We start from the raw sequence: 56,654 nt of genomic DNA, 5'->3' as shown, positions 1-56,654 counted from the left end.
GGGACGTCCGCATACTGGATGTATTCGGGCGTTCCGACAACGCGGCGAGAGTGGCGCCTCCCCTGCTCGAGCGCAGCCGAGAGCTTGGGGAAGTAGCTGTCGTCGTGCGCCCGCCAGGGATTACGGGACAGCCCTTAGTCGGCAGATTGCGCCAGGGCGTCACGGACGGTGGGGAGATCCGCGTGGGGACGGAGTCGGTCGAGTAGCGGGGCGATGCGTTGCCGGGGCCGGATGGAGGCGACGGTTGACGAGAGTTCGAGTGCCCGGGAGGTCGTTACGGCTGCCTGCTCGACCTCGCCGGCGGTGAGGTAGGCATCGGCGAGCCAGGAGAGGTAGAGCGCTTTGTCGCGCGCGTGGTCGTCGGAGTACCGGCTCAGGGCATCAGTGAGGACGGGTACGGCGCGGAGCGGGCGGCGTAGTTCGGTCCAGCAGCGGCCGGTCATGATGTCGAGCTCGGTCTCGTCGACCCAGGCCGACCAGTCCGGTTGGGGCTCGCCGTGCTGGGCTTCGGCGAGGGCTTGGCGTGCGGTGGCGAGGGCGCTCTCTGCGCCTGCGGGCTGGTTGTCGACGGCGCAGGCCCAGGCGAGCCGCTCGTAGAGCAGGGCGCGGACGGAGGACGGCGTCCTGGCGGTGATTGTGGCGCAGGAGTCGCGGGCGAACGCCACGGCGGCGCGCGGGTCGTTCGCGATGGTGCTGTAGGCGAGGAACGCCAGACTGTTGCCGTAGAGGTCGCTGTCCTGTGCCGCGCGTGCGGCATCGCGGCTCTCTGCGTAGAGGCTCTCGGCATCGCTCTTTCGGCCGCCGTCGAATGCTGCCCACCCGGCCTGCTGGGCTTGCTCGGCGAAAAGGGCGGTGAGTCGGCGGCGCGAGTCGCCGGCGAAGGAACTGCGGCGGAGGAGTCCCTTGGTGTACTGGGCTTCACCGAGATACACGCGGTACGTGTCGCCTCCGCCGAGGACGTCATCCAGGCGGCGTAGCCGGGCGGTGCGTTCGCGTTGCCGGTCGACGTAGGGGTCGTCGATGCGTTTCGGGGCTTCGGGCCGGTGAAGGGCCGGGAGGGCAGAGGCGAGGCCGGTGGTGGTTGCTGCCCGGAGTATTGTTCGGCGGTGCACGTGCGATCCGTTCTCTTTGCTGGATGTTCCATTCCCAGCAGGAGTAGCGGCCTCTTCCCACGGGCGAGTGGCGAGCCCGAGCACGCGTCCAGGGACGCGTAAAGCATCCGCGATCTGGACCACCTTTTCGAAGGTTGTGATCCGGCCTTGGCCCCGCGCGAGCGTTCCGACTCGGTCGGGTTTGATGTCGCACTCGGCGGCGATCTTCGAGTAACTGATTCCGGCCCGCTCTCGTGCGAGACGGAAGACCGTTCCGAAGTCATGATCCGTCAGCGCACGCCGCATGTCCTCCTCGGTGAGGAGGCTGGGCGGCAAGGCCGTGGGCGGCTGGTAGATCATGCGGCAACTCTCCCTGCTCGCCTGAGTCTGCGTGGTGGTTCCCCACGATGTGTACCCATCATGGGTATACCTGGCGCCTGGAGGCAGGACCTTCGAGGGAACAGCACTCTGTACGCCAAGGACCCGGGGGCGGTGCTGGCCGCCGGCCCGGGGCGTGGACGACTGGATGGGAGTCGCCGTGCTCGAGCGTACTCAACTCGCCTGCTGGGCGGGAAGATTCGGTAGCTGTGCCCGCGGCGAGCCGAGGTCAGACGACGTGTCTGGGGCAGGGCCGCATCTGGACACTGAACTGGAGGTCCACGAAGTCCTCCGAGGCACAGAAGGCCGCCGCGATACTTGAACCAAGTCACCTGGCTGTGAATGCCACCATGCCGGCCAGACACTCCCCAGAGGGCGGTATCACTGCCGACAGGCCTCGACGTGGGACGGCCACATTGCTTGAGACCGGGGCAGGCTGGAAGCCGGCGTACACCGAGAGCCTTCCGAGAACCCCTCAGGCGGCGGGAGCCGCTCGACGGCTGACGTCGACGGCTCTGCACTCATGGGGTCTCGCGCATCTGGAGAGCGCGGGCCTGCTCGTCACCGCCGAGCTGATGTCGAACGCTGTTATCCATGCACAGCGGGAGACGGTACGGGTGACCGTCACGCGCCTCAACCAGCGACGCGTCCGCATCGCCGTCGTAGACCTGTCGCGAGAACTTCCGCGGTTCTGCACAGCTGGCACGGATGCTGAATCAGGGCGCGGGCTGACGATCGTGGACGCGCTGAGCGGCGGCCGGTGGGGCGTTGACCCACTCCACTTTGGTAAACGCGTGTGGGCGGACGTCGAGGAGACGCACGGTGAATGAACGGCTCGGCCAGATCCTCTACGTCGTCGCACTCGCCGCGCTGCTAACCGCACTAGTTCTCGGCATCGGAGACGGGTAGCCGGGCTGCGCAACGTACCTGGATTCCTGGCCTTTGCTGGCGCTGCGAGGGCGCCGAGGTGCCAGTCCTATGGCTCGGCCCAGTGCAGAGTCTGGAATGGGGCGACGCCTCGTTCAACTGCTGTCTGCCGTGCGTCCGGCGTATCGAGGCTCTGATCAGCGCTCATAACCGCCGAGCCCCCGAGCCCTGGACCGACGATCTCCCGCCCGCAGGCGAATGACAGCGGTCTCCTACGGGCGGGGCTCAACCACTGAATATGCGCTACACCTCCCCATCTCCCGCTCTGGCTGTTGCTGTATCCCTTCCGACGACAACCAGGGCGGGCGGCAGGGAGGCCCCGAATCCCACAAGGAGGCGGTCGGTGACCCTCCCAACGAACGAAGTGCCCGCGGTGAGCGCGACAGTGGCTGACGCGATCTGACCGCCCAATTCCGCCCCTAGGAGGTTCCGTGAACGGAGAACACAGCACCAAGAAGCGCAGGAATGGCGCGGCCCCTCAGCAGCTCGTGGCCAGTCCGTTCCTTGCCCAGTACCTCCTCGTGCAGCCTGGCCGGGCAGCCGGCGTGCGCATCCCGGAGATCCGCTACGAGGAGCTGCACACCGCCAGCACGGAAGGCCACCCTGTCCCGGCCTGGCTCGTTGATGCGGCGATGAAGGCGTGGGGCACCGAGCTGCCCGAGGCGCCGGTCGGCGATGTCGTCCTCGTCCGCGAGCGATCCCAGTACGGGTACGGGAAGGCGTCATGGGAGATCAACCTCGGCTGCGACTACGACTGTCAGTTCTGCTACCTCGGCGAGAAGCGGTTCGAGGGCCTGGACTGGGGCGGCAAGAAGCAGCTCTTGGAGACGCTGCGTGACGCCGGCGTTCTCTGGTTGCAGATTACCGGCGGCGAAGCCCTGATCGACCGCGAGTTCGGAGCGGCCTACGAGTACGCCCACCGGCTCGGGATGATGGTTCAGGTCTCGTCGAACGGATCGTCGCTGCGGAAGCGGCCGATCCGGGATCTGTTCGCCCGCCACCGGCCCTATCGGCTGACGCTGAGCGTGTACGGCGCGACCGCCGAGACGTACGACAAGGTCACACGGAACCGCGGCGCCTTCGGCCGCTTCGTACAGGGCCTCGACGCCGCCCGCGAAGACCGGCTCCCGGTCCGCCTGAACGTGATCGTCTCCGACGACAACGCCCACGAAGTCGACGCGATGGTGGCCCTGTGCGAGAGCTACGGCTTCACGCACCAGGTGTTCACGAACATGTCACCGACGATCGATGGCGAGGCGAACCCGCTGGCGACGCAGGCCGAGAGCCACATCAAGGCCCGTCGCGTCTTCACCGGCTGCAACGCGGGCCACACGTTCTTTCACGTCAACCCGCACGGCATCGCGTCGATCTGCAAGGTCGGCCGCGACCCGAGCGTGAACCTCGTCACTGAGGGCATCGAAGCCCTCCCCCGACTCGGCGGGATCGCCGAGTCCCTACAGCTCCGCACCGGTGGATGCTCTGGCTGCACGATCGCGGGCACGTGTCGTACGTGTCGCCCGCTGGCCAAGCTCTATCAGGAGGCGGGGGACAGAAGAGATCTCTACTGCCAGCATGGAGGCTACGGATCATGACTCCACCCACCGCAACCCTGGCCACGCCGCGTCAGCCGGTGCCGGTTACGATCGGCCGCCGCCCGGCGGACGGACCGACCGGCGTCCTGCCGGTGCCGCTGACCGCCGCCTCGATCAAGGACGACGAGATCCAGATCATCGCCGACCTCGACGAGGCAGCCGAAGGAGCCGAGTGCAGCTGCTCGGCCGGTGACGACCAGCCGTACTAGGCCGCCACCGCGGGCGGCCCCGTACCGCCTGATCCACTCGTTGAATGCCGCTCCGGCCGTACCCTGGCCGGGGCGGCATTTCCCTATCACCGACCACCCGAGGAACTGCGCGTGTCCATGTCCCGTATCGACTTCGACCTGCTTCCCCCTGACGTCCGCCAGGCCGTCGCCAACAAGACCGGCGCCGTGCACCAGGCGGAGACCGCGGCAGGCGGCATGAACTCCGGCATCGCCTCCGTCCTCTCCACGGAGAGCGGCAGCGTCTTCGTGAAGGGCATCCCCGCAGACCACCCGCAGGTCGCCGCGCAGCGCCGCGAGGCAGCGGTGGCCCCGCACCTGCCGGCCTCGTGCCCGCGCCTGTACTGGCATCTGGAGCTCGACGGCTGGAGCATCCTCGGGTACGAGGTGGTCGATGGCCGGCATGCCGACTACGCGCCCGGGTCGCCAGACCTGCCGCTCGTGGAAGCGGCGCTGACTGAGTTGCAGGGTGTCTCGGCCCCCGCCGACGTGGAGATCAAGGACGCGGTGGATCGATGGGCGGACTATGCCCCGGCGGGGACCTTGCAGCATTTCGACGGCGACGCGCTGCTGCACACCGACTACGCGCCGGACAACGTCCTGATCGTCGGCGACCGCGCCCGGCTCGTCGACTGGGCGTGGCCGACGCGAGGCGCAGCGTGGATCGACCCGGGCGCCCTGGCTCTGCGACTGATGGATGCCGGCCACCCTGTGGAAGCAGCCGTCGGCTTCGCGAGCCGCTTCCCGTCGTGGCGGAACGCCGATCCGGATGTCCTCGCAGCGTTCGGCGCGGCCACCGCGGCGCTGTGGCGGGAGATCGCGGTGGAGGACGGGACACCGTGGAAGCTAAGGATGGCGGATCGGGCCACAACGCTGGAGCGAGCCCTGCATACCGGTCTGTAGAGGGGTCGTTCCGGGGTGTAGCACCCGAGGGCGAAAGGCCCGTGCGCCCACGGGCGCATGGGCGCGTGAAGGGACGGTAACGGACGGGGATGCGGCCCAGGTCAGGCAAGAAGTGCCTGGTCAGAGGTCTGCGCGGTTCCGGTTCGAGTCCGGTTCCGAACCGTCGGCGAGGTGACGGCGCTGAGCTCATGGAGCGTGGGACCGCAGCCTTTGCGTGGGATGAGTCACATTGGCGTGTTCCTGTGAACAGCCACGGCGCGGCGCATTTTGGGTGCCTACGGCGCCAGCGGGGCCGGTCGGCTTGGTCTGGCTCAGACCCGCAGAGAAGGGCCCTGTGTGGGCCCTTCTCTGTTTTCGCGACTTTGCGTTTGCATCCCGTTCGGTTGCGCTTCTCCCGGTCTCCTTGTCGGGAGACGAGTGGGAGATGATCATGGTGCGCAGATGCGTGGAGGTGCCTGAAAGTGCTAGATGCTGCTAGGTATGGGCGCTTGATCAGCCTGCAGATTCGCCCGCGTGCGGGCTCAGGGCCCCCGCGCCGACCAGGATGAACAGCACGATGCCCAGAATGATGCGGTAGATCACGAACGGCATGAAGCTCTTCGTCGTAATGAACTTCATGAACCATGCGATGACCGCGTACCCCACACCGAATGCGATGAAGGTCGCGAAGATCGTCGGCGGCCAGGACACATGGCCCTCGCCCGCGTCCTTCAGCTCGAAGACGCCGGAGGCGAGCACCGCCGGGATGGCGAGCAGGAACGAGTAGCGCGCCGCCGCCTCGCGGGTGTAGCCCATCAGCAGACCGCCGCTGATCGTCGCGCCCGAGCGGGAGACGCCCGGGATCAGGGCCATCGCCTGGCAGAAGCCGAAGATCAGGCCGTCCTTGACGCCGAGCTCCTTGAGCGACTTGCGCTCCTTGATGGCCCGGTGTTTGCCGCCGGTCTCGTCGCGTGCGGCCAGCCGGTCGGCGATGCCGAGGACGATGCCCATCACGATCAGCGTGGTGGCGATCAGGCGCAGATCGCGGAACGGGCCCTCGATCTGGTCCTTGAACGTCACGCCGAGGACGCCGATGGGGATCGAGCCGACGATGACCAGCCAGCCCATCTGCGCATCGTGGTCGCCGCGCATCGAACGGTCCGTCAGCGACTTGAACCACGCCGTGACGATCCGGACGATGTCCTTGCGGAAATAGATGAGGACTGCGGCCTCCGTGCCGATCTGGGTGATCGCGGTGAACGCCGCGCCAGGATCGTGCCAGCCGGCGAATGCCGCGGTGAGCCGCAGATGCGCGCTGGAGGAGATCGGCAGGAACTCGGTCAGTCCTTGAACGAGGCCGAGGACGAACGATTCGAACCAGCTCATGGGGCTTGGGCCATCCCGGAGTGATCATGCATCGGCCGACGGCATCTGCCGTCGGCGGCGTGCGGATTGCGGTCGTGCGATGACAGGGCCGCGTCGGACCCGGAGATCGTCGGTCGGCCGCGGGCAGCGTATCGCCCCCGGATGAACAGAGTTACGACAACCCCCGCGCAGCCCGCCCCACGGCCCGTCGCCCGGCCGGCGCGGCCCGCGCCACCCGCCCCCTCACTCCGTGCCCAGCCGGTGACGCCTGCGCCAGGCCACCACGGCCCCGCCGGCGCCCGTCAGCACGATGAAGCCCATCGCGGCCAGGAAGGCGGGCGAGGTCGGCGAGGCTGCCTCGCTTCCCGCCACGACGTACGCGGCCGTGTTCGGGATCGAGCCGAGACCGGTCGCGACCAGGAACGGGGGATATCCCATGCGCGACACGGCGGCGCAGTAGTTGGCGGCGGCGAACGGCACCCCGGGGAAGAGCCGCAGCGCCAGCATCGAGCGGAAACCGTGCCTGCTCAGCTGCCCGTCCGCCGCCCGCATCCAGCGCCCGCGCAGCAGCGTCCTGAGCGCGTCCTGGCCCAGCACCCGGCCGAGCATGAACGAGATGCCGGCGCCCAGCACCGTGCCCGCCAGCGCCGCCGCCAGCCCGGCCTGCGAGCCGAACAGTGCACCGGCGGCGAGATTGAGCAGCGGGCGCGGCACGAACGCCACGGTGCAGACGCCGTACGCCAGGCCGAAGAGCACAGCCGCGGCGGCCCCGCCGCTCAGCTGGGACGCGCGGCCGGAGACGAGCAGCTGCTGGGGCTCCAGCAGCAGCATCGTCGTCGCGGCGGCCAGCAGCACCGCCACGAGCAGGGAGAACCGGGACCAGGGCGACAGAAGCAGCCGTGTACAGCGCACGGCGAGGCCACCGGCGGGCCGGGTGGCGGGGACGGGGTCGAGCATTCGGGGAGAGTAACCGACACCCAGGTGTGATCGCCGTAATGTGACCGTTATGAGCCACGGAGCCGAACCGGTCAGGGAGAGCGCCGAACCGGCACCCGGCCTGCCCCGGAGCGTTCTCGCCGACACCGTGCTGGAGCGGCTGACCGTGCTGTATCCCACGGCGGCCGACCCCGTGCGCGCGCGTTCGGCCGCCGCGTACATGAAGGACGTGGCGCCGTTCCTCGGCATTCCCACGCCCCGGCGCCGCGCCCTGTCCCGCTCCGTCCTCGAAGGCACCCAGCGCCCCGACGAGGCGGACTGCGCCGCGATCGCGCTGCGCCGCTGGGCGCTGCCCGAGCGCGAGTACCAGTACTTCGCGGCCGACTACCTGCGCCGCCATGCCGCACGCTGCTCGGCCGGATTCGTGCCGGTACTGCGCCATCTGGTCTCCACCGTCTCCTGGTGGGACACCGTCGATGTGCTGGCCGCCCATGTCGCCGGCCCGCTGGTGGCCGCCGACCCGGCGCTCCGGCAGACCATGGACGAGTGGATCGAGGACGACGACCTCTGGATCGCCCGCACCGCGCTGCTGCACCAGCTCCGCTTCAAGGAGGCCACCGACACCCGGCGGCTCTTCGCCTACTGCCTGCGCCGGGCGGACCACCCCGACTTCTTCATCCGCAAGGCGATCGGCTGGTGCCTGCGGGAGTACGCCAAGACGGACCCGCAGGCCGTACGGGAATTCGTCGACGGCGCCCGGGACCGGCTCGCGCCGCTGTCCGTACGCGAGGCCACCAAGCACCTCTGAGGTGCGCCGCGGCCCAACCCCCGTACCGCCCACCGAAATTCGCTCGACGGGCCGACAGCCGTCGGACATGATCGAGTCATGTTCCGGTACGCCTTCCTCGCAGCGCAGTCCGCAGTCGCGGACACGCCGAAGGCTGCCGTGAGCCCCCTCGCAGCAGTGGTCGCAGCAGCGTTCACCGCTGCCGCAGCGCCCTTCGGCGGCGCCCGAAGCTGACCCTCCCCCGACTGTCCGGCGGACCCCGCAAGGGGAGGGTCGGCCGGGCCCCGGGGTCTTCGTTCTTCAGCTTCGCACCCAAGGAATTCACCATGCCCAAGACGGCATACGTGCGCACCAAGCCGCACCTCAACATCGGCACCATGGGCCACGTCGACCACGGCAAGACCACCCTGACCGCCGCCATCACCAAGGTCCTCAGCGACCGCGGTACCGGCACGTTCGTCCCGTTCGACCGCATCGACAGGGCGCCCGAGGAGGCGCAGCGCGGCATCACCATCAACATCGCGCACGTCGAGTACGAGACGGGCACCCGGCACTACGCGCACGTCGACATGCCAGGGCACGCCGACTACATCAAGAACATGGTCACCGGTGCGGCGCAGCTCGACGGGGCGATCCTCGTCGTCTCCGCGCTCGACGGCGTGATGCCGCAGACCGCGGAGCACGTGCTGCTCGCCCGTCAGGTGGGTGTCGACCACATCGTCGTCGCCCTCAACAAGGCGGACGCGGGAGACCCCGAGCTGACCGACCTGGTCGAGCTGGAGGTGCGCGAGCTGCTGACCTCCCACGGCTACGGCGGCGACACGGTGCCCGTCGTCCGGGTGTCGGGTCTGCGGGCGCTGGAGGGCGACCCGCGCTGGACCGCGGCGGTCGAGGCGTTGCTCGACGCCGTCGACACGTACGTACCGATGCCGGTGCGCTACACCGACGCGCCGTTCCTGCTGTCGGTGGAGAACGTCCTGACCATCACCGGCCGGGGCACGGTCGTCACCGGCGCCGTGGAGCGCGGCACCGTCCGCGTGGGCGACCGGGTGGCGGTGCTCGGTGCGGACATCGAGACGGTCGTCACCGGTCTGGAGACCTTCGGCAAGCCGATGGAGTCCGCGGAGGCCGGCGACAACGTCGCGCTGCTCCTGCGCGGGGTCGAGCGCGACCGGGTACGCCGCGGGCACGTCGTCGCGGCGCCGGGCAGCGTCACCCCGAGCCGGCGCTTCACCGCGCAGGTGTACGTCCTGTCGGGGCGCGAGGGCGGCCGCACCACTCCCGTCGCCACCGGCTACCGGCCGCAGTTCTACATCCGCACCGCGGACGTCGTCGGCGACGTCGACCTCGGTGCGGCGGCGGTGGCGCGGCCCGGCGAGACGGTCACCATGACCGTCGAGCTGGGCCGGGACGTCCCGTTGGAGGCGGGCCTCGGCTTCGCCATCCGTGAGGGCGGGCGCACGGTCGGCGCGGGCACCGTCACCGGACTGCTCTGAGGCGTGCGGCCGTTCCGGGTCCGTCTCCCGTACGCCACGGGAGGCGGACCCGGAGCCGTGCGCGGGACCGAGGGTCCTGCACCCCGCCGTCGATCCGTCGTCTCTTCCCCAAGCCGTCGCCGCGGTCAGGAACAGCTGCCCCCACGCCCCACAATGGGGGAGTGAACGAGTCGATACCCGTCATCCGCGATGTGGACCAGGGCACCGCCAGACTGCTTCCCGACGTGGACCGGGAGCGGGCCTGGCTCCTCACGGTCGACGGTGCGCCGCAGTCGTACGTCGATCTGGACGCGCCGGAGCACCTCGAATTCGAGTACGCGCGACGGCTCGCCCACGTCGTGGACTGCGCGGCCGGACCGGGCGCGCCGCTGGATGTCCTGCACCTCGGCGGCGGCGCCCTCACTCTGCCCCGCTACGTCGCCTCGACCAGGCCGGGCTCCCGGCAGGAGGTCGCCGAGTCGGACCGCGGTCTCCTGGACCTGGTTGCCGAGCACCTCCCGCTGCCGGCGGACAGCGGGATCACCGTGCACGCGGGGGATGCCCGCAGGGTGCTGGAGGAGACCGTGCCCGGCTCCGTGGATGTGCTGATCGCGGACGTCTTCGGCGGTTCCAGGGTCCCCGCCCACCTCACGTCCGTCCCCTACTCGCAGGCCGTGGCACGGGCGCTGCGTGCGGACGGCATCTACGCGGCGAATCTGGCCGACGGGGCGCCGTTCGGCTTCCTGCGCTCGCAGCTGGCCACCTTCGCGACCGTCTTCGCCGAGCTGGCCCTGATCGCGGAGCCTGCCGTGCTGCGCGGCCGGCGCTTCGGCAACATCGTCCTCGTCGCCTCACAGGTCCCCGTCGATACGGCCGCCCTGATCCGCCGCTGCGCGGCCGACGCGTTTCCGGCCCGGGTGGAGTACGGGGACGCGGCCGCCGCGTTCATCAAGGGTGCCCGGCCGGTCGGCGACGAGGAGGCGGTCGCCTCACCCGAGCCGCCCGACGGCGCCTTCGGTATCGGCTGACGCGGCCGGGACCTTGGCCAGGACCTCGGTGGACCTGGTCCTGCGGGTCAGATTGCGTACGTCCGGCACGAACAGCACCGCCGCGGTGACCAGCACGACCAGACCCGCGCAGCCCCACAGCGCCTGACTGCGGCCGACCAGTGACTCCACCGGGCCGGCGAGCGCGGTGGCGACCGGCATCATGGCCACGGAGCCGAACCAGTCGTAGGCCGAGACCCGGGACAGCTTCTCCTCCGGGATCTCCTGGTGCATGGCCGTCATCCAGGACACCCCGAAGACCTCGATGGCCGCCCCGCTGACGAACATCACCGCGCACAGTCCCGCCACCGGCAGCGGCACGGCGAGTCCCGCCGAAGGCAGGGCCAGGGGGAAGACGCAGAGGGTCCCGGCCAGCAGCAGGCGCCGCGGCTTCCACCGCATCATCAGCAGCGCACCGGCCAGGGTGCCGACACCGAACGCGGCGAGCGCGAAGCCCCAGGGGCGGGCGCCGCCGAGCTCGTCCCGGGCGACCAGCGGCCCGTACACCGCCTCCGCGGCCCCGACCGCGGCGACGACCACGGAGAACTGCGCCACGATGGCCCAGAGCCAGGGGCGCCCGATGAACTCCTGCCAGCCGTCCCGCAGATCGGCGAGCAGACCGCCGCCGGGCTCCCGCGACGGGATGTGACTCACGTCGAGGAAGGCGCGCAGCGCCCCCGCGGCCGCGAAGGCGGCGGCGTCGACGGCCAGCACCCAGCCCGGGTTCATCGCGGCGATCATGGCGCCGCCGAGCGCCGCGCCACCGATGGCCGCGCCCTGCATGGACATCCTGAACAGGGCGAAGGCGCGGCTCGCCTGTTCGCCGCTGACACTGGACATCAGCATGCCCTCGGCCGCCGGGTTGAAGAACGCCTGCCCGGTGCCGCACAGGGCGGTGAGCAGCATCATCTGCCACAGCTGGGGGTCACCGGCCAGGACGAGCCAGGCGAAGACCCCCTGTGAGACGAAGTTCAGGGCGTTGGCCGCGACCATCACGCGGTGGCGCGGCACCCGGTCCGCGATCGCCCCGCCGATCAGCAGGAAGAGGACCAGCGGCGCGGTCCTGGCCGCGGCCACCAGACCGACGTCGCCGCCGTCGCCGCCCGACTGGAGAACCGCGAACGCCGCCGCGATCAGCGCGCCATGGGTACCCAGGCCCGTGATGATCGCGGCGGCGGTCAGCAGCCGGTAATTGCGGCCCGCCGGAATGGGGCGGTCGGAGCGGGATACGGGGTCGGGTGCGGCAGTCACTCAGGGACTATCGCGGCAATGACCTCGTTGTGCCAAATGCATTCCCGCCGGGTCAGGACTCGGTGATCTTCACCAGCCGTACCGTGCTCAGAATCTTCTGGATCGTCGCGTCGGGCAGCTCGTCGTCGACGTTAGCGGCGGCGTACAGCACCCAGGAGGAGAAGGCGCCGTTGCTGTTCTTGAAGGTGAAGGCGATGCTCTTGCCGTCGGTGTCGCACTTCGTCACCTTCTTGACGTTCGGGGCAGTGGCGGTGACCAGGCTGCCCGTCAGGCCCGACTTGGTGGTGTACTGCTTGGCCTTGCTGATCTTGATGGTCTTCTTCGGCATGTGCTGCGCGTAAGCGGCCCACACCCAGGTGCCCGCCTCGTTCCTGGCGTTCAGATCGGCGTCGGTCGCACCCTCGGCGCCCCGGGTGCCCGCACCGGCCAGGCTGCTGTTCTCGTCGACGCCGTCCTTGTCGGAGTCTTGGACACACCACTTGCTCTTGAGGTCCGCCGGTCCGGTGAAGCCGATGAGAGGCTGCTTGTCCTCCTTCGCTTCGTCCTCGAAGTACGAGAACACGCTGGGCGGTGAGACCTCCCAGTCGCCGGGCACGTCGAACTGCGTGCCCCACTTGGGGTTGGTCACGACCTTCCAGCCCGCGATTTGCGGCTTGGCGTCCCCGTCGTCACCGCGCGGGTTCGCCTCGGACGAGGACGCGGAGCCGGAAGGCTTGACGGGCGCGGACGACTTCTTGTCGTCGGCGACGTTCTTGCCGTCCTTGCCGTCGTCCTTGTTCATGACGACGACGCCCGTGACCACCGCGGCCACGACGACCGCGGTCGCCGCGACGATGGCGATGGCGGTGGTCTTCTTCTTGTCGTTGCCGGGCTCGGGCCCGCCGGGCGGACCGGGCACCGCGTACTGCGTGACGGTCTGCTGGTACGGGTTGGGCTGCTGGTGTCCCGGCTGGCCCTGCTGCGGGTAGCCGTATCCGGGCTGCTGCCCGGGCTGGCCCTGCTGCGGGTACCCGGGCTGCTGCCCGGTACCCGGCTGCTGATATCCCGGCTGCTGATAGGGATTCGGCTGCTGGTACCCCGGCTGCTGGTACGGGTTCTGGTTCTGGTCCTGCGGGTTCTGCTCGCCCCCGGGCGGCTGCTGTCCTGGCCACATGGCGAGTAACGATAGAGGGGCACCGACCGGGCGGCTACGGCCGCCCCCGTGAGCGGACGGTGAAGGATCCGGCCCCGGGGCGGGTTCGGCGACGGAGGAGCATGGCCAAAATGGCCTACCCGTGAGTAACATCGAGCTCATGAGCGCTGAACAGATGACCGCGGGCGAGATGGTCGCCGCGACGGTTCCGATGGTCCGGACCCTCAACCTCGAATTCCTGGAGTCCACCGCAGAACGCGCGGTGGTCCGCATGCCGGACCAGGCCGACTTCCACAACCACGTCGGCGGACCGCACGCCGGGGCGATGTTCACGCTGGCCGAGTCGGCGAGCGGTGCCATCGTCATCGCCGCGTTCGGCGACCAGCTGACCCGTGCCGTCCCGCTCGCGGTGAAGGCCGAGATCGGTTACAAGAAGCTGGCCATGGGCGAGGTCACCGCGACCGCCACCCTCGGCCGGCCGGTGGCCGACGTCGTCGCCGAGCTCGACGCGGGCCTGCGCCCCGAATTCCCCGTCGCGATCCAGATACAGCGCGCGGACGGCGCCGTGACCGGTGAGATGACCGTGGTCTGGACGCTGCGCCCGAACAGCTGATCGCGTACGTCCCGGCCGGGCCGCCACGCACCCGGGAGGGAGCGGGCGGCCCTTCGCGCTGTCCCGGCCGGCGGCGCGCCCGGTAGGCTTCCCGCCGTGCGCCGAGGAGTTGTCCGGCGACAGGACATCACTACGGAGGAACCGGCGTTGCACATCCAGGAGTGGCTGGAGACCGTCCCCGCAATCAGCGTGTACGTCCTGGTGGGCGTCGTGATCGGCCTGGAGAGCCTGGGCATCCCCTTGCCCGGTGAGATCGTGCTGATCAGTGCGGCGCTGCTGGCGGCCGGACACGACGGCATCAACCCGTGGGTCCTGGGCGCCTGTGCCACGGCCGGCGCCGTGATCGGGGACTCGATCGGCTATGCCATCGGACGCAAGGGCGGGCGGCCGCTGCTGGCCTGGCTCGGCGGGAAATTCCCCCGGCACTTCGGCGAGAGCCAGATCGCCCTGGCGGAACGCTCGTTCCACAAGTGGGGCATGTGGGCCGTCTTCTTCGGCCGCTTCGTCGCGCTGCTGCGTATCTTCGCCGGACCGCTCGCCGGCGTCCTGCACATGCCGTACTGGAAGTTCCTGATCGCCAATGTGCTCGGCGGGATCGCCTGGGCGGGCGGAACCACGGCGGTCATCTACTCGGTGGGGGTCGTCGCAGAGGCCTGGCTCAAGCGGTTCTCCTACCTGGGACTGGCGATCGCCGTCCTGATCGGGCTCGCCTCGATGCTGGTCCTGAAGAACCGGGCCAAGAAGGCGGCCGCGCAGTCCACGGCCGTCGCCACCGAGCCCGAGCCGGGGACCGTGCCGGTCGCCGACTGACGAGCCGACCGACCAGGGCCGCCGGGCCGGGCGGGCCGCGGCCCGCTCTCGCGGCCCGTGTGCTCAGCCCTCGTGCGCCTGGCGGTGGGCCTTGGCCAGTTCGACGTAGCCGACCGCGTTGAACCTGATCCCCTCGAGCTCCTCCTCGGTCAGCTGCCGCTTGACCTTGGCGGGCACGCCCGCGACCAGTGAGCCCGGGGGCACCCGCATCCCCTGCGGGACGAGGGCCTGTGCCGCGATCAGAGAACCGGTACCGATGTGCGCGCCGTTCAGGACGGTGGCGCCCATGCCGACCAGGACATCGTCCTCGATGGTGCAGCCGTGCAGCACGGCGTTGTGCCCGACCGAGACGCGCTCGCCGACCGTGACGGGGAAGCCGGGGTCGCCATGGACGCTGCAGTTGTCCTGGATGTTGGAGCCGGCACCGATGACGATGGGGCCGCAGTCCGCGCGCAGCACCGCCTGGTACCAGAGGCTGGAGCCCGCGGCCATGGTGATGTCACCGATCGCGACCGACGTCGGTGCGGTGAAGGCATCCGCGTCGATGACCGGCTCCTTGCCGCCCATTCCCGTGATCAACGCCTGCTCGGCCATCACACGTTCCTCCTTGCTCCGGTGCCGTGGGCCGCGGTGGTCCGATCGCCGCCGGCCGTTCCCGCGGGGAAACGGTAAGCGACGGGCGGGCGGGTCCGTGTCCTGTTGGGGTGAAGATCACAGGCCGGTGCGGCGGCCGGTCCCCGGCCCGCCGACTACCGTGTGCGAGTGCCGAAGAACAGAAACACGTTCTCCTCCCTGTCCGCCTGGCGGCGGCGCGTCCTGTCCGGGGCCGTCCACCGTGGCTGGCGCTGGGTGCAGGAGGCCGGCGCCGTCACCGCGGCACACCCCGGCGGGCTGCGGTTCGGCCGGATCGGTGAGGGTACGCGGCTGGCGTTCCCGCAGGGCACCGTCTTCGGGGAGCGGTGGATCGAGCTCGGTGTGCACTGCATCATCGGCGAGCAGGTCACCCTCACCGCGGGGCTCATGCCCGATCTGGATCTCGGCCCGGACCCGATCCTGACGCTCGGCGACGGTGTGGTGCTGGGCCGCGGCAGTCATGTCGTCGCCGACACCACGGTGACGATCGGCTCGGACACGTACTGCGGACCGTACGTCTACATCACCTCGACCAACCACAGCTACGACGACCCGCAGGAGCCGGTCGGCAAGCAGTGGCCGCGAATGGAGCCGGTGGCCATCGGGCCCGGCTGCTGGATCGGGACCGGGGCGGTGATCCTGCCCGGAGCCCGGCTCGGGCGCAACGTGGTAGTGGCGGCGGGTGCGGTGGTCCGTGGCGAGGTGCCCGACCACGCGGTGGTGGCCGGGGCGCCCGCCCGTGTCGTACGGCGCTGGGACCCCGAGAAGGGCTGGCAGCCTCCGCTGCGCACACCGGCCCCGGTGCCGATCCCGGAGGGTGTGACCCCCGAGCAGCTCCTGGCCGTGGCCGAACTGGACGAGAGCTGACTGACCGATCCCCGTCGGCAGTGGGCGCCGGCCTCCGTCACCCCGTCGCGAGCAGCACCGTGCCCACCAGGGCGAGGCCCGCGCCTGCCGCCTGCACCCCGCGCAGCCGCTCTCCGAGGAATCCGCGCGCGGCCAGCGCCGTGACCACCGGGTAGAGCGAGGCCAGTACGGCGGCGACGGTGACGGGCCCGTGGTGAGCGGCGGCCGAGTAGGTGCCGTTGGACGCGACGTCCGCGAGTCCCACGAACGCCAGGGCGGGCAGCGAGGCCCGCACCATGGCGATGCCCCCTTCCTCGGGCAGGGCGCGGCCGCCGCGCCGCACCGAGACGTACAGAGCCGTGCCGCCCACGGCGATATTGGTCATCCGCTGTACGAAGAGCGCCAGGAACAGCCCGGTCACCGTGGTGGACGCCTCGGCGATCAGCGACATCACTGCTCCGAAGCCGAACGCGGCCAGCAGGGTCAGCAGCACCGCCCGGCGCTGCACCGGCGCGCCGCGCAGCTGCGGGCCACTCGCCATCACGACGCCCGTCACGGCGACGGCGACCCCGGCGAACTGCAGCGGCCCCGGACGTTCACCGACGATCAGCCCGGCGCTCACCGGTACGGCCACCCCCAGCGAACCGAGGGGGGACACCACGCCCATCGGGCCGAGCGCCAACGCCTTGTAGAAGCCCAGCAGCGCGAGGGGCCCCACCACGCCCGCGGCCACGGCGTACCAGAGCTGTCCGCCCGCCTCGCTCCAGGCCCCCGTGGCGACCACGATCACGGCGAGCACCGCGGCGGCCACGGCCTGCGAGACGACCACGACGGTGAGCGCGGGCGTACGCCGGGTCAGAAGCCCGCCGCCGAAGTCGGCCAGGCCTAACAGGAGGCTCGTGGCCAGGGCGAACAGTGCTGTCATGCGCGGGCCCTCACAGTACAGTGTGGTGAACGGCTCGGTACGCTACACCGTAGTGCGATATTCTCGACCGTCTTATTCAAAATATTGGACGGAATGTGACAGATCTCGACCAGCTGACCCAGTCCCTCGCGCGTAATCTCAAGCGCTGGCGCGGTGAGCGGGGCTTCACCCTGGACACACTCGCCGCCCGAGCCGGAGTCAGCCGCGGCATGATCATCCAAATCGAGCAGGCGCGCACCAATCCGAGCGTCGGCACCGCGGTCAAGCTCGCCGACGCGCTCGGGGTCAGTATCACCACGCTGCTCGACCACGACCAGGGCTCACCGGTCCGCGTGGTCCCGGCCGACCAGGCCGTGCGCATGTGGTCCACAGAGGCGGGCAGCTCCACCACCCTGCTGGTCGGCACGGAGGCACGGGGTCCGCTCGAACTCTGGTCCTGGCGGCTCATGCCGGGCGACAACAGCGCGTCCGCCCCGCACCCAGACGGCACCGTGGAACTGATCCACGTCACCACGGGCACCCTCACCCTGTTCGTCGACGACACCCCGCACATCGTGTCCGCAGGCGCCTCCGCCACCTTCGAGGCGCACCACCCCCACGTCTACCGGAACGAGGGCTCGGAGCCCGTCGAACTCACCATGGCCGTGTCCATCCCGCCCGTCAGGTGAGACGTCCAACAGGCATGGCGCGAGCGGCTGTTAGCGTGGCGGACATGCGCGCACCCATCGGTTCCTTCGACAATGCCCGCCCCGCCGCCGACCGCCTGGACCTGCTCACCGCCCCGGTCGCGGCAGCGGTACGCGCGGGCTGGGGAGGCTTTCCGGCCGAGCAGATCATCCACGTCGACACCGACCCGGAGATCGCCGACACCTCGGCCTTCGTCGAGCACCACGGAGCCGAACTGCTCAACCGGTCGGCGAACTGCGTCGTGGTCGCGGGCAAGCGCGGTGGCGAGGTCACCCTGGCCGCCTGCCTCGTCCTCTCCCACTCCCGCGTCGATGTGAACGGCACGGTCCGCAAGCACCTCGGCGCGCGCAAGGTGCGGTTCGCCTCGATGGACACGGCGGTCGGCGACACGGGCATGGAGTACGGCGGCATCACGCCCGTCGGGCTCCCGGCCGGCTGGCCCCTGCTGATCGATTCCGCCGTCGCGGACGAGGAGTGGGTCCTGATCGGCAGCGGCAGCCGCCGGGGCAAGCTGATCATGCCGGGCAAGGCGCTGGCGGCGCTGCCGGGCGCGGTAGTGCTGGAAGGGCTCGGCATTCCGGGCTGAGGCCACCGTCCGGCGCGAGCCGGTCCAGCCGTTCCTCGTTCCAGCCGTTCTTCCTTCCAGCCGTTCCTCGTTCTAGCCGTTCAGCGCGGGGATCTCGATGGCCGGGCACCGGTCCATGACCATGTCGAGTCCGGCCGCCCGGGTGCGGTCCCAGGCCTGCTCATCGATCACACCGAGCTGGAACCAGACCGCCGATGCACCGATCGCGACGGCCTCGTCGGCCACCGCCCCGGCCAGGTCGCTGTTGACGAAGACGTCCACCACATCGACCGGGAACGGGATGTCCGCCAGCGAGGCGTACCCGTCCTCGCCGTGCACCCGCTCCGCCTTGGGATGCACCGGAACCACGCGCTTGCCGAAGCGCTGAAGGACCTCGGCCACCCCGTAGGCCGCGCGTGAACGGTTGGTGGACAGCCCCACCACGGCCCAGGTGTCACCGGTGCCTGTGAGAATTCTGCGGATCGTCTCCGTGTCTGCGTACATGGTCCGCACAACCGGCGGCCCGTCCCGGCCATTCCCGCAGGTACGCATAGGGTGGCCGGATGCAGGAGCAGTACCGGACCGTCGCCCGAGCGGGCGTGCACGAGACCGAGATCAACCGTTCGCGCTTCATCTGCGCGCTCGCCCCCGCCGCCACCGAGCAGGAGGCGCAGGAGTTCGTCGCCCGCATCCGCAGGGAACACCCGGCAGCCACCCACAACTGTTTTGCCTATGTGATCGGCGCCGACGCCTCCGTACAGAAGGCCAGTGACGACGGCGAACCGGGCGGTACAGCCGGCGTTCCCATGCTGCAGATGCTGACGCGTCGCGAGATGCGGTACGTCGTCGCCGTCGTCACCCGCTACTACGGCGGGGTGAAGCTGGGCGCCGGCGGGCTGATCCGGGCGTACGGGGGAGTGGTCGGCGAGGCCCTCGACGCCCTCGGCACGCTCACCCGGCAGCGGTTCCGGCTCGCGACCATCACCGTCGGCCACCAGCGGGCCGGCAGGCTGGAGAACGAACTGCGGGCCACCGGAAGGACCGTGCGCGAGGTGCGGTACGCGGAGGCGGTGACCATCGGGATCGGGCTGCCCGACGCCGAGGTCGAGGAGTTCCGGCGCTGGCTCGCCGACGCGACGGCGGGCGAGGCGGAGCTGGAGCTGGGCGGCGAGGCGTACGGCGACGCCTGATCCCCTGGCGCGCGAAGGGGCGTATCCGGGGCCGGGCGTGATCCGGCCGGTCCGCACTGCCGATCGGCTCACCTGCCGTTCCGCGGTGATGGGAGACTGTGGTGCGGGAGGGAACGGGTACGAGGCGCCGTGAACGGGGTGGGTGCCGGCAGCAGGGTCCGGAGGCGCAGCGGTGCACAGCCGGTGCGGACCCGGGGGCGGAGGAAGCGAAACATGCAGGTCGGAGCCGGCTCTTGAGGATTTTGCACACATCGGACTGGCACCTGGGGCGGTCGTTCCACCGGGTCCCGCTGCTCGAGGCGCAGGCCGCGTATCTCGACCGGCTCGTGGCGACGGTGCACGAACGCGAGGTCGACGTCGTGCTGGTGGCAGGTGATGTGTACGACAGAGCGGTGCCGCCCCTTTCGGCCGTCCAGCTCTTCGACGACGCACTGCACCGGCTGGCCGCCGCCGGCGTACCCACCGTGATGATCTCCGGCAACCACGACTCGGCGCGCAGGCTCGGCGTCGGCGCGGGGCTCATCGGACGGGCCGGCATCCACCTGAGAACCGACCCCGCCCACTGCGCCACCCCCGTCGTGCTCGCCGACGCACACGGCGATGTGGCGTTCTACGGCCTCCCGTACCTGGAACCCGCCCTGGTCAGGGACGTCTTCAAGGCGGAACGCGCCGGGCACGAGGCCGTGCTGAGCGCGGCCATGGACCGGGTCCGCGCCGACCTCGCCGGGCGGCCGGACACCACCCGGTCCGTGGTCCTCGCCCACGCCTTCGTCGCGGGCGGCGAGCCGAGCGACAGCGAACGCGACATCACCGTCGGCGGCGTCGCCGCAGTCCCCGCCGGGGTCTTCGACGGCGTCGACTACGTCGCCCTGGGGCACCTGCACGGCTGCCAGACCGTCGCCGAACGCGTCCGGTACTCCGGGTCCCCGCTCGCGTACTCCTTCTCCGAGGCCGCTCACCGCAAGACCATGTGGCTGATCGACCTCGACGCCTCGGGCGCGATCGCCGCCGAGCGGGTCGACTGCCCGGTGCCCCGCAGCCTCGCCAGGCTCCGCGGCCGCCTCGACACCCTCCTCGACGACCCCGCCCTGGACCGGCACGAGCACTCCTGGGTGGAGGCCACCCTCACCGATCCGGTCCGCCCGGCCGACCCGATGGCCCGCCTCATCGAGCGGTTCCCGCACACACTCAGCCTCGTCTTCGACCCGGAGCGGGCACCCGACGACCCGGACACCTCGTACGCCCGGCGTCTGCGGGGACGCGACGACCAGAGCATCGCGGAGGATTTCGTGGCCCATGTCCGCGGCGGACACGGAACCGACGAACACGAGCGGACGGTGCTGCGCAGCGCCTTCGACCACGTGCGCGTCGACGACGCAGTGCGCGAGGTGAACGGGTGAGGCTCCACACGCTCGCCATCACGGCGTTCGGCCCGTTCGGCACCACCCACGAGATCGACTTCGACGCGCTCTCCGCCGCCGGGCTCTTCCTGCTCCACGGGCCGACCGGCGCAGGGAAGACCTCGGTCCTCGACGCCGTCTGCTACGGCCTGTACGGCGCCGTGCCCGGTGCCCGTCAGGGCCCAGGCACCTCGCTGCGCAGCGACCACGCCCCGGCGGACCTGCCGACCGAGGTCCGCCTCGAACTCACCGTCGGCGGACGCCGTCTGGAGATCACCCGGCGTCCGGCGCAGCCCCGCCCCAAGAAGAGGGGCGGCGGGCACACCACGGAGAAGGCGCAGAGCTGGCTGCGCGCGTACGACCCCGAACAGGGCTGGCAGGCGCTGAGCCGCTCGCACCAGGAGATCGGGGAGGAGATCACCCAGCTCATCGGAATGAGCCGGGACCAGTTCTGTCAGGTCGTACTCCTGCCGCAGGGCGATTTCGCCCGCTTCCTGCGCGCCGACGCAGAGGCGCGCGGCAGACTCCTCGGCCGGCTCTTCGACACCCGGCGCTTCGCGGCCGTCGAGGAGCGCCTCGCCGATCTGCGCCGGAGCGCCGAGACCCAGGTGAGGGCCGGGGACGAACAGATCCTCGCCCTCGCCCAGCGGATCGCCCAGGCGGCCGGCCCCGCCGCGCGCGAGTGCCCGCTGCCCGAGGCCCAGCCCGGTGAACCGGGCCTTGCCGAAGCGGTACTGGGATGGGCCGCGGCGGCCCGCAGCAGCGCCCGGGAGCGCCTCGACATCGCCGCCTCGGTGCTGGCCACGGCCGAGAGCAGGCAGGCGGCCGCCCGCCGGTCCCTGGACGCCGCACGCGAACTGGCCGGCCTCCAGCAGCGCTACACGGAGACACGACGCCGCGCGGCCGCACTCGAAGCGGGCCGTCCCGGACACGACGACGCCCAGGAGCAGCTGAAGCGGGCCCGCAAGGCGGATCTTGTCGCCCCGGCACTGGAGCTGCGCCAGGAGGCCGAGCGCGCGTATCACCGGGCGAGGGCGGCCCGTGACCGCTCCCGGGGCCGGCTTCCCGCCGGCCTGGCCGAAGCGGGCGCGGAACAGCTGGCGGCGCTCGAGCGCAGGCTCCGCGAGGAGCTCGGCGGCCTCGAAGCCGCGCGGCGCGCCGAACGGCGCAGCGCCGAGATCGACAGCGAACGCACGGCGCTGGAGCGGCAGGCCGGGGCGGACGACGACCTGATCCGAGACAGCGTCGGCTGGCTCGCCGGCTGGGAGGCCACCCGGCACGGCCTGCACGCCCGCATCGAGGAGGCGCAGGAGGCGGCGACCCGCGCCGAACTGCTGGCCGGGCGGCTGGAGCCGGCACGACGGCGCCTGGACGCGGCCCGTCGCCGCGACGCGCTGGAGCAGGAGGCAGCGCAGGCAGAGGGCCGGCTGGGCGAGGCCCGCGAGTACGCACTGGGTACCCGCGAGCACTGGCTCGACCTACGCGAACGCCGGCTGCACGGCATCGCGGCGGAACTCGCCCGGGAACTCGCCGACGGCGAACCCTGTACGGTCTGCGGATCGGCGGAGCACCCCGCGCCGGCCCGGGCCGGGGACGGACACGTCGACCAGGCCGCCGAGGAGGCGGCCGAGGCCCGCCACCGGCGGGCCGAGCAGGCGCGGACCGAGGCCGAGCACGCGCTCGGTGCCGTACGCGAGCGGTATGCGGCGGCCCGCGCCGAGGCCGTGGAAGCGGTCGGCGAGGGGACCGCGGCGGACGGGGACGGTGCGGGTCCGACGGCCGGCGCACTCGCCGCGCTCGTGGACTCGCTGGCCCGGGAACACGCCGAGGCGTACCGGACCGCGGCCGGGATGCACGCGGCGCGCGAGGCCCTGGCAGCCGCCGAACGCGAACAGGAACAGCGGGCCGGTGACCGGGAGCAGGCCGAACGCAGGACCGCCGCCCGTACCTCCCGTCGCGAGGGGCTCGACCGTGAACAGGCCGCCCTGGAGGAGGTGCTGGACCGGGCACGCGGCGGATCGGGCAGCGTCGGCGAGCACGCCACGCTCCTGAACAACCGCGTCACCCTGCTCGTCGAGGCCGCCGGGACGGTGCGTGAGGAGGAGAGCGCCGCAGCGCGGCTCAAGGAGGCCGACGACCGGCTCGCGGACGCCGCGTTCCGGGCCGGTTTCGACACCCCGCAGGCTGCGGCGGACACCCTGCTCGACGACGCCGGACAGCGTGCGCTCCAGCACCGGATCGACGCCTGGCAGGCCGAGGCGGCCGCCGTCGCCGACCGGCTCGCCGAGACCGGCGCCCGCGCCGCCGCCGAGCGTCCCGCGGCCTCCCCGGACGCGGCACAGACGGTGTACGACGCGGCCGAGCGGCTGATGAGAGAGGCCGCGGCCGCCCTCGCCGCGGCCCGGGAACGCTGCACCGAGCTCAGCAGACTGTCGCGCCGGGCGGCGGACGAGGTGCGCGGCCTGGGACCGGTGCGCGCGGAGTACGAGCGGGTCGCACGGCTCGCCGGGCTCACCGCGGGCACCTCGGCGGACAACGAACGCAAGATGCGGCTGGAGTCCTACGTACTCGCGGCCAGGCTCGAACAGGTGGCGGCGGCCGCCACCGCCCGGCTGCAGCGGATGTCGTCCGGCCGCTACCAGCTGGTGCACTCCGACGCCCGTACAGGAGGCCGCAGGGCCGGTCTCGGTCTGCATGTCATCGATGCCTGGACCGGCCGTGAACGCGACACGGCCACGCTGTCCGGCGGTGAGACGTTCTTCGCCTCGCTCGCCCTGGCTCTCGGCCTCGCCGACGTGGTCACCGACGAGGCGGGCGGCGTACGGCTGGACACCCTCTTCATCGACGAGGGCTTCGGCAGCCTCGACGAACAGACCCTCGACGAGGTGCTCGACGTACTCGACTCGCTGCGCGAGCGGGACCGCAGCGTCGGAATCGTCAGCCATGTCGCCGATCTGCGCCGCCGCATTCCGGCCCAGCTGGAAGTGGTCAAGGAACGGCACGGATCGGCCGTACGGCTCCGGGCGGCGGACGGGTTCAGCGACTGACGGCCCGGCGCGGCAGCGGCGAGGAGTAGACGACGCTGGTGGTGACGGAACCGAGGGCGCCGATCTTCCCGGACACGGCCTCGAGATGACTCATGGAACGGGCCGTCACCTTCAGCACGAAACAGTCGTCGCCGGTGACGTGATGGGCCTCCACGATCTCCGGTGTGCTGTCGAGGAGGTCGTGGAACGGCTTGTAGTTGCCGTTCGGATACCGCAGCCGTACGAAGGCGAGGATCGGCAGGCCGAGCCGCTCCGGGTCGACCACCGCCGCGTACCCGCTGATGATTCCGGCCTCCTCCAGCCTGCGCACGCGTTCCGTCACCGCACTCGACGACATCGCCACGGCCCGTGCCAGCTCGGCGAATGTCGCACGGCCCTCGCGCTGCAGGACGTCGAGAATGCGCCAGTCGGTGGCGTCCGGGGAATAGTCGGTCATGCGATGAGGAAACAGGGAAATCCCCGGCGGATCAAGAGGGGTGCCGGGGAAGTCGCCTTCCGGAGCCGGATCGCCGGACGTAGATTTCTGGGCATGACTTCGCAGCCCGCCACCATCGCCGGTAACCCCGTACTCCGCGTCCCGCCCGCAGCCCCGGCCGTCGCCGCCGCCTACTTCGGCGCTTCGCTCGCCTTCCACGCCGATGTCTCCGACGTCGCCGAGGCGCTGGCGGCCGGCGGTGACCCCGGCTTCGTACTCCTCGACTCGCGCTCCACCGCGTCCTGGGACCAGGGACACATCCCCGGGGCGGTTCACCTGCCGACCGCACTCATCGCCGAGCAGGCACCGAGACTGCTCGACCCGGCCGTGCCCGTGGTCACCTACTGCTGGGGCCCCGGCTGCAATGGCGCCACCCGCGCGGCGCTCGCGCTGGCAGGACTCGGCTACCAGGTGAAGGAGATGCTCGGCGGCTTCGAGTACTGGGCGCGCGAGGGCTTCGAGTCCGAGACCTGGCAGGGACGCGAGCGGCGCTCGGCAGACCCGCTCACCGCACCGGCCGGCACGGACGACTGCGGCTGCTGACAGGAGCTTGCCGGAGCGGTGGCCCTACGTGGACGAATGCGGCCGCTCACGGCGGGTGGCCGGTCCCGGACACAGGAACCCGGAACCGGCCACCATCCGCGTCAGAGCTTCGACAGCTCGTCGACCAGGTCGTCCAGACCCAGCGGCCCCTGGGACAGGGCAGCCATGTGCCAGGCCTTCAGATCGAAGGCATCGCCGTGCGCCGCGCGGGCGTTCTCCCGGCCGAGCAGCCAGGCACGCTCGCCCAGCTTGTAGCCGATGGCCTGGCCCGGCATCGAGAGGTAGCGGGTCAGCTCGCTCTCCACGAAGTCGGCGGGCCGGCCGCTGTGGTTGCCGAAGAACTCCTGGGCCAGCTCGGGCGTCCACCGCTCACCGGGGTGGAACGGCGAATCTGCGGGGATCTCCAGCTCCACGTGCATGCCGATGTCCACGATCACCCGGCAGGCGCGCATCATCTGCGCGTCCAGGTAGCCCAGACGGCGCTCTGCGTCGGGCAGGAACCCCAGTTCGTCCATCAGGCGCTCCGCGTACAGGGCCCAGCCCTCGGCGTTGGCGCTGACGATGCCGACGGACGCCTGGTAGCGCGAGAGGCTCTTGGCGACGTGCACCCACTGCGCGAGCTGCAGATGGTGGCCGGGAACGCCCTCGTGATACCAGGTGGAGACCAGGTCGTACACCGGGAACCGGGTCTCGCCCATGGTCGGCAGCCAGGTACGGCCGGGGCGGGAGAAGTCCTCGGACGGGCCCGTGTAGTACGGAGCCGCCGCGCCGCCGGGAGGGGCGATCCGGGACTCCACCCGGCGGACCCGCTCCGCCAGTTCGAAGTGCGTGCCGTCGAGGGCCTCGATCGCCTCGTCCATCAGCCCCTGCAGCCATGCCTGGACCTCGTCGACCCCCTCGATGTGCTTGCCGTGCACATCGAGATGGGCCAGCGCCTCCCAGGGGCCGGCGCCGGGCAGCACCTTCTCGGCCTCGGTCCGCATCTCGGCGAGCAGCCGGTGGTACTCCGACCAGCCGTACGCGTATGCCTCGTCGAGGTCCAGGTCGGTGCCGTTGAAGAAGCGCGACCAGCGGGCGTACCGTTCACGGCCCACGGTGTCCGGCGCGCCCTCGATCGCCGGGGCGTACACCTCGCGCATCCACTGGCGCAGTTCCTCCAGCGCCCCGGTGGCCTGCGCGGCCGCGGCGTCCAGGCCCGAGCGCAGAGCATCCGGACCGGCGGCGGCGAACTCCTGGAAGAACCCCGGCGCACCGTCCCCGATCCACTCGTCGAGCTGACCGATGAACGTGGCGGTGGCGCGCGGACTGCCGTACAGCTTGCGCTCCAGTCCGAGGGCGAGGGACTCGCGGTAGCCGGCCAGCGCGGCCGGAACGGCCTGCAGCCGCTCGACGACCGCCGCCCAGTCCTCGTCCGTCTCCGTGGGCGTCACCGTGAACACTTCACGGACCATATGGGCGGGGGAATGCAGGTTGGATACGGCACGCAGCGCCTCATCGGCTTCATGGACCGCGAGTTCGGCCGTCAGCCGCTCACGCAGGAGACGACCGCAACGGCGCTCCGCGTCATCGGCCGCGCCGGGCAGCCGCTCCGCGAGGTCGAGCCGGGCCAGAGTGGCGCGGGCCAGGCCGGCCAGGGCATCCTGCCCCGCGGGGGAGAAGTCGGGAAGGCGGCGCGAGCTTTCCGCGACACCCAGGTAGGTGCCGGAGATCGGGTCGAGGTCGATGAAGGCGTCGACGTAGGCGTCGGCGACCTGTCGGGGCAGCGCGCTGCTGGAAGAGTCTGACATGTGGACATCCTCGTACGCGGAGGGCCTCCGCGTCACCATCAACAGGCCCCCTGGGCCCGGCCCGGGACCTGCTGTCCCTCCGTGCGGGCGGACGGCGGCAGCAGCGGGCCGCACTCCCACTGCTGGAATATCAACCGCGTCTCCACCCGGGCCACTTCGCGCCGTGAGGTGAACTCGTCCAGCACCAGCCGCTGCAGATCGGCGGTATCGGCCACGGCGACGTGGACCAGATAGTCGTCGGGACCGGTCAGATGGAACAGGGCGCGGGACTCCGGCAGCGACCTGATCCGCTCGACGAACGGGCCGATGAGCTCCCGGCGGTGCGGCCGCACCTGCACGGAGAGCAGCGCCTCGAGGCCGCGGCCCAGCTTGGCGGGGTCCAGGCGCAGCTGATGGCCGAGCACGACGCCGGTGCGGCGCAGCCTGGTCACACGGTCCAGGCAGGTCGACGGAGCGACGCCGACCTCGGCCGCGAGCTCCCGGTACGTGGTCCGGGCGTCGTTCTGCAACAGCCGCAGAATGTGCAGATCCACCGTGTCCAGAGCGACAGAATCGGTCATCTGCCGAACGTAGCACGGGCTTTTGAACGCCCGGCCCGGTGGCTGTTCAGAGTGTGAACATGGACACCGAATCCCCGATGGCGCCCTCGACGACACCCCCGTCCCGGGCGCTGGCCACAGAAGCCGTGCACGCCGGACGCGACGACCTCGCTGCTCTCGGCCTGCACGCCCCGCCGATCGATCTGTCCACCACCTACCCCTCGTACGATTCGCGGGCCGAGGCGGAACGGATCGACACCTTTGCCGCCACCGGCGCCCGCCTCGACGGGCCGCCCGTCTACGCACGGCTCGACAACCCGACCACCGCCCGCTTCGAAACGGCCCTGGCCCGGCTCGAAGGGACCGCGAGCGCCGTGGCGTTCGCCAGCGGAATGGCGGCGTTGACCGCGGTCCTGCTGGTCCGCGCGAGCATGGGGCTGCGCCATGTGGTGGCCGTGCGCCCGCTCTACGGCTGCAGCGACCACCTGCTGGGCGCCGGGCTGCTCGGCACCGAGGTGACCTGGACGGATCCGGCGGGCATCGCCGAGGCGATCCGCCCCGACACCGGCCTGGTGATCGTCGAGACGCCCGCCAACCCGACCCTCGCCGAGGTGGACATCAGGGCGGTCGCGCACTCCTGCGGCTCGGTGCCGTTGCTGGTCGACAACACCTTCGCCACGCCGGTACTCCAGCGTCCCGTCGAACACGGGGCACGGATCGTGCTGCACAGCGCGACGAAGTACCTCGGCGGTCACGGGGACGTGATGGGCGGAGTCGTCGCCTGCGACGAGGAGTTCGCCGCCCGGCTGCGCCAGGTGCGCTTCGCCACCGGCGGTGTCCTGCACCCGATGGCCGGGTATCTGCTGCTGCGGGGCCTTGCCACGCTTCCGGTGCGCGTCCGGGCCGCGTCCGCTAGCGCCGCGGAACTCGCCCGCCGGCTCTCCGCCGACCCCCGGATCGCCCGCGTCCACTACCCGGAACTGGGCGGCGCGATGGTCTCGTTCGAGGTCTACGGGGACCCGCACCGGGTGATCGCCGCAGTACGGCTCATCACACCCGCGGTCAGTCTCGGCAGTGTCGACTCACTGATCCAGCACCCGGCCTCCATCAGCCACCGCATTGTGGATGAGGGAGACCGGCAGGCTTCGGGCGTCGGTGACCGGCTGCTGCGCATGTCGGTCGGGCTGGAGGACGTCGAGGACCTCTGGGCCGACCTGTGTCAGGCGCTGAGCAGCGAGGAGCCCGTACGGCGGCGTGCGGTCAGCGCCCCGCCTGCTCGTACGGGGGCAGGGACCGAACCTGCGCCACGTCCAGCCGGGCGGTGATCACCAGCGTGCCTTCCTCGATCTGGTAGTCGAGCGGCAGCGAGAGCGCGCGCATGGCGGCCACCATGCCGGTGTTGGAAGCCTGGGTGACGGCGTAGACGCTCTCGCAGCCGGCCTCGACGGCGAGCGCCACCAGGCGGGCCAGGAGCTCGGAGCCGATTCCGCGGCGCTGCCAGTCGTCCTCGACGAGCAGGGCGACCTCCGTCTCGTCGCCGTCCCAGAGCAGATGTCCGAGGGCGACCAGCCGTCCCGAGGCAGTCTGAACGGCCAGGGTGCGGCCGAAGCGCGGGCTCAGCAGGTGGTCGAGGTAGCGGTCGGCGTCGCGGACGGGGCCGTGGTAGCGCAGCCGCAGGGTCTGTTCCGAGCAGCGGTCGTGCATGGCGCGGGCTGCGACGAGGTCGTCGCGGTCCGCCCGGCGCACGGTGATCTCGTTGCCCTCGGGCAGAGTGAGCACGTGCGCACTGCGCGGGACGCGGGGCCCGAGCCGGGCGTCGAGCTCGACCAGGGCACGCGCCCTGGCGAACTCGGTGGGCGTGAACGGGAGATAGGGACGTTCCACGGTGATGACGCCGCCCGACGGGTCGCGCAGCCGCATCACCGTCTCCTCGAGCACCCCTTCGACGGGCGCGGTCTCCCCGGTGGCGCGTCCGGTGATCGAGACGGCGGGCAGAGAGTGGATCGTGCACCGCCCGAGCAACTGCCGCAGTGCGAGGGGGAGTTCCGCAGCGTCCAGTGCGGTCCGGGTGGCGAGTCCGAGCACCCGGGTCGGGGCGTCGACCAGATCGTGGGCGTCGGCCCGCTCGATCCAGGTGGAGCTGCCGCCCGCTGCGGAGACCGCCCGGGTCAGCTGCCGGGCCGGCAGTGTGACGGGGGCCCGCAGGAGGAACTCGTCGACGGTGCCGTCCGCCAGCGGGTGCGTCTGGAGCGTGAGGATGTCGATCCGGTGTTGGGCCAGCACGATGCAGAGGGCTGCCAGACTGCCGGGAGCGTCCCGCACGGTGGTACGCATCCGCCACAGCACCGTCTCGCCGGCCGGTGCACCCGACGCCGGTGCGCCCTCTGCCGAAGCCGATGCACCCTCTGCCGAAGCCGGCGCACCCTCCGTCGAAGCCGGGGCGTCGACGGAGCCGTCCACGCCGGGCAGTCCGTCCGATTCCGGCGGAGGTGCGTGGCTGTGGCGCCGCGCCCACCAGGTGTGGAACGCGGCGGTCGCGGCCAGCGCCACCGCCGAGGCGACGAGCAGGTACGGTCCGTCCGGCTGGTGTCCGATCAGGTTGGCGATCGCGTCGGCGACCGCGACCGCGGTGAACAGGGCGGCAAGTTCGATCAGGTCCCGCCGCCAGTGGTGCGGGCGGCGGGCACTCTTCGCGGATGTCACATCAGTCATGGATCCACTGTGACCGAGCGGTGTTGCCTGATCACGAACGCCTTGTGACCGATGGGTTAAGTGTGGATCTACGCCTCTATCGTCCATTTTTGGCCAGTTGGCAAGGCATTTTTGAGTGAGCGGAACCGGGCTCTCCACCCCTGGTGAGCGGAACCAGGTTCTCCACCCGGGGTGAGCGGCGCCCGGTCCCTTCACCTCTCCGTCTGTCCGATGGCGGCTTCCAGCCGTGCGGCCTGCCGCACCAGCTCCGTCGCCCCTCCGCGCGCGGCGGTCGCGGCGAGGCCTGCTATCGGACCGGTCTTCGGCGGACCGCAGCGCTCCGTGCATTCCGCAGCCACGGCGAGCAGATCACTCAGCCCCCGAGGTGCCTTTTCACGGGCCAGCAGCGATGGCAGCAGCGGGGCCAGCACGGACAGCACGGTCCGGTACGCGCCGGTGGCGGCGGCGGTACGGGCGGAGTCGGCCAGCCGGCTGGGCTTCACGAGGTCCCGGTCGATGAGTACGCCCAGCTCGCCGGCCAGGAGCTCGGCATCGAGCCGGCCCTGGGCGGCCAGGACCAGTTGAGCGTCCACCGCAGACAGCCGGTCCTGCGGATATCGGGCCCCGAGCCCGTACGCCAGCGAGAGATGAATGGCCCGGCCGGCAGGCCCGCCGGTCTCGACGAGCGCGGGCAGGGACCATGACCCGGCGCGCTGGTCCTCGACACACGAAGCGAGGGAGGGCAGCAGCCAGGCCGCGAGCGTCTCGCCGTCCTCGGGCAGGGTGGCGATCCACTGCGCGGAACCGGCGCCCCAGTGGTGGCACTGCTGCTGCCCAGGGGTGTGCGGGCGTCCGAGCCAGCGGAAGGCGCGCGGGAACTCCCGCTGGATGACCAGGCGCTCCTTCGTGTCCAGCAGGATCCGCCGCACCCCCGTCGCCGGCCGTGGCATCCACCCCGTGGCGGCGGGTGCCTCGTATTCCACGTGTCGGTGGAGCACCGGTGCCACCGGCTCGTCAGCCCGGATCCAGGCCGCCAGCCGGTCGCCCTGCGCGGTGCCGAGCCGTTCGGCCTGTGCCGCAGCCTCGTGCCCGCCGGTGCGCCGGACCCGGAGCAGGGCCTGAGCGAAGTCGGCGGGCCCCGGCGCGACGTCGAGATCTCGGTAGCCGCGCAGCCGCTCGACCAGCTCCAACGGGTCGATGGCGCCGGTGTGCCAGGTGGGGGTTGCCAACAGGAAGGGCAGCCTCCCGGAACGCATCTCGGCAGCCGCTTCCCACAGCCGTGCATACATCACCCCGTCGAGGGCCGCGTGGACGCACGTGCCCGTCGCAGTCCAGCGGGCCTGCCCGTCATGAATGGTCCGCGGCGAGACCTGGCCCAGGAGGGACGCCGTGACGACGTGCAGGCCGGCGGGGTTCCTGGTGAACCGCCGGTCGATGTCGTCCTGCCGGCCGGCCTCGGCAGCCCACCACTGGCCGGCGATCGCCGGGCGCAGGGCATCGGCCAGAGCGGACCGGCCGGTGTGCGCGCATCGGACGAGTCCGTCCAGAGCACGCTCGAAGTCGGTGACCTCGCCCGGCCCGGACCGCAGCAGGGCCACCACCTCCTCGACGAGTCCGGGTGGGTCCGTCGAAGCCGGTGCGAGCCTGCGAGGGGCGGGCGCCGGGGGCAGGATCTCCTCGTGGGCGTCGACGGCCGGTCCGTCGGCCGGCAGCTCGCCGAACACCGCCTGCGCTGCCGAACGGTGCACGGGACCCAACTGGGACGTCATGCCCGCGAGCTCCTCCCGTACATCCGGCCCCGCGGCGGCAAGATGGCGGGCGACGAGCTTCAACGCCCGCTCCTGGATGCCGATGTCCGGGTGCCCGAAGGCCTCGGCGACCACGGGCAGCAACTCCCCGGCCGCCGACGGGTCCCGGCGCAGCACCTTTCCCAGCAGCACCAGCTGGGAGCGCACCAGCTTCTTCTCCGTACGGAAGAGCACCGGTCCGGAGACGTCGGCCAGTTGCTGCGGGGAGATCTCGCCCCGCCCGTCCAGCCGGGTGAGCACGTCCTGCGCGTATCCCGCGACCGTCGAAGGGCCGTCCGCCGCCATGGCGATCCAGTCGGCGATCCGCGCGCTCTCCTCCTGTGCGGTGGGCTCGAGGCCGTGGAGCACCAGCAGGCAGAAACGCAGATCGGCCGTTCTCCCGCCACGGAGCAGGCGGGTGACACAGCTGTCCAGGAGGGCGTCCCGGTCCAGCAGGCCCTCTGCGGCGAGGGTGGTCAGTGCGGTCGGCCAGTTGTCGGCGACGTGCCGGGTATCGACCCAGGTCACCGCCGGAGGGAGTTCCGGCATGTCCAGGAGGTGCGGCGCCAGCACATCGAGGTGTGGCTCCGCACGCAGAAGACCGGCCAGCGGCTGCCGCGGCCCGGACTGCCATCGCGCGCTGCTGACCCGCTCGACCCAGCCCCGGACCATGCCGTCGGATGTGGGCAGCGCGCAGTTCGCCCTCCGCGCCAATTCGCGGACGAACCGGAACTCCGCCTCGGACTCCACAGCGCGGGCGGCCAGTCGCCGGGCGAGATCGGCAAGCCAGACCGGGTCGCGGTCGGCAAGAACGCGCAGCAGCCACGACTGCGGTGCATGCACCCAGTCGCGCATCTCCCGGGCACCGATCCACGTCGCACAGCCCGCTGCCCCGGTGTGGCAGCCCGCACCGGCCACCAGCACGGCCTTGCGGACCCTGGTGCGCTCTCCCCAAGCCCAGGTCCGTGCCTCCTTGCGGAGGGCCTTCAGCTCCACCAGTGCCAGCCGGCGTTCGGCACGGTCCAGCGGGGCCAGCAGGGCGGGGACGTCGTCGAGGCGGCCTTCGCGCACCGCAGCGAGCAGTTCGTTCATCGCGTGCCTCCGCTGACCGCTGCGCCCCGGCGGACCATCCGGACGGCCAGCGCGTGTTTGCACGGGCCGCGCCGGCCCCGGTAGTCCGCCCACCACTGGCAGGTACAGCTCAGCGCGCCGGACTTCTCACGGACCTGGTAGCGGCGGTCGCCCGAGCTCACCGCGGCAAGGTCGCCGTCGAGGACGACCGCGCCCTCGCGGGCCAGCTGTCGCGCGGCCACCAGGCGCGGGTTGTGCCGCTCGGCCCGGTCCGCGTCGTAAGGCAGTTCGCGGTGGAAGTAGGCCGCGTCCGCGAGGTCGTACCCCACCCGGCCCGCCGTCCCCAGCCGGGTGAGCGCGGCCCGTACCCGTCCCACCGCAAGGCCCGACTGCTCCGCCAGATCCGCGGGTTCGATCCGGGGCTCCCAGGCCAGCAGGACGGAGATGAGCTCGGCGTCGGCTGCGGCCTCGTCGGTGGCGAGCGCCTCGAGCACCCCGCCCTCACCGGAGAAGCCGCGTGAGACATCGGGGGAGAGTGTCAGTGTGAGCCGCATTCCCGGCAGCACCACCTCCCAGGCACTCGCGCCGGCGGCGCCGTCGGCCACCGGCCCGTACACCCGCAACGCGGTCGCGTGCCGAAGGACGCGCTGCAGTGTGACCAGCCGCTGCGGCCCCGGCAGACAGACAGCGCCCGACACCGGACGTGTGGTCGGCCGCAGCGTCCGGCCGGCGGGAACCATCCACTGGACGCCGCGCGAGGCGTGGCCGGATGAGCGAGGCAGCGACCGCAGGAACCGGACGGCCTCCGCCGCCGGGAGCTCGGCGCGCAGATCGAAGGCGGCGGATGCCACCTGTGCCTCGGCGAACCCCCGCAGCCAACGGTCCGGCAGCGGCACCTTCTTCTCCACGACGGAGCCGCTCGTCGTGGTGACCGCCATCTCCTGCGGACCCACTCGAAGATGCAGCGGATCATCGCCCGCCATCCGCGAAAGTGCTTCCCGCAGAGGATTGTTCACATCCACATTCGTGGTGCCGTGCCCCGTCCGCGTACCTTCCAGGCCCTCCTCGAGCACATCGAGGCGGGCGTAGACCCCGCAGCATCCGGAGAACGACTCAAACCGCAGCCGGTCGCCGTTGCCCGTCACCACCGGGTCGAGCGAGGCCCGCGCTGCCGGCTGGTAATAGCGCGTGGCTGCCACGTCCGCCACGGCCAGCAGTCCGCGCGACGCGATCTGCGGCGAGGCGAGAAAGCCGTCGAAGAACCGCGGATGGGGTTCCGCGCCACGCGGCGTGAGGCCGCCTGCTGTCTCCAGGCCCAGCAACTGGCCTGCCTGCGAGGGCTCCAGAGCGGACGGACGTGAGTAGGCGAGTGCCAGCACGGATCGGGTCATGGAAAAACCGTAGAACCCACCACTGACAATCGGCTCCGGGCCGCGAAGTGAATACCCGGCCCCCACCCACGGCGGCTCCGGTTCAGCGGGGGCCCTGCCGGGCCTCGGCAAGCCGTTGCACACCCCGGGCGATGTCCGCGGGAGCCAGGTGCGCATAGCCGAGCACCAGGCTCACCGAACGGTCAGCGGACCGCGCGGCACCGCAGTCGCTCAGCGGACGCAGGGCGATCCCCGCAGCGGCTGCACCGGATATGAACCCGGCCTCGGGCCCGTACCGTTCGGGCAGCCGGGCGATGATGTGGAGCCCCGCCGCGATGCCGCTCACCTCGGTGCCGGGGAAGTGTTCCGCAAGAGCCCGGGTCAGGACGTCGCGCCGTTCCCGGTAGGCGCGCTGGCAGCGCCGCAACTGACGGTCGTAGCCGCCGCCCGCGACGAAGTCGGCCAGTACGGCTTGGTCGACGGCCGGATTGCCGAGATCCATCGTCCGCTTGCGGTCGACGAGTTCGTCCGTCATCGACGCCGGCGCGATCAGCCAGCCCAGCCGCAGACCTGGCGCCAGGGACTTGCTCACCGAGCCGGTGTACGCGACTCGCTCCGGGTCGAGGCCCTGCAGGGCGCCGACGGGCGCGCGGTCGTAACGGAAGTCGCCGTCGTAGTCGTCCTCCATGATCACCCCGTCCGTCTCCCGCGCCCAGTCCAGGAGCCGGCTGCGACGGGCGGCCGAGTAAGCGATTCCGGTGGGGAACTGGTGCGCCGGGGTCGTCACAACGGCGCGGACCGCCGAGCGCACCAGCGGTTCGACGGCCAGCCCCTCCGCGTCGAGCGGCAGCCGGACCGTACGGAGACCCGTCGACGCGAACAGTGAGGCGTGCTCGGGGCTCCCCGGATCCTCGACACCGACGGTGTGCATCCCGCGTCCGCGCAGTACGAAACCGAGCAGCGTCGTCGCCTGTGCCACCCCTGAACAGACCAGCAGGCGCTCGGGGTCGGCCACCACGCCGCGGCGCCTCGTGAGCAGGGCGGCCAGGGCGGTGCGCAGCTCGGGCAGGCCGCGCGGATCCGGATAGCCCAGGGCGCTGTGCGGCAGCCGGCCGAGTACCGAACGGTGGGCGGCTGCCCACGCGCTGCGCGGGAAGAGCGAGAGATCCGGGGTGCCGGGCCGGAAGTCGACGAAAGTGCCCGGGGCGCGCGGGGCGAGATCGCGGGCACCGCCGGCCGCCGCTCGCGCCGAACCGCTCACCCATGTTCCCGCGCCGCGTCCGCTGCGCAGATAGCTCTCGGCGGTCAGCTGCTCGTAGGCCTCGGTGACCAGGCCGCGCGAGACACCGAGATCGGCGGCGAGTTCACGGCTGGACGGCAGCCGGGTCCCCGCCGCCAGGCGGCCGGCGCGGACCGCTTCGCGCAGCGCCGACTGCAGGGCGCGACCGCGTCCCCGGGCCGGAGCCGATGCCGCGGGGAGCAGCAGCTCCCAGGCCGCGGAGACGGATTCCTGGGCGCCGCGGCCCCTGTTGGCTGCTGGATTGGTCCCCGAAGACGTCATGGATGTGGACCTTAATCCGGGCCGCCGGGCTGCCTAGCGTCGGTGCCATGAACGTGACCTATCTGCGCGGAGCACTTCTCTCCGCTCTCGCCTGCGTCCTCGTGGGTGCCTCCTTCACCGCCAACAGCGTCCTCGGCGACTATCCGTACGCCGGCGGCCAGGCGCTGCGCTACGCACTGGCCGCGCTGCTCCTGCTGCCCCTGCTGCGCCGGACCGGGGAGCCCTCGGCCTGCGCCACGCTGCGCACGCTCAGCGGTCGGCAGTGGGTGCGTCTCGCCCTGCTCGCGGCTGTCGGCATGGTCGGCTTCAATCTGGCGGTCCTGGCTGCCGAACGATCTGCGGAGCCCGCGGTTCCGGGGGTGTTCGTCGGATGCGCGCCGATCCTGGTCGCGGTGCTCGTGCCGCTGCTGGAGGGGCGCCGGCCCGCACGTGCGGTGCTGTACGCCGCCGCGCTCGTCGCAGCGGGCGCGTTCACCGTTCAGGGCTGGGGACGGACCGACGCGGCGGGCATCCTGTGTTCCGTCGGCGCGCTCGCTGGCGAGGTGGGGTTCGCCGTCATCGCCGTACCGGTACTGCGTCCGCTGGGTCCGAAACTGCTGTCCGCGACGGTCTGTGTGATCGCCGCCGTGGAGGCGGCCGTGCTGGGGGTGCTGTTCGACGGCGGCGGGTTCCTGCGTGTGCCGACCGCCGGTGAGACGGCGGCGCTGCTCTGGCAGGCCGCCGTGGTCACCGTTGTCGGATTCGTCTGCTGGTACATGGGCATGCAGCGCATCGGCGCCGAGCGCGCCACGCTCTTCTCCGGACTCATTCCGGTCTCCGCCGCGCTCACGGCACCGCTGGCCGGGACCGGTTCGTACGGTCTCGCCCAGGCGGCAGGAAGCTGCCTGGTCGGGCTCGGTGTGGCGATCGGGTCGGGGCTCCTGCGGCGGCGGGGCGGGGAGGCGGGGGCCGCCTCATCTGCTGGTATCGAGAATCACCCGGGCCACGAGAGCCGGATCGTCGTTCATGGGGACGTGCCCGCAGCCGGGCAGCCGGACCAGCCGGGCTCCAGGGACGGTGTGCTTGGCCCGGATCCCCTGACGCCGCAGGAGCAACCGGTCGCGGCCGCCCCAGGCGATGGTCACCGGTAGTCCCGGCACATCGTCGGTGAACAGGACGTCGCGTCCGGCGGTCAGTGTCTGACGGAAGCCGGTCGCCCGGCGAAGGGCCAGGGTCTCGGAGGCCGCGGCCTGCGGCGAACGGCGGCCGGGGCGGGCGTAGATGGTGCTGGTCAGTACCGTGCGGCCGGCCGCGGTGCGGGACAGCCGTTCTATGAGAGGCACCGGCATCGACTCCGCGGCCAGCCGCATCGCGCGCAGGGCTGCGAACGCGTAGACCCGCTCCCGCTCGCTCCAGAACCCTGCGGGAGAGAGCGCGGTGACCGAGCGTGCGAGTTTCTCGCGCCCCAGCTCCAGGGCCAGCAGTCCGCCGAGTGAGTTCCCCGCCACATGGGGGCGGTCCAGCCCCAGTTCCTCGCAGAACGTCCCGAGCAGCGGCGCCACGGACGTCAGGTCGTACGGAACTCCGTCGGGCAGTTGCGGTGAGGCGCCGAAACCGGGCAGGTCGATGGCGATGACGTCCCGTTCCACCGCCAGGATCGGCAGGACGGGGTCCCAGGCCTGGCGATGGTGACCGATGCCGTGGAGCAGCAGCAACGGCTCCCCGGAACCGGTGCGCTCATACGCCACGGACACGGTCCGCGGTCCTCGGGGTGACTCGACGCCGAACGAGATGGTGCTGGCCATGGGGTGCTCCCGGGTGCTCCGTATTCGGCACGAAGAGACCGTGCCCGCAAGCGGCTTAGACATTCCGTCAACAACAATTACCGTCAGGTAGCTTCCAGTTCAAGGGGGCCGGGCGGCGTGAACTGGACACCACGCGCAGGGGCCGCTGGGATGGGAGGGTGACCACCGACACCGAGACCGACGTCTTCGAAGAGAACCGGCCCGTACTCACCGGGGTCGCCTATCGCATGCTCGGCCGGATCGCCGACGCCGAGGATGTGGTGCAGGAGGCCTGGCTCCGCTGGTCGGCCGACGCCCGGGAGGATGTGCGCGAGCCGCGGGCGTTCCTGGTGAGGATCGTCACCCGGCTCGCCGTCGACCGGCTGCGTCAGTTGCGGACGCGGCGCGAGGCCTATGTCGGGCCGTGGCTGCCGGAGCCCCTCGTCACCGGATTCGGGCCCGGCGTGCCCGACACTGCGGAGCAGGCCGTGCTCGCCGACTCCGTGTCCGTCGCGGTGCTGGTCGTGCTCGAATCACTGTCCCCACTGGAGCGGGCGGTCTTCGTCCTGCGGGAGGCCTTCGGCTTTCCGTACGGTGAGATCGCCGCGACGCTCGACAGGTCGGAGGCTGCCGTACGCCAGCTTTCGGGGCGGGCGCGGCGCCATGTCGAGGAGCGCAAGCCGCGCTACGACGTCGACCCCGCCCGGCGCCGTGATCTCACGGAGCGCTTTCTCGCCGCGGCTGCGGGGGGCGACATCGAAGACCTGCTCGTGCTGCTCGCGGCGGACGTGCGGCTCGTCGGGGACAGCGGCGGGAAATCCAAGGCGCCCCTGCGGATTCTGGAGAGCGCGGACAAGGTCGGCCGCTTCCTCTTCGCCGTCGCCCACGGCCCGGTGCCGGATCAGGAGATCCGGTTCCTGGAGCTGAACGGTGGTCCGGCGGCGCTGGTCCTCTCCGGCGGAAGGCCCGATTCCGTCATTCAGCTGGAGGTGCTGGACGGAGTCGTTCAGTGTGTGTACGTCATCCGAAATCCTGACAAACTCATACAATTTATCGGCAGATAGGTGGCAGCCGCCGAACGGCCGCTTCTCGCGGCGAACCCGCCTCCGGTCGATCCCGCCGAGTGATTCCCACAGCCCCACGGACCTGCCCGGACGTGGGGCTTTGTGCTGCGCGAGCACCGCCGGTCCGCGAACGTCCTGTGAACGCTCTGCGGCAGACCCCCGATTCACAGCGTTACCGACGGAGGATTGGTCTTGACCAAGGGGGTGAGCCGTCCTATGGTCTCAACGTTAAGACAGGAACCTTTAATAAATAACGTCGCGGAAAAGCCGCTGGGCGATTGCGGAGGACAGGGTGGGGACCACGCAGCTGGAATCGGTTCAGGAGCCGAAGTACTGGCACCTCAAGACCGTGCTCAGTGAGGCACTCGACTCGGACTTTGCGGTGGGGGAGATCCTTCCCAACGAGCGCGAGCTCGCCGCCCGGTTCGGCGTCGCCCGGGCCACGCTCCGACAGGCCCTGGAACAGCTCGAACTCGAAGGCAGGCTGCAGCGCCGTCGGGGCGTCGGGACCACGGTCGCGCCGCCGCGCGTGGGCGTCGCGGTCTCCACCGCCCAGCACGACTGGACCGGAGGCGGTGCGGGCGAGGCCTGGCAGTCGGCCGACTGCCGGACCGCTGCCGCACCGGCCGCCGTCGCCGGGATGCTCGACGTGGGCACGGACGAGCCCGTTCACATCGTGCGCCGGATCCGTCTGACCCACGGGCAGGCCGTCGCGGCGGAGCTGCTGTACGTGCCGTCGTCCTCGGTACCGGAGCTGTCGGCCATAGACGCCCCGTCCGGCGCCGCCCGGGCCCGGAGCGTGGTGCGTGAACTGCACCGGCTGGGGCTCGACGGCCAGGACCGCTCGGTCGAGCTCGGCTCCGCGCGCGCGGACGACGCCAAGGAGCTCGACCGGCTCCCCGGCGCCCCGGTCCTCGTCGTCACCACCCGCTACCTCGCCGCCGGCGGGACCGCGGCCGTCTCCGTCGCCACGTACCGGGCGGACACCTGCCGGCTCACCTTCGGCGACTCGGGCGACCTGGAGATCAGCCACGACCAGGAACGCCAGGCATCCTGACCGGGTAAACACGCCCAAGGCCTCGACCGGGGCCAGGCGCACCGACCGGGTTGGGACACCCAAGGGCGTGCACCGCCGGTCAGGCACCCTGACCGGGTGAAGGCGCCCAAGGCTTGCACCGCACGGCCCGTCGCACTCAGCGGCGGGCCGTCACCGTTCCCTCCACGGCGAAGAGCTGCTCCTCGACGTGATCGAGCGCCAGACGCAGGGCACCGGTGGCCACCGCTGCCTCGCCGAGCAGCGACAGCGTCACCCGCGGCGGACGCAGGCAGTATCGGGCCAGCTCACCGCGGAGCGGGTCCAGGACCCCGTCCAGTCCCGCCGCCCAGCCCCCGATCACCACCAGCTCGGGATCGAGTGCCAGCACCAGTGCCGCGACATCGTGGACCAAACGCTGAATGAACCGTTCGACGGCCGCCTGCGCCTGCTCGTCGCCGTGCCGCGCCTTCGCGAACACGGCTGCCACCGCATGCTCGTCCAACGGATCGAGCGGTGTGTCCGTCGTCGACAGCAACCGCTCCGGTGTCACGTCACGGCCGAGCAGATGCAGCGCACCGATCTCGCCCGCTGCGCCGCCGAAACCGCGATGCAGCCGCCCGCCGATGAGGGAACCCGCTCCCGGGCTCAGCCCCGCCAGCACGAACACGATGTCGTCGGATTCCGTGGCCGCGCCCTTCCAGTGCTCGGCGACGGCGGCGGCGTTCGCATCGTTCTCCACGAGCACGGGGCAGCGGAAGGAACGCCGCAGCCGCTCACCGAGGGCCAGACCCGTCCAGTCCGGCAGCGCGGTGCCCAGCCGGACCGTGCCGTCGGCCTCCACGATGCCCGGACTGCCCACCCCGACCGCTCGCAGACTGCTGCGGGCCACGCCGGTCCGGCGAAGGACATCGGCCACCACGGTCCGCACCTTGTCGAGGCGGTCGTCGGCGCAGGCGGTCTCCGACACCTCACGGGAGCCGGCGCCGATGATCCGGCCGTCCAGCCCCGACAGCAGGGCCGAGACCCTGTGCGGACCGATCTCGACGCCGAGGAGATGCCCGGCCTCGGCGCGGAACCGGAACCGGCGGGCCGGACGTCCCTGACGTCGTGCCTCGGCACCGTCGGGCGCCGACTCGACGACCAGTCCCGCCTCGAAGAGACCCTCCATGACGCCCTCGACCGTCGGACGGGACAGACCGGTGATCCGGGTCAGGTCCGTGAGGGTCGGGGAATCGGCGCCCCTGAGGGCATGCAGTACCACCGCGGAATTGATCCGACGCAACAGCGACGGGTCCCCACCGGTCAGCCGGCCCACGGTGTTTCCTCCCAGCTCGTGCGCATGTCACGCGGATCGTACTCGCTGCACAGGGGCTGAGCGACCGTGGGCCGCCGGGCCGCCCGGGAAGGCCCGGAATCAGCTCGGAGCGACGAATCCGGACTCATAGGCGGCGATCACCGCCTGGGTACGGTCCCGTGCACCCAACTTCGCCAGCACGGCGCTGACATGGGTCTTCACGGTCTCGACACCCACCATGAGTCTGGCGGCGATCTCGGCATTGGACAGGCCCCGTGCCATCAGCCGCAGCACCGCGGATTCGCGCTCGGTGAGCGAGGCCCGGTCCATGGCCTGCCGCGCCTTGCTCGTACCGTACTCGGCGGCGAGCTGCCGCACCGCCGCCGGGAACAGCAGGGACTCGCCCTCCGCCACCAACCGCACCGCGTGCACGATCTCCGCCGGCCGGGCCCGCTTGAGAAGAAAGCCGTCGGCCCCCGCGCGCAGCGCCTCGTAGACATACTCATCGTTCTCGAACGTCGTCACCACCAGGATCTTCGGCGGATCCGGAACCGTGCGCAGCACTACCCGGGTGGCCTCTATGCCGTCCATCAGCGGCATGCGGACATCCATCGCCACCACATCCGGGCGCAGCTGACGCACCAGAGGGATCACGGCGGCACCGTCGCCCGCCTCACCCACCACTTCGATATCGGGCTGGGCCTCCAGGACCGCACGCAGTCCCGCGCGGACCAGGGGCTCGTCGTCGACCAGAAGAACGGTAACCGGCATCCGCTCAGCGTATGCCGTGCAGCGGGAGGCTCGCGTGCACCATCCATTCCCCCCTGTACGGGCCCGTCTTGGCATTTCCGCCCAGTAGAGCGGCTCGCTCGCGGATGCCCCGCAGTCCGCTGCCGCCCCCCGGCGTACCGGCCGACCCTGTGAGCGGGTTGGTCACCTCCAGCTCCAGCCGGTTGTCCGCGACGCGGATGCGCACTCGGACGGGGACGGACCCCGAGTGCCGCAGGACATTGGTGAGGGACTCCTGAAGGATGCGGTACCCCTCGCGGGAGACGGGTCCCGGAACCTGCTCCAGAGGCCCGGACATCTCGGCGTCGACCTCGGCCCCGGACCCCCGCGCCGAATCCAGCAATCGGTCCGCCTCGCTCAGCGACGGACGCTGTCCCGGAGCGGGACCGGACTCGCGCAGCACCCGCAGCACCCGCTCCAGATCGTCCAGGGCGTCACGACCGGTCTCCTCGATCGCCACCAGTGCCCGCTCGGTGAACTCCGGGTCGTGTGCCGTCCTGGCCGCACCCGCCTGAACGACCGCGACTGTCAGAGCGTGTCCGATCGAATCGTGCAGTTCGCGCGCGATCCGGTTGCGTTCGAGGAGCTGCTCGGTACGCGCCTCCAGCGCGGTCAGCCGCTGGACCGGTGTCGGCCCGAGCAGCCATCGCGCGGCGGCGGTGATCAGCTCCCCGCTGCTCACGACGATGGCGAGCAGCATCACCAGGGGAACAGGGGCGAGGACCGCGGCCCACCAGTGCGTGCCCAGCCCGGCGGCAAACCACTCGTCGCTCGGCTGCGAACCGGAGGCGGAGCGGACGAGGTCGACCGAAGTGGCCGCCAGCCACACCGTCGCCATACCGGTCAGCCCGGAAGCCACCAGCCGCACCTCCAGCCAGAGCGCGGTGCGCCATCGCTCACGCCATGAGGTGGCAGGGGCTGCCGAAACGCTCGCCTCGGGATCGCCGCGCTCCGCGGGTGTGAGGAGCAGCTGTGCCTGGATTCCCTCGGCGAGGCGCATGCCCGGTATCAGCCCCACCAGCGCGGCCAGGACGACGGGCACCCACGGGGTGTCCGTCGAGATGAACAGCCACACGCTCACGACGGCGCCCGGCAGGAGCAGATGCAGCCACCGGGTATAGGTGACCGCTGCGGTCAGTGGATGGAGGAGTCCGAACATGGGCCCATCGTGCCAGCGCGCTCGGCGCAGCGGCTCCCCCGAGCGGGGGAGGCGGTCCACACCGGCGGGGGAGGACCGGCACCGGCCGCGGCGGCGACGCTGAGGACATGACCAGCATCCATGTCAACGAGCTCACCAAGGACTACGGCGCGACCCGCGCCGTGGACCACCTCACGTTTCGGGTGCGGCCGGGCCGGGTCACCGGCTTCCTCGGACCCAACGGCGCGGGAAAATCCACGACCATGCGACTGGTCCTCGGCCTCGACCGGCCCACGAGCGGCACAGCAACGATCGGCGGGCAGCCGTACACGGCTCTGAAGGACCCGCTGCGCAGGGTCGGGGCGCTGCTCGATCCTCAGGCGGCCCACGGGGCGCGAACGGCCCGAAACCATCTGCTGGCTCTCGCCGCGAGCAACGGCATCGGTGGCGACCGGGTCGAGGACGTACTGGAGGAAGCGGGACTGGGGCAGGTGGCCGGCCGCCGGATCAAGACGTTCTCTCTCGGCATGCGCCAGCGGCTCGGCATAGCGGCGGCAATGCTCGGTGACCCGGAGGTCGTCATGCTGGACGAGCCGTCGAACGGGCTGGATCCCGAGGGCATCGTCTGGATCCGGGAGCTGATGAAGCGGCTCGCCCGCGAGGGCCGCACGGTGCTGGTCTCCAGCCACCTGATGAACGAGACGTCCTCGTTCGCCGACCACCTGATCGTCCTCGGGCAGGGACGATTGCTCGTCGATCTTCCGATGCAGGAATTCCTGGACTCCCGAGGCCGGCCACGGGTGCGGCTGCGTACGAGCGAACCCACCCGGCTCGGTGAGGTCCTCAGCCGCCAGGGGTACCGGGCTGTGGAGGGCGAGGACGGGCGCTGGACCGTCGAAGGTGTGAAGGCGGGGACGATCGGCGCGGTGGCCGCCGACGAGAGTATTCCGCTGCTTGAACTCATCGACGAGCAGGTCACATTGGAACAGGCCTATCTGGATCTCACCGCCGGCGCGGCTGAATTCGCGTCCGCCGGTCCTTCTACCGTCATCCGTCAGGTGGCCTGAGCATGTCGACCACCGCAGTTCTGCGCTCCGAATGGATCAAGATCAGATCGGTGCGGTCCGCGACCGGATCCCTGGCGGCGGTCTTCCTCGCCACCCTCGCGGTCACGGTCCTCACCTTCGCCACCGTCGGCCAGGCCGAGGCGGACAACGCGGACGCCGAACTCGTCTTCGGCGCCTTTTACGCACTGAACTTCGGTCAGATCGCGGCCATCGCCTTCGGCGCGACAGCGATCTCGTCCGAGTATCTCAACGGCGCGCTGCGTATATCGCTCGCCGCCGTTCCGCGGCGCACTCTCTTCTACACGGTCAAGATGTCACTCGTCGGGGGAGCCGCCCTCGCGGTCGGGTTCGTCACCAGCTTCAGCGCGTTCCTGGTGGGCCAGCTGTTCATGGGGGAGTACGCGATCGGGCTCGGGGAACCCGGAGCCCTGCGGGCGGCGTTCGGAGGAGGGATATACCTGGCCCTGATGACGCTCTTCGCAGCCGGGCTGACGGTCCTGCTGCGCAGCGCAGTTGCCGTCCTCAGCCTGCTCATCCCCTTCATCCTGATCGTGTCGTTCGTCGTCGGGGACATCGCCGGTGGCGCGGCGGCCTATCTGCCTGACCGGGCCGGTCAGTTGGTCCTGCATCAATACCCGGAGGGCAGTCTCGGGCCTTGGGAGGGACTGGCCGTCACCGCGGCGTGGACCGGTGCGGCATTGCTGGCCGGATGGTGGGCGCTGAGGCGCCGGGACGCCTGACGGGAGCGCCGCCCGACAGGCTTACGGCCAGGCGGAGGGCGTGGCGAGGCGGAGGGCATGACGAGGCAGACGGCATGGCGAGGCGGGGGCATGGCGGTGTCACGCGCATGACCGGGATGAGGTGAAGGTGCGGGGAGCGCTGGAACGCGGGAGCGTTGTGGCGGAAAACAGATCAAATCGCACCGAGGGGGCTCGGTTGTCAGTGCTGGACGGTTTACTGACGGCATGACCACCGCACATCACCTCCGCCTCATCGACGGGATGCGCACCCGAGATTTTCCCGTGGAACGTGTCCGATCGGGCTCGGGAGTCAGCGGGCCCGGGTATCACACGGCATCCCTGCACGCGGATGACGATCACTGGGACGACGACGAGGCGGGGCGGCTGGAGTACCGCGCTCAGTGTCTCGCGGAGCACGAGGCGCTGGTCACTCTGCTCGGTGCGCGCTGGGGGGAGCCGCAGATGATCAGCCTGTGGACTGCCCAGGAGCGGATGATGTCCGGCGAGGAGATACCCGACCCTTGGGCCGAGACCGTTGCGGGATGCGAGTACCTCCGTCTCTGGCGCACCGGGGAGCGCTGGATCGCCCTGGCGCTCTACCTGGAGAAGGAGGGCCCAGGGTGCGAGCTGAGCGTGGTGGTGACGGAGATCGATCCGCCGTGAGGTCCGGGTGCGCGTGAGGAGGGTTCCCGGCTTCCGGGCGCAAGTCCCGCATGGTGCGGTTCGACCGCGCCGGCGATCAAACGGGGGCTTTGCCGGTCGGTGCGAGTGTGGAGCACGGACGGAGGACCATGAGCGAACCTTCCCAGGTCGCCGCATGGCAAAGGGGAACCGGCCGGCCTCGAGAAAAGGGCGAAACGTCATCGGAACGGGCGCCTTGACGCACCCTCTGCGCCAACTCGGCGGCGGCGCGCGACCCGGCAGCGCGACGGACGCACTCGGCAGGATCCGTCCCGGCCACAGCATACGAAGGCCGCCCGTGACCACATCGGGAACAATGCGGTCGCGGGCGGCCTGGGGCTCTTCGGGTGTGGTGTCACCGGCGGGTGGCCACAGCCGTCAGAGGATGGAGCCCGGCGCGTATGCGGCAGCCTGCGGGTGCTGCTTGGTGATCTCCTCGATCCGGGTGACGAGCGCGGTGACCTGGTCGCCCGCCGCACCCGTGAAGGAGAGCTTGTCGGCCATCAGCTCGTCCAGCTGCGCGCGGTCCAGCGGGATGCGCTCGTCGGCTGCCAGCTTGTCCAGCAGTTCGTTGCGCTCCGTGCCCTGCTCACGCATGGCGAGAGCGGAAGCGACGGCGTTCTCCTTGATCGCCTCGTGGGCGACCTCCCGGCCGACGCCCGCGCGCACCGCGCCCATCAGAACCTTGGTCGTGGCGAGGAACGGCAGGTAGCGGTCGAGCTCACGGGCGACGACGGCAGGGAAGGCGCCGAACTCGTCGAGCACCGTCAGGAAGGTCTCCACCAGCCCGTCGAACGCGAAGAAGGCGTCGGGCAGTGCCACCCGGCGGACAACGGAGCAGGAGACGTCGCCCTCGTTCCACTGGTCGCCCGCCAGCTCTCCGGTCATCGACGCGTAGCCGCGCAGGATCACCATCAGGCCGTTGACGCGCTCGCAGGAGCGGGTGTTCATCTTGTGCGGCATTGCGGACGAGCCGACCTGGCCAGGCTTGAAGCCCTCGGTCACGAGCTCGTGGCCGGCCATCAGCCGGATGGTCTTGGCGACCGAGGAAGGCGCCGCGGCCAGCTGCACCAGTGCCGTCACCACGTCGTAGTCGAGCGACCGGGGGTACACCTGGCCGACCGAGGTGAAAGCCTGCGCGAAGCCGAGGTGGCCGGCGATGCGCTGTTCGAGGTCGGCGAGCTTTCCGGCGTCGCCGCCCAGCAGGTCGAGCATGTCCTGGGCGGTGCCGACGGGGCCCTTGATGCCACGCAGCGGATAGCGGTCCAGGAGGTCCTCGAGCCGCCCGTAGGCAACCAGCAGCTCGTCCGCAGCGGTCGCGAAGCGCTTGCCGAGTGTCGTGGCCTGCGCGGCGACGTTGTGCGACCGCCCGGCGACGACCAGCTCGCGGTACTCGCCGGCAAGGCTTCCGAGCCGGGCCAGGACGGCCACGGTGCGGTCGCGCATCAGTTCCAGGGACAGCCGGATCTGAAGCTGCTCCACGTTCTCGGTGAGGTCCCGGGAGGTCATGCCCTTGTGGACCTGCTCGTGGCCTGCGAGGGCGTTGAACTCCTCGATGCGGGCCTTGACGTCATGCCGGGTGACCTTTTCGCGCTCGGCGATCGAGGCGAGGTCGACCTGGTCGAGAACACGCTCGTAGTCGGCGAGAGCGGCGTCGGGTACCTCGATCCCGAGGTCCTTCTGGGCGCGCAGCACCGCCAGCCACAGCTGACGTTCCAGCTTCACCTTCTGCTCGGGGGACCAGAGGACAGCCAGCTCCGTAGAGGCGTAGCGGCCGGCCAGGACATTGGGGATGCGAGGCTTCGCAGACACAGCAGTCACGTGTCCAGAGCTTACCTGTCGTCTTCAGTGCTCCTTGAGCGTCCACCCAGTCCAGGGCCACGACAGGGGCTTGCGGACCACCCTGCAACCACGGGTGCGAGGTGCGCGCGAGACGCGACGGAGTACCGGTCCGAAGATGTCGGCAGCGGTGCACCATCGGCGCGCATTCCATACTTCAGCATGTTCGAGCACGCAGAGTAGTGAGATGGTGACGGCGCGACCCGTGCGGCCGAGGCGCAGCACGCGGTAGCCGAACTCTCCGGCCGACAGGCCCTCCCCGCGCACATGCGGGAGCCTTGCAGCGGCAACCCGTCCCGGTCGGCGAGCCTGTGCAGGTCACTACGGGAACGTACGTCAAACCCCGCCGGTGACCAGTGGTCTCCGGCGGGGTTTGACTGTCAGTACGAGGTGCGGGAATTGCCTCGCGCCGGGGTGGTCAGATGCGCACCGCGGTCTGGTAGCTGCCGATGGTGCTCATCGACTCGTAGCGCACGTAGGCACCCGGGTAAGGGGCGTGCAGCACGGTGTTGTTGCCCGCGTAGAGGCCCACGTGCGAAGTGTTGTTGAAGAAGACCAGGTCGCCGGGCTTGAGCTGGCTGCGGGCGATCTGGGTGCCCTGGTTGATCTGGGTGTACGTGGTGCGCGTGATGTTGGCACCGGCCTGGGCGTAGGCCCACTGGGTCAGACCCGAGCAGTCGAAGGAGCCGGGGCCGGTGGCCGACCTCACGTACGGAAGGCCCTCGCGGGTGCTGGCGGCCTGCAGGGCGGCGGCGCCGAGGGCGGAGGCGGGGGCCTCGTTGCCGAGGTCGACCCGCTCACCGGCGGAGCGGCTGGCGCGCTGCTCGCTCTCGCGCATCTTTGTGCGCTCGGCGGCGGTGAGGGTGTTGAGCAGCTTCTGCGCCTCGGCGAGCTTGGTCTGCTGCTTCTGCTTCTTCTCGGCGAGTGTCTTGCGGACGTCGGCGAGGTCGCTCAGCTTGTCCTGGGCCTCCTTGCGCTCCTGCGCGAGGGCCCGCTGCTTCTCCTGGACCTTCGCCAGCGACTCGGCCTGCTTGCCCGTCAGCTGGTCGAGTGCGGAGGCCTGGTCGAGGAAGCTGTCCGGGTCCGAGGCGAGGAAGAGCTGCACGGAGGGGTCGATGCCTCCGGAGCGGTACTGCGCGGCGGCGAGGGAACCGAGGCCGGAGCGGAGGGTGTTGAGCTCCTGCTGACCGCGGGCCACCTTGTCCTGGATCGCGCCGATCTGCTTCTGGAGCTTCTCCTGCTTCTCCTTGGCCAGACTGTGCTGCTCGGTGGCCTCTTCCGCCTCGTGGTAGAGCTTGTCGACCTTTGTCTTGACCTCGCTCTTGGTCGGCTTGGGGTCGGCGTGCGCGGCCTGGGAGGTCAGGGCCACGGCTGCGGCGGCGGTCGCGGTGAGCACGGTCACGCGGGTGCGGCTCGGCTGCTTGGGACGACGGTGGGACGCCACGAAGGCGAGCTCCTTCTTCCTCGAGCCGCCTACCGGGCTATGGGGGGACGGGAATCCCCGGCTCCGTACACGTCACGGAATCGGCGGTTCCTTCGCTGTCACCCCGGATGGGCGATCAATCGCGCGAAGGTTCGAGGCCCGACCTTAGTGACCATCTTGTGATCAGTTCAAATCCCCACGGGAAAAGTCTTGTCACAGAGGGTATTTCTTTACCCACATCAAACGGCCTGTAGCCGCGACTTGACGGTCCGTTCCATTATTTCCGGCAAGTCGCAACAAGGCGCGCCAGACGTGTGAAAGCCGCTTCGGGCGCAAGGCGGGCGCAACGGGCCGGACTTGGACTACTCGCTTGCGTCCACCCGGCGCCACGCGGCCACGGGGGCCGGCGGGCCGGCATCCTCGGGGGTGACCCAGAAGGCCTGGCCCAGCTCGGCGTTGAACTGTGCTCCCGTACGTCCGTCACCCGACGAGCGTCCGGTCAGGCGCCGTCCGATCCAGGGGAACAGGTGCCGGCGGGCGAAGCGGACATCGTCGACGCGTCTGGTGGTCCAGCGCGGCGGAACGGAGGCGGGAAGCGGCGCCTGCCAGTCGCTCTCGGGCGGCAGGCCCAGTGTCTGCCAGACCGCCTCGGCCACCCTGCGGTGCCCTTCGGCGGTGAGGTGCAGCCGGTCGACGTCCCACATCCGCGGGTCGCCCAGTGCTGTCGCACCGTAGAGGTCGACGACGTCCGCACCGTGCCGGGCGGCCAGCTCGTCAACCAGGGAGAAGAGTTCCTCCATGCGCGGACGGAACCGTTCCATCACCGGCCCGTTGCGACCGGGGCTGCGCATCAGAACCAGCTTCTTGCACGACGGCGCGAGGCGTTCCACGGCCTCCTCCAGCCGTCCGCGCACCATGCCCATGTCGCATTTGGGGCGCAGGGTGTCATTGAGACCGCCGACCAGTGTCACCACGTCCGCCCGCATGGCCGCCGCCGCGTCCACCTGTTCGTCCACGATCTGGCTGATGAGCTTTCCGCGCACGGCGAGATTGGCGTACCGGAATCCGGGTGTGCGAGCCGCGAGCCGGGCGGCGAGGACATCGGCCCAGCCCCGGTACGAGCCGTCGGGCAGCTGGTCCGACATGCCCTCGGTGAACGAGTCGCCGACCGCGACAAAACTGGTGTAGGTGGCATTGATTTCCATGGCGATGCGATGGTATCGCGGTGCGTCGCAGTGCGCTCCGGCGCTTGCCGGAAGGAGAGCGGAGGAGGGCGGATGGAGGCCGGAAGGAGGCGGAAGGAAGGCGGGAGGGCCGGGCCCGAGCGCGGAACCCAGCCCCGGCCCTGTCCGGACCGGCCCCTTGCACCCTGCCCCGGACCGGCCCCGCCGCGTGCCCGCCCGCCCCGGGATCAGCGTGTCTGCGGCCGCCCCACCAGCTCCCGCAGGACGTCCTCCATCGTCACCATTCCGGCCAGCCGGTCGTCCTCGTCGACGACCGCCGCCAGGTGCGTACGGCTGCGCCGCAGCGCGGTCAGTACGTCGTCGAGGGGGGTGTCCGCCCGCACCCGGGCGATCGGCCGCATCGCGGTCACCGGGAACGCCATGTCCCGGGGCGTGACGTCGAGGGCGTCCTTCACATGGAGGTAGCCCAGGATCCTCTGCTCGCTGTCCATCACGGGAAACCGGGAGAAGCCGGTCTCGGACGAGAGCCGCTCGAGTTCCTCCGGCGTCGTCCCGACCCTGGTGTACATCACCTGGTCCACCGGCAGGACCACGTCCCGCACCGGGCGCCGGCCCAGCTCCAGCGCGTGGTGCAGCCGCTCGGCCGCACGGTCGTCGACCAGACCGGCATCCCCGGCGTCCTTCACCAGCCGGGCCAGTTCGTCGTCCGAGAACGTGGCCGACACCTCGTCCTTGGTCTCCACCCGCATCAGCCTCAGCAGCGTGTTGGCGAAGGCGTTGATGGTGAAGATGACCGGACGCAGCGCGCGGGCCAGCGTCACCAGCGGCGGCCCGAGTGTCAGCGCTGTCCGCACGGGCTCGGCGAGCGCGATGTTCTTCGGCACCATCTCGCCCAGCAGCATGTGCAGATACGTGGCCACCGTCAGCGCGATCACGAACGAGATCGGGTGGACGAGGCCGTGCGGAATCCCGACGGCGTTGAAGACCGGCTCGAGCAGATGGGCGATGGCGGGTTCCGCGACGATGCCGAGGACCAGCGTGCACAGGGTGATGCCCAGCTGCGCCGCCGCGAGCAGCGCGGAGACGTGCTCGAGCCCCCAGATGACGCTCCGCGCCCGCCGGTTCCCGGCCTCGGCCTGCGGTTCGATCTGACTGCGCCGCACGGAGATGAGGGCGAATTCCGCGCCGACGAAGAAGGCGTTCACGACCAGCGTCATCAGTCCGATGAAGAGCTGTACGGCGATCATCGCTCGCCCTCCGACAGCTCGTCGGAACCGGGGAGCGGCGCATGCAGCAGCGCTCGTGCGGCGCGGCGCCCGGAGGCGTCCACCACATCGATCCGCCACCCGGCCAGCTCGATGGAGTCGCCCACGGCGGGGATGCGGCCGACCTCGGTGGCGATCAGTCCGGCGAGGGTCTCGTACGGTCCGTCCGGCACTCTCAGTCCGATCGTCTCCAACTGGTCGGTACGGGCCGCACCGTCGGCCGACCACAGGGTGCGTCCGTCGGCGTCCTCACCGGCCGGCGCGAGGTCCGGTGTCTCATGCGGGTCGTGCTCGTCCCGCACCTCCCCGACGACCTCCTCGACGATGTCCTCGAGCGTCACGACACCGGCCGTGCCGCCGTACTCGTCGATGACGACCGCCATGGCGAGCTTGCCGGAGAGCCGGTCCAGCAGCCGGTCCACGGTCAGGGTCTCCGGTACGAGCAGCGGCTCGCGCAACATCTCGGACACCCGTTTACGGGGGCGCTGCTCGGCGGGGATGGCCAGGACGTCCTTGATGTGAGCGACGCCCACAACGGTGTCGAGGCTGCCCCGGTACACGGGGAACCGGGACAGGCCGGTCGCCCGTGTGGCGTTGGCGACGTCCTCGGCGGTCGCCTGCACCTCCAGTGCGGTGACCTGCACCCGCGGCGTCATCACGTTCTCCGCGGTCAGCTCCGCCAGGTTGAGGGTGCGCACGAAGAGCTCGGCGGTGTCCGCCTCCAGGGCGCCCGCCTTGGCGGAGTGGCGGGCCAGTGCAACCAGTTCCTGCGGACTGCGGGCGGAGGCCAGTTCCTCGGCCGGCTCGAGCCCGAAGCGGCGCACGATCCGGTTGGCGGTGTTGTTGAGGTGGCTGATGAAGGGCCGGAAGACGGCGGTGAAGGCCCGCTGCGGGGTGGCGACGGCCTTCGCGACGGCGAGCGGCGAGGAGATGGCCCAGTTCTTCGGGACGAGCTCACCGACCACCATGAGGAAGACGGTGGACAGGGCCGTGCCGATGACGAGCGCCAGGGACGACGCCACGCCGGGCGGCAGCCCCATGGCCTCCACCGGGCCACGGATCAGTTTGGCGATGGAGGGTTCGGAGAGCATGCCGACCACCAGATTGGTGACCGTGATGCCCAGCTGGGCCCCGGAGAGCTGGAAGGTGAGGCTGCGAACCGCCTTCATGGCGCTGGCGGCGCCCCGTTCGTTCCGCTCGACGGCCCGTTCGAGCTGGCCGCGATCGACGGTGGTCAGGGAGAACTCCGCCGCGACGAAGGCGCCGCAGGCAAGGGAGAGCAGTACCGCCACGAGCAGCAGAAGCACTTCGGTCATCGGTTCACCTCCGTCCCATGATCGGGCAGGGGCAGGAGGATCGCGCGATGTCGGCCGTATTGGCTACTGGGAGGCTCGCCCATGGGCGGACGCTCACACCTTTCGTAGTGATCGATGGGGGAGCACCCATAGTAAAGGACCGGCAAAGCGGTGCGCCTCGGCCGTGCCCACGGCGCCGCGCCTTCGCAGGTGGCGGCCGCGCCGAGCACTGGGGCACCGGCCGTTCCTACAGCGGCTTCACCCAGCGCCGCCAGTGATCCTCGCGCTGATAGCCGGCCGCGGCCCATGCCCGGTGCGCGCGTTCGTTGGCCTCCAGGACCATGGCGTCGGCCCGGCGCCCGCCGAGCGCGGCGAACCGCTGTTCCGCCGCTTCGAGCAATGCGGTGGCGATGCCCTGGCGACGGAGGGCGGGAAGCACGGCGAGCCGGTAGGCGGAGCATCGCCACCCGTCGAAGCCGGCGATCACGGTGCCCACGAGAAGCCCGTCCCGCTTCGCGAGGAGCAGCGCCTCGGGATCCCGCGTGACCAGCCGGGCCACCCCGTCGTGGTCGTCACTGATGCTCGTTCCCTCTGCCGCCTCGCGCCAGAACCGCAGCACGGCGTCGATGTCGGCGAGGGCGGCACACCGGATGTGGAGATCGCTCATGGAACGAGAGCCAAGCAGAGTGTCACTCCGATGGGCGAACGATTTCCCCGCCCTCCGGTATTCCCCGCCCTGCGGTGTTCCCTGCCCCCTGCCCCCTGCCCCCTGTGCCCGCGTCCCCCTGTGTCCGTACGCTCCGGTGTCCGTATCCTCCGGTGTTCCGCAACCGGTCGTGTGAGGAGGCAGGGCTCCGGCGGACTCAGTGCAGATGCACCGGGAGCGACTCGACGCCGTAGACGATCGACAGCTTGCGGAAGGCGAGGTCCTGCGGAGGGACGGCAAGCCGCATCCGGGGAAACCGCCTCGCCAGCGCCGGATAGGCGGCGCGCAGTTCCATCCGGGCCAGTTCGGCGCCGATGCAACGGTGGATGCCGTGACCGAAGGCGAGATGCCCCGCCGCAGGGACGCGGTCCACGTCGAAGCGTCCGTCGTCCGTGACGTACGACGGATCACGGTTGGCGCCGCTCAGGGAGCAGAGAACCATGTCGCCGCGAGGAATGACCACCCCGGCTATCTCGATGTCCTCACGGGCGAACCGGGGGAAGGCCATCTGGACCGCTGAGAGGTAGCGCAGCACCTCCTCGACGAACGGCGCGGTCGTGGTGTCGTCCGTGCGCAGCCGCTCCAGGACGTCCTCGTTCCGCAGCAGTACGAGGGAGCCGAGCGCGATCGTGCTGGCCGTGGTCTCGAACCCGCCGGTGAGCACGCCGTCGGCGAGTCCCGCGAGTTCCTCGTCGTCGACGCTGTCCCCGTGCTCCCGCACGATCATGCCGAGGAGGCCGTCACCCGGCTTCTCCCGCTGCGCCCTGACAACTCCCCTGAAGTAGTCCAGCGAAGCGGACATGGCGCCGAAGGGTGCGGTGGTCCCCGCGAAGAGGTCGAAGCGGTCCATGGCCAGTTGCTGGAAGTCGTTCCGGTCCTCGTAGGGCACGCCGAGCAGTTCACAGATCGTGAGCGAGGGGACGGGAAGCGCGAACGCGTGCACGAGGTCGACCGGTCCCGGTGCAGCCGCCATCGCGTCGAGACGCTCCTCGACGATGGCGTCGATCCGAGGGGTCAGACGGCGCAGCCGGCGCATGGTGAATTCGGGGGTGAGGATGCGGCGCAGCCGCGTGTGCACCGGCGGATCGCTGAAACCGAGTCCGCCGGGGCTCTGCTCGGCCGCGATCCCCGCGTTCCCCGCCAGGTGGGCGAAGTCGGTGCTGAACCCGTCTGCGGAGCCCAGTACGGCCTTCGACTCCTCGTATCCGGTGACCACCCACGCGTCCATGCCGAACGGCAGCTCGACCCGGGACACCGGCGGGCTCGCCGGCGTTCCGCCCGGCCGGCGTACGGGATCCAGGCCGTCCCTGCGCAGCGGCGTCAGCAGTTCCTCGGGCAGCAGCCTGATCGTGGAGGACCCGAACCCGTGCTTCTGGATCCTGGCCAGGTAGCTGCGCCCGAGCCGGGCGGTGATGCGGGAACGGAACGTCGTACTCAATGTCACTCCATGAGTCGTCGCGAGATCTGGTCGGTTGGCATGCACTCGATGCCAGGACGTGGCCGACTGCGGTGACTTCGGCTACCTGACCAGGAATTATGACCACTTGTTCGGCCGAGGGGGCGGCCGGGTGCGGTATACGTCGCTCATGCTTCGACGGTAGGGCCGCAAGCGCGCCGTCGCCTGCTCCGGCCGACGCGGCGACAGGCCAGGTGATGGGGGGCGCGACGCCCCGCAGCACGGATCCCGCGGCCCGATGGTGACATCGGCCGTGCGACGACTGCGTTCCGGGACGGCCGCCGGCCCGCCGAGGAGGACAGGGGCCCGGTGGCGACCGTGGCCCGCGCTCCGGCGCGGCTTGTTCTCTTGCCGATGCTAGCAACCCCGCGCTAGCGTGGTGGAGTGCCCAAGACTCAGCTGAACGTTCGAGTGGACGAGGCCACCGCCGAGGCCGCGCGGCAGCGCGCGCTCCAGAGGGGGATGAGCGTGAATCGCTACATAGAGGAACTCGTCAAACAGGATGCGGGCGAGGTCGGCCACACGTTCGTCGAGGCCGCCGCCGACTTCATGAAGCAGTACGAATCGGTGTTCGCCGAGGAGTTCGGCCCGGAGCGCAAAGGTACCCGTTGAACCTCCGGATCCAGCTTTCCTGGCTGCTCATGGTCGCGGAGCACAAGATGCCCGGTGACCCCCAGGTGACCGACTGGGGCGCGCTGGTCGCCGCGGTCGCCCGCCACGAGGCGGAGATCTTCGGCAGCCCCGTCTACAGCGATCCGCACTCCAGGGCGGCCTCACTGCTGCAGCTTCTGCTGCACGTGCCCGCGCTGGAGCGCTCGAACGCGATGTTCGCCTCCGCCGTCGCCTACGGCTATCTCGTCGCGTCGGGGCTGAAGGTCATCACCTCGCCCGAGCAGGTGCGCGATCTGGCCCTGCTGGTCAAGGAGGGCAAGGCGGACGTCCGCGCCATCGCCGACGAGCTGCGCCGGTGGAGCCTGTAGCCCACCCTGCTGCTGCCCGATCCCGTCCCCGCGCCCGCGCCGTCAGCGGAGCCCCTGCCGCCCCCGGTCCACCACCGCGGACCGTCGCGCCACCCCCAGCACGCACGACGACGTGGGGAGCCGGAGGCCGCGTTCCGGCATGTTGACCTTCCGGTACGTCTCCACGGTGAACCCGGCCGCCTCGATCGCGCCGATCGCGTCGCGCGAGGTGTGGCAGCCACCGGCCACCCACGGCCAGAAGGTCCGGTCCAGCGCGCGCTGGGTGGCGGCCATGGCGCGCCCGTCGGCCCGTACATGCTCGAAGAAGCGCAGCTCACCGCCAGGCCGCAGAACCCGCCGTACCTCCGCGAGCGACCGCTCCACGTCCCGTACCGTGCACAGCACCAACGAGGCGACGGCCCCGTCGAACGCCTCGCTCTTCACCGGCAGCGCCTCCGCCGTACCCGGCACCACGTCCACCGGGATTCCGGCACGCAGCGCGGACCGTACGGCCAGTTGCCGCAAAGTGCGTTCGGGTTCGATCGCCACCACCTCGGACACCGCCGGCGGGTAGTGGGCGAAGTTCAGACCGTTGCCGGCGCCGATCTCGATGATCCTCCCCGACAGCCCGGTCAGCAGCTCCGCCCGCACCGCCGCCATTCCCGCCGCAGACTCGGCGGCCACGCTCATCCGGGCATAGCACCGGGCGAAGACGGGATGGTGCACCGCGTCCCGGGGGATCTTCGTGCTGCGCAGGTGCATGCGGACCTCCTGGACGGGGCCTGCGCGCGCAGGCCGTACGGCGGAGTGCGCCCCGTCCTGCCGGTGCGGCAGGAAGGGCTCGGCTCCTTCGATTCTGCCCCGTTTCGGACCGCTCAGCCGGGCGGCCGGCGGTCCGGTCCCGCGCCATTCGGCGGTTCAGCCGGGCAGCCGGTTGCCTCCCAGCGGCTTCGCCAGCCAACTTGCCGACCGGGCACGGAAGTCCGCGGGGGCGAGGGAGCCCGCACCCGCCGGGACCACACCCAGCAGTGGGGCCCCCGCCGCCACGGGAAGGTCCGCCAGATTGCAGCGCTCCGCCAGGCCGGGCTCGGCGGGCATGCTGCCGACCACGACGCCGAGGCAGTCGAGCCCGCGGGCGCGCAGTGCCTCCGAGGTCAGTGCCGTGGAGTTGAGCGTCCCCAGCGCGGCAGGCGTCACCACCAGGACCGGCGCCGCCAGCAGCCGTGCGGCGTCCGCCAGGGTCGCGCCGTCGTCGTCGAACCGTACGAGCAGGCCGCCCGCGCCCTCGACCAGGACCAGATCGTGGTCGGTCGCCAGCTTCTCGGC

Annotated in this window: 52 protein-coding genes and 2 pseudogenes (1 of these 54 only partly in view); 25 read left to right on the top strand and 29 right to left on the bottom strand. The window is 71.0% G+C overall.

The window, feature by feature from the left end; all coding sequences use genetic code 11:
- Positions 1-134: 134 nt before the first annotated feature.
- Entirely contained in the window at positions 135-1,112 is a 978-nt protein-coding gene (locus OG782_RS04670) for an XRE family transcriptional regulator (RefSeq protein WP_406458850.1), read from the bottom strand.
- 96 nt (positions 1,113-1,208) lie between these two features.
- Positions 1,209-1,397: pseudogene (locus OG782_RS04665) on the bottom strand (helix-turn-helix domain-containing protein); the annotation flags it as partial.
- Positions 1,398-1,498: 101 nt separating this feature from the next.
- Between OG782_RS04665 and OG782_RS04660 the strand changes: the two are divergent.
- From OG782_RS04660 to OG782_RS04645, 4 genes are all read left to right on the top strand, one after another.
- Positions 1,499-2,299, top strand: coding sequence for an ATP-binding protein (locus OG782_RS04660; protein ID WP_406448117.1), 801 nt, complete (start codon positions 1,499-1,501; stop codon positions 2,297-2,299).
- Between the two features lie 585 nt (positions 2,300-2,884).
- On the top strand, positions 2,885-3,988 hold the full coding sequence (locus OG782_RS04655; protein ID WP_406458848.1) for a radical SAM protein: 1,104 nt from the start codon (positions 2,885-2,887) through the stop codon (positions 3,986-3,988).
- Positions 3,985-4,197 carry a hypothetical protein gene (locus tag OG782_RS04650; RefSeq protein WP_406448116.1) on the top strand — a complete coding sequence of 71 codons (213 nt, stop codon included), beginning with the start codon at positions 3,985-3,987 and terminating at the stop codon, positions 4,195-4,197. The genes OG782_RS04655 and OG782_RS04650 overlap by 4 nt, the downstream gene beginning before the upstream one ends.
- 117 nt (positions 4,198-4,314) lie before the next feature.
- Positions 4,315-5,118, top strand: a complete 804-nt coding sequence (locus tag OG782_RS04645) for an aminoglycoside phosphotransferase (protein WP_406458846.1) — start codon at positions 4,315-4,317, stop codon at positions 5,116-5,118.
- 492 nt (positions 5,119-5,610) lie between these two features.
- Here the strand turns inward: OG782_RS04645 and OG782_RS04640 are convergent, their stop codons facing one another.
- Together OG782_RS04640 and OG782_RS04635 are read right to left on the bottom strand one after the other, a co-directional pair.
- Positions 5,611-6,483 carry an undecaprenyl-diphosphate phosphatase gene (locus OG782_RS04640; RefSeq protein ID WP_406448115.1) on the bottom strand — a complete coding sequence of 291 codons (873 nt, stop codon included), beginning with the start codon at positions 6,481-6,483 and terminating at the stop codon, positions 5,611-5,613.
- 222 nt (positions 6,484-6,705) lie between these two features.
- The gene (locus OG782_RS04635; RefSeq protein ID WP_406448114.1) at positions 6,706-7,419 is read right to left on the bottom strand and encodes a TVP38/TMEM64 family protein; all 714 of its coding nucleotides are present in this window, start codon (positions 7,417-7,419) and stop codon (positions 6,706-6,708) included.
- 49 nt (positions 7,420-7,468) lie between these two features.
- Here OG782_RS04635 and OG782_RS04630 point away from each other — a divergent pair, with 49 nt between their 5' ends.
- From OG782_RS04630 to OG782_RS04620, 3 genes are all read left to right on the top strand, one after another.
- Entirely contained in the window at positions 7,469-8,206 is a 738-nt protein-coding gene (locus OG782_RS04630; RefSeq protein WP_406448113.1) for a DNA alkylation repair protein, read from the top strand.
- Between the two features lie 305 nt (positions 8,207-8,511).
- The gene (gene tuf / locus OG782_RS04625; RefSeq protein ID WP_406448112.1) at positions 8,512-9,681 is read left to right on the top strand and encodes an elongation factor Tu; all 1,170 of its coding nucleotides are present in this window, start codon (positions 8,512-8,514) and stop codon (positions 9,679-9,681) included.
- 161 nt (positions 9,682-9,842) lie between these two features.
- Positions 9,843-10,688 carry a spermidine synthase gene (locus OG782_RS04620; RefSeq protein ID WP_406448111.1) on the top strand — a complete coding sequence of 282 codons (846 nt, stop codon included), beginning with the start codon at positions 9,843-9,845 and terminating at the stop codon, positions 10,686-10,688.
- Here the strand turns inward: OG782_RS04620 and OG782_RS04615 are convergent.
- The gene (locus OG782_RS04615) at positions 10,650-11,957 is read right to left on the bottom strand and encodes an MFS transporter (protein WP_406448110.1); all 1,308 of its coding nucleotides are present in this window, start codon (positions 11,955-11,957) and stop codon (positions 10,650-10,652) included. The genes OG782_RS04620 and OG782_RS04615 overlap by 39 nt on opposite strands.
- A 52-nt stretch (positions 11,958-12,009) precedes the next feature.
- Entirely contained in the window at positions 12,010-13,110 is a 1,101-nt protein-coding gene (locus OG782_RS04610; protein WP_406448109.1) for a hypothetical protein, read from the bottom strand.
- A 154-nt stretch (positions 13,111-13,264) separates the two neighbouring features.
- Here OG782_RS04610 and OG782_RS04605 point away from each other — a divergent pair, with 154 nt between their 5' ends.
- Together OG782_RS04605 and OG782_RS04600 are read left to right on the top strand one after the other, a co-directional pair.
- The gene (locus OG782_RS04605) at positions 13,265-13,702 is read left to right on the top strand and encodes a DUF4442 domain-containing protein (protein WP_406458844.1); all 438 of its coding nucleotides are present in this window, start codon (positions 13,265-13,267) and stop codon (positions 13,700-13,702) included.
- Positions 13,703-13,849: 147 nt separating this feature from the next.
- Positions 13,850-14,512 carry a DedA family protein gene (locus OG782_RS04600; RefSeq protein WP_406458842.1) on the top strand — a complete coding sequence of 221 codons (663 nt, stop codon included), beginning with the start codon at positions 13,850-13,852 and terminating at the stop codon, positions 14,510-14,512.
- Between the two features lie 63 nt (positions 14,513-14,575).
- Here the strand turns inward: OG782_RS04600 and OG782_RS04595 are convergent, their stop codons facing one another.
- Positions 14,576-15,106: a gamma carbonic anhydrase family protein gene (locus OG782_RS04595; protein WP_406448108.1), complete on the bottom strand. Its 531-nt coding sequence runs from the start codon at positions 15,104-15,106 to the stop codon at positions 14,576-14,578.
- Between the two features lie 168 nt (positions 15,107-15,274).
- Here OG782_RS04595 and OG782_RS04590 point away from each other — a divergent pair, with 168 nt between their 5' ends.
- A complete protein-coding gene (locus OG782_RS04590; protein WP_406448107.1) occupies positions 15,275-16,012 on the top strand; it encodes an acyltransferase in 738 nt (245 codons plus the stop codon).
- 37 nt (positions 16,013-16,049) lie between these two features.
- On the opposite strand, the gene OG782_RS04585 is transcribed toward OG782_RS04590, so the two are convergent.
- A complete protein-coding gene (locus tag OG782_RS04585) occupies positions 16,050-16,916 on the bottom strand; it encodes an EamA family transporter (protein ID WP_406448106.1) in 867 nt (288 codons plus the stop codon).
- Between the two features lie 95 nt (positions 16,917-17,011).
- Between OG782_RS04585 and OG782_RS04580 the strand changes: the two genes are divergently transcribed.
- On the top strand, positions 17,012-17,584 hold the full coding sequence (locus OG782_RS04580; protein ID WP_406448105.1) for a helix-turn-helix domain-containing protein: 573 nt from the start codon (positions 17,012-17,014) through the stop codon (positions 17,582-17,584).
- 44 nt (positions 17,585-17,628) lie between these two features.
- Positions 17,629-18,189 carry a YbaK/EbsC family protein gene (locus OG782_RS04575; protein WP_406448104.1) on the top strand — a complete coding sequence of 187 codons (561 nt, stop codon included), beginning with the start codon at positions 17,629-17,631 and terminating at the stop codon, positions 18,187-18,189.
- 72 nt (positions 18,190-18,261) lie between these two features.
- Here the strand turns inward: OG782_RS04575 and OG782_RS04570 are convergent, their stop codons facing one another.
- Entirely contained in the window at positions 18,262-18,672 is a 411-nt protein-coding gene (locus OG782_RS04570; protein ID WP_406448103.1) for a CoA-binding protein, read from the bottom strand.
- Between the two features lie 59 nt (positions 18,673-18,731).
- Between OG782_RS04570 and OG782_RS04565 the strand changes: the two genes are divergently transcribed.
- The 3 genes from OG782_RS04565 (at position 18,732) to OG782_RS04555 (ending at position 23,805) form a co-directional block, all read left to right on the top strand.
- The gene (locus OG782_RS04565) at positions 18,732-19,358 is read left to right on the top strand and encodes a YigZ family protein (RefSeq protein WP_406448102.1); all 627 of its coding nucleotides are present in this window, start codon (positions 18,732-18,734) and stop codon (positions 19,356-19,358) included.
- A gap of 233 nt (positions 19,359-19,591) precedes the next feature.
- Positions 19,592-20,758, top strand: coding sequence for an exonuclease SbcCD subunit D (locus tag OG782_RS04560; RefSeq protein WP_406448101.1), 1,167 nt, complete (start codon positions 19,592-19,594; stop codon positions 20,756-20,758).
- Positions 20,755-23,805: an AAA family ATPase gene (locus tag OG782_RS04555; RefSeq protein ID WP_406448100.1), complete on the top strand. Its 3,051-nt coding sequence runs from the start codon at positions 20,755-20,757 to the stop codon at positions 23,803-23,805. The genes OG782_RS04560 and OG782_RS04555 overlap by 4 nt, the downstream gene beginning before the upstream one ends.
- Here the strand turns inward: OG782_RS04555 and OG782_RS04550 are convergent.
- Positions 23,795-24,241 (bottom strand): Lrp/AsnC family transcriptional regulator, encoded by a 447-nt coding sequence (locus OG782_RS04550; RefSeq protein ID WP_406448099.1) that lies wholly within the window; start codon positions 24,239-24,241, stop codon positions 23,795-23,797. The two genes, OG782_RS04555 and OG782_RS04550, sit on opposite strands and share 11 nt — an antisense overlap.
- 93 nt (positions 24,242-24,334) lie before the next feature.
- Between OG782_RS04550 and OG782_RS04545 the strand changes: the two genes are divergently transcribed.
- A complete protein-coding gene (locus OG782_RS04545) occupies positions 24,335-24,823 on the top strand; it encodes a rhodanese-like domain-containing protein (protein ID WP_406448098.1) in 489 nt (162 codons plus the stop codon).
- A 101-nt stretch (positions 24,824-24,924) separates the two neighbouring features.
- Here the strand turns inward: OG782_RS04545 and OG782_RS04540 are convergent, their stop codons facing one another.
- Positions 24,925-26,610 carry a DUF885 domain-containing protein gene (locus tag OG782_RS04540; RefSeq protein ID WP_406448097.1) on the bottom strand — a complete coding sequence of 562 codons (1,686 nt, stop codon included), beginning with the start codon at positions 26,608-26,610 and terminating at the stop codon, positions 24,925-24,927.
- Between the two features lie 38 nt (positions 26,611-26,648).
- Positions 26,649-27,170, bottom strand: coding sequence for an Lrp/AsnC family transcriptional regulator (locus OG782_RS04535; protein ID WP_406448096.1), 522 nt, complete (start codon positions 27,168-27,170; stop codon positions 26,649-26,651).
- 59 nt (positions 27,171-27,229) lie between these two features.
- Here OG782_RS04535 and OG782_RS04530 point away from each other — a divergent pair, with 59 nt between their 5' ends.
- Positions 27,230-28,474 (top strand): trans-sulfuration enzyme family protein, encoded by a 1,245-nt coding sequence (locus OG782_RS04530; RefSeq protein ID WP_406448095.1) that lies wholly within the window; start codon positions 27,230-27,232, stop codon positions 28,472-28,474.
- Here the strand turns inward: OG782_RS04530 and OG782_RS04525 are convergent.
- From OG782_RS04525 to OG782_RS04510, 4 genes are all read right to left on the bottom strand, one after another.
- A complete protein-coding gene (locus OG782_RS04525; protein ID WP_406448094.1) occupies positions 28,410-29,861 on the bottom strand; it encodes a GNAT family N-acetyltransferase in 1,452 nt (483 codons plus the stop codon). The genes OG782_RS04530 and OG782_RS04525 overlap by 65 nt on opposite strands.
- 191 nt (positions 29,862-30,052) lie before the next feature.
- Complete coding sequence (locus tag OG782_RS04520; protein ID WP_406448093.1) at positions 30,053-32,719, bottom strand: DUF6493 family protein; 2,667 nt, start codon at positions 32,717-32,719, stop codon at positions 30,053-30,055.
- On the bottom strand, positions 32,716-34,089 hold the full coding sequence (locus tag OG782_RS04515) for an SWIM zinc finger family protein (protein ID WP_406448092.1): 1,374 nt from the start codon (positions 34,087-34,089) through the stop codon (positions 32,716-32,718). Before OG782_RS04515 ends, OG782_RS04520 begins: the two co-directional genes overlap by 4 nt.
- An 82-nt stretch (positions 34,090-34,171) precedes the next feature.
- On the bottom strand, positions 34,172-35,629 hold the full coding sequence (locus OG782_RS04510) for a PLP-dependent aminotransferase family protein (RefSeq protein WP_406448091.1): 1,458 nt from the start codon (positions 35,627-35,629) through the stop codon (positions 34,172-34,174).
- On the opposite strand from OG782_RS04510, the pseudogene OG782_RS04505 reads away from it, so the two are divergent.
- Positions 35,536-36,525: pseudogene (locus tag OG782_RS04505) on the top strand (DMT family transporter); the annotation flags it as partial. The gene OG782_RS04510 and the pseudogene OG782_RS04505 sit on opposite strands and share 94 nt — an antisense overlap.
- 57 nt (positions 36,526-36,582) lie before the next feature.
- Here the strand turns inward: OG782_RS04505 and OG782_RS04500 are convergent.
- Positions 36,583-37,413 carry an alpha/beta fold hydrolase gene (locus OG782_RS04500; protein ID WP_406448090.1) on the bottom strand — a complete coding sequence of 277 codons (831 nt, stop codon included), beginning with the start codon at positions 37,411-37,413 and terminating at the stop codon, positions 36,583-36,585.
- 158 nt (positions 37,414-37,571) lie between these two features.
- Between OG782_RS04500 and sigJ the strand changes: the two genes are divergently transcribed.
- On the top strand, positions 37,572-38,456 hold the full coding sequence (gene sigJ, locus OG782_RS04495; RefSeq protein ID WP_406448089.1) for an RNA polymerase sigma factor SigJ: 885 nt from the start codon (positions 37,572-37,574) through the stop codon (positions 38,454-38,456).
- 292 nt (positions 38,457-38,748) lie between these two features.
- Entirely contained in the window at positions 38,749-39,513 is a 765-nt protein-coding gene (locus OG782_RS04490; protein ID WP_406448088.1) for a GntR family transcriptional regulator, read from the top strand.
- A 136-nt stretch (positions 39,514-39,649) separates the two neighbouring features.
- Here OG782_RS04490 and OG782_RS04485 read toward each other — a convergent pair whose 3' ends face one another.
- From OG782_RS04485 to OG782_RS04475, 3 genes are all read right to left on the bottom strand, one after another.
- A complete protein-coding gene (locus OG782_RS04485; protein WP_406448087.1) occupies positions 39,650-40,807 on the bottom strand; it encodes an ROK family protein in 1,158 nt (385 codons plus the stop codon).
- Positions 40,808-40,906: 99 nt separating this feature from the next.
- Positions 40,907-41,557, bottom strand: coding sequence for a response regulator (locus OG782_RS04480; protein WP_406448086.1), 651 nt, complete (start codon positions 41,555-41,557; stop codon positions 40,907-40,909).
- A gap of 4 nt (positions 41,558-41,561) precedes the next feature.
- On the bottom strand, positions 41,562-42,734 hold the full coding sequence (locus OG782_RS04475; RefSeq protein WP_406448085.1) for a sensor histidine kinase: 1,173 nt from the start codon (positions 42,732-42,734) through the stop codon (positions 41,562-41,564).
- Between the two features lie 107 nt (positions 42,735-42,841).
- Here OG782_RS04475 and OG782_RS04470 point away from each other — a divergent pair, with 107 nt between their 5' ends.
- The 3 genes from OG782_RS04470 to OG782_RS04460 all read left to right on the top strand — a co-directional run bounded on the left by OG782_RS04470 (position 42,842) and on the right by OG782_RS04460 (position 45,183).
- Positions 42,842-43,780 (top strand): ATP-binding cassette domain-containing protein, encoded by a 939-nt coding sequence (locus tag OG782_RS04470; protein ID WP_406448084.1) that lies wholly within the window; start codon positions 42,842-42,844, stop codon positions 43,778-43,780.
- Between the two features lie 2 nt (positions 43,781-43,782).
- Positions 43,783-44,520 carry an ABC transporter permease gene (locus OG782_RS04465; protein WP_406448083.1) on the top strand — a complete coding sequence of 246 codons (738 nt, stop codon included), beginning with the start codon at positions 43,783-43,785 and terminating at the stop codon, positions 44,518-44,520.
- Between the two features lie 225 nt (positions 44,521-44,745).
- Entirely contained in the window at positions 44,746-45,183 is a 438-nt protein-coding gene (locus OG782_RS04460; RefSeq protein ID WP_406448082.1) for a hypothetical protein, read from the top strand.
- 396 nt (positions 45,184-45,579) lie between these two features.
- Here the strand turns inward: OG782_RS04460 and purB are convergent, their stop codons facing one another.
- The 7 genes from purB to OG782_RS04425 form a co-directional block, all read right to left on the bottom strand.
- Positions 45,580-47,022 carry an adenylosuccinate lyase gene (purB, locus tag OG782_RS04455; protein ID WP_406448081.1) on the bottom strand — a complete coding sequence of 481 codons (1,443 nt, stop codon included), beginning with the start codon at positions 47,020-47,022 and terminating at the stop codon, positions 45,580-45,582.
- 436 nt (positions 47,023-47,458) lie between these two features.
- Positions 47,459-48,484, bottom strand: coding sequence for an NlpC/P60 family protein (locus tag OG782_RS04450; protein ID WP_406448080.1), 1,026 nt, complete (start codon positions 48,482-48,484; stop codon positions 47,459-47,461).
- Between the two features lie 341 nt (positions 48,485-48,825).
- Positions 48,826-49,668 carry an SGNH/GDSL hydrolase family protein gene (locus OG782_RS04445; RefSeq protein WP_406448079.1) on the bottom strand — a complete coding sequence of 281 codons (843 nt, stop codon included), beginning with the start codon at positions 49,666-49,668 and terminating at the stop codon, positions 48,826-48,828.
- Positions 49,669-49,874: 206 nt separating this feature from the next.
- Entirely contained in the window at positions 49,875-50,894 is a 1,020-nt protein-coding gene (locus OG782_RS04440; RefSeq protein WP_406448078.1) for a hemolysin family protein, read from the bottom strand.
- Positions 50,891-52,228: a hemolysin family protein gene (locus OG782_RS04435; protein WP_406448077.1), complete on the bottom strand. Its 1,338-nt coding sequence runs from the start codon at positions 52,226-52,228 to the stop codon at positions 50,891-50,893. Before OG782_RS04435 ends, OG782_RS04440 begins: the two co-directional genes overlap by 4 nt.
- 226 nt (positions 52,229-52,454) lie before the next feature.
- A complete protein-coding gene (locus OG782_RS04430; protein ID WP_406448076.1) occupies positions 52,455-52,874 on the bottom strand; it encodes a GNAT family N-acetyltransferase in 420 nt (139 codons plus the stop codon).
- A 196-nt stretch (positions 52,875-53,070) separates the two neighbouring features.
- Positions 53,071-54,357 carry a cytochrome P450 gene (locus tag OG782_RS04425; protein ID WP_406448075.1) on the bottom strand — a complete coding sequence of 429 codons (1,287 nt, stop codon included), beginning with the start codon at positions 54,355-54,357 and terminating at the stop codon, positions 53,071-53,073.
- A 396-nt stretch (positions 54,358-54,753) separates the two neighbouring features.
- On the opposite strand from OG782_RS04425, the gene OG782_RS04420 reads away from it, so the two are divergent.
- On the top strand, positions 54,754-54,981 hold the full coding sequence (locus OG782_RS04420; protein ID WP_030921856.1) for a hypothetical protein: 228 nt from the start codon (positions 54,754-54,756) through the stop codon (positions 54,979-54,981).
- Positions 54,978-55,349 (top strand): fic family toxin-antitoxin system, toxin component, encoded by a 372-nt coding sequence (locus OG782_RS04415; protein ID WP_406448074.1) that lies wholly within the window; start codon positions 54,978-54,980, stop codon positions 55,347-55,349. The genes OG782_RS04420 and OG782_RS04415 overlap by 4 nt, the downstream gene beginning before the upstream one ends.
- 42 nt (positions 55,350-55,391) lie before the next feature.
- Here OG782_RS04415 and OG782_RS04410 read toward each other — a convergent pair whose 3' ends face one another.
- Both OG782_RS04410 and bioD read right to left on the bottom strand, forming a co-directional pair.
- The gene (locus OG782_RS04410; RefSeq protein ID WP_406448073.1) at positions 55,392-56,090 is read right to left on the bottom strand and encodes a class I SAM-dependent methyltransferase; all 699 of its coding nucleotides are present in this window, start codon (positions 56,088-56,090) and stop codon (positions 55,392-55,394) included.
- A 156-nt stretch (positions 56,091-56,246) separates the two neighbouring features.
- A protein-coding gene (gene bioD, locus OG782_RS04405; protein WP_406448072.1) for a dethiobiotin synthase crosses the window boundary here: on the bottom strand, positions 56,247-56,654 show its 3' portion. The gene runs 282 nt beyond the window's last position; 408 of the gene's 690 nt are visible here — the last part of the coding sequence; its start codon lies off the right edge, out of view; its stop codon occupies positions 56,247-56,249.

The organism is Streptomyces sp. NBC_00876, from assembly GCF_045207435.1.
Classification (GTDB): domain Bacteria; phylum Actinomycetota; class Actinomycetes; order Streptomycetales; family Streptomycetaceae; genus Streptomyces.
This window is presented reverse-complemented; position numbering and strand designations above follow the sequence as displayed.

Coding starts and splice junctions, on each gene's coding strand:
- OG782_RS04475 (WP_406448085.1), bottom strand. CDS start 42,734: ATGTTCGGACTCCTCCATCCACTGACCGCAGCGGTCACCTATACCCGG.
- OG782_RS04500 (WP_406448090.1), bottom strand. CDS start 37,413: ATGGCCAGCACCATCTCGTTCGGCGTCGAGTCACCCCGAGGACCGCGG.
- OG782_RS04645 (WP_406458846.1), top strand. CDS start 4,315: ATGTCCCGTATCGACTTCGACCTGCTTCCCCCTGACGTCCGCCAGGCC.
- OG782_RS04435 (WP_406448077.1), bottom strand. CDS start 52,228: ATGACCGAAGTGCTTCTGCTGCTCGTGGCGGTACTGCTCTCCCTTGCC.
- OG782_RS04550 (WP_406448099.1), bottom strand. CDS start 24,241: ATGACCGACTATTCCCCGGACGCCACCGACTGGCGCATTCTCGACGTC.
- OG782_RS04460 (WP_406448082.1), top strand. CDS start 44,746: ATGACCACCGCACATCACCTCCGCCTCATCGACGGGATGCGCACCCGA.
- OG782_RS04610 (WP_406448109.1), bottom strand. CDS start 13,110: ATGTGGCCAGGACAGCAGCCGCCCGGGGGCGAGCAGAACCCGCAGGAC.
- OG782_RS04575 (WP_406448104.1), top strand. CDS start 17,629: ATGCGCGCACCCATCGGTTCCTTCGACAATGCCCGCCCCGCCGCCGAC.
- OG782_RS04470 (WP_406448084.1), top strand. CDS start 42,842: ATGACCAGCATCCATGTCAACGAGCTCACCAAGGACTACGGCGCGACC.
- OG782_RS04510 (WP_406448091.1), bottom strand. CDS start 35,629: ATGACGTCTTCGGGGACCAATCCAGCAGCCAACAGGGGCCGCGGCGCC.
- OG782_RS04525 (WP_406448094.1), bottom strand. CDS start 29,861: ATGACTGATGTGACATCCGCGAAGAGTGCCCGCCGCCCGCACCACTGG.
- OG782_RS04630 (WP_406448113.1), top strand. CDS start 7,469: ATGAGCCACGGAGCCGAACCGGTCAGGGAGAGCGCCGAACCGGCACCC.
- OG782_RS04545 (WP_406448098.1), top strand. CDS start 24,335: ATGACTTCGCAGCCCGCCACCATCGCCGGTAACCCCGTACTCCGCGTC.
- OG782_RS04410 (WP_406448073.1), bottom strand. CDS start 56,090: ATGCACCTGCGCAGCACGAAGATCCCCCGGGACGCGGTGCACCATCCC.
- OG782_RS04660 (WP_406448117.1), top strand. CDS start 1,499: ATGTGTACCCATCATGGGTATACCTGGCGCCTGGAGGCAGGACCTTCG.
- OG782_RS04430 (WP_406448076.1), bottom strand. CDS start 52,874: ATGAGCGATCTCCACATCCGGTGTGCCGCCCTCGCCGACATCGACGCC.
- OG782_RS04530 (WP_406448095.1), top strand. CDS start 27,230: ATGGACACCGAATCCCCGATGGCGCCCTCGACGACACCCCCGTCCCGG.
- OG782_RS04515 (WP_406448092.1), bottom strand. CDS start 34,089: ATGACCCGATCCGTGCTGGCACTCGCCTACTCACGTCCGTCCGCTCTG.
- OG782_RS04465 (WP_406448083.1), top strand. CDS start 43,783: ATGTCGACCACCGCAGTTCTGCGCTCCGAATGGATCAAGATCAGATCG.
- OG782_RS04480 (WP_406448086.1), bottom strand. CDS start 41,557: ATGCCGGTTACCGTTCTTCTGGTCGACGACGAGCCCCTGGTCCGCGCG.
- OG782_RS04520 (WP_406448093.1), bottom strand. CDS start 32,719: ATGAACGAACTGCTCGCTGCGGTGCGCGAAGGCCGCCTCGACGACGTC.
- OG782_RS04595 (WP_406448108.1), bottom strand. CDS start 15,106: ATGGCCGAGCAGGCGTTGATCACGGGAATGGGCGGCAAGGAGCCGGTC.
- OG782_RS04650 (WP_406448116.1), top strand. CDS start 3,985: ATGACTCCACCCACCGCAACCCTGGCCACGCCGCGTCAGCCGGTGCCG.
- OG782_RS04440 (WP_406448078.1), bottom strand. CDS start 50,894: ATGATCGCCGTACAGCTCTTCATCGGACTGATGACGCTGGTCGTGAAC.
- OG782_RS04585 (WP_406448106.1), bottom strand. CDS start 16,916: ATGACAGCACTGTTCGCCCTGGCCACGAGCCTCCTGTTAGGCCTGGCC.
- OG782_RS04570 (WP_406448103.1), bottom strand. CDS start 18,672: ATGTACGCAGACACGGAGACGATCCGCAGAATTCTCACAGGCACCGGT.
- OG782_RS04635 (WP_406448114.1), bottom strand. CDS start 7,419: ATGCTCGACCCCGTCCCCGCCACCCGGCCCGCCGGTGGCCTCGCCGTG.
- OG782_RS04535 (WP_406448096.1), bottom strand. CDS start 27,170: ATGACCGATTCTGTCGCTCTGGACACGGTGGATCTGCACATTCTGCGG.
- OG782_RS04640 (WP_406448115.1), bottom strand. CDS start 6,483: ATGAGCTGGTTCGAATCGTTCGTCCTCGGCCTCGTTCAAGGACTGACC.
- OG782_RS04540 (WP_406448097.1), bottom strand. CDS start 26,610: ATGTCAGACTCTTCCAGCAGCGCGCTGCCCCGACAGGTCGCCGACGCC.
- OG782_RS04565 (WP_406448102.1), top strand. CDS start 18,732: ATGCAGGAGCAGTACCGGACCGTCGCCCGAGCGGGCGTGCACGAGACC.
- tuf (WP_406448112.1), top strand. CDS start 8,512: ATGCCCAAGACGGCATACGTGCGCACCAAGCCGCACCTCAACATCGGC.
- OG782_RS04605 (WP_406458844.1), top strand. CDS start 13,265: ATGACCGCGGGCGAGATGGTCGCCGCGACGGTTCCGATGGTCCGGACC.
- OG782_RS04445 (WP_406448079.1), bottom strand. CDS start 49,668: ATGGAAATCAATGCCACCTACACCAGTTTTGTCGCGGTCGGCGACTCG.